Origin of the sequence: Secundilactobacillus hailunensis (assembly GCF_005405185.1) — a bacterium.
GTDB classification, from domain to species: domain Bacteria; phylum Bacillota; class Bacilli; order Lactobacillales; family Lactobacillaceae; genus Secundilactobacillus; species Secundilactobacillus hailunensis.
In genome coordinates, this window is record NZ_BJDO01000011.1 from 1 (window position 1) to 56,948 (window position 56,948).

54 protein-coding genes are annotated in these 56,948 nt (G+C 45.2%); 31 read left to right on the forward strand and 23 right to left on the reverse strand.

The genetic code is table 11. The annotated features are described in order from the left end of the window. Positions 1-195: 195 nt before the first annotated feature. Positions 196-1,110, reverse strand: a complete 915-nt coding sequence (locus FFM73_RS04505) for a bifunctional helix-turn-helix transcriptional regulator/GNAT family N-acetyltransferase (RefSeq protein ID WP_137630594.1) — start codon at positions 1,108-1,110, stop codon at positions 196-198. Between the two features lie 513 nt (positions 1,111-1,623). Here FFM73_RS04505 and lplA point away from each other — a divergent pair. Further along, positions 1,624-2,646, forward strand: coding sequence for a lipoate--protein ligase (lplA, locus tag FFM73_RS04510; RefSeq protein ID WP_137630595.1), 1,023 nt, complete (start codon positions 1,624-1,626; stop codon positions 2,644-2,646). 330 nt (positions 2,647-2,976) lie between these two features. After that, entirely contained in the window at positions 2,977-5,226 is a 2,250-nt protein-coding gene (gene nrdJ / locus FFM73_RS04515; protein WP_137630596.1) for a ribonucleoside-triphosphate reductase, adenosylcobalamin-dependent, read from the forward strand. Between the two features lie 191 nt (positions 5,227-5,417). On the opposite strand, the gene FFM73_RS12750 is transcribed toward nrdJ, so the two are convergent. Next, positions 5,418-5,570: a hypothetical protein gene (locus FFM73_RS12750; protein ID WP_171001205.1), complete on the reverse strand. Its 153-nt coding sequence runs from the start codon at positions 5,568-5,570 to the stop codon at positions 5,418-5,420. Between the two features lie 170 nt (positions 5,571-5,740). On the opposite strand from FFM73_RS12750, the gene FFM73_RS04520 reads away from it, so the two are divergent. The 3 genes from FFM73_RS04520 (at position 5,741) to FFM73_RS04530 (ending at position 7,977) form a co-directional block, all read left to right on the forward strand. After that, the gene (locus FFM73_RS04520) at positions 5,741-6,139 is read left to right on the forward strand and encodes a hypothetical protein (RefSeq protein ID WP_137630597.1); all 399 of its coding nucleotides are present in this window, start codon (positions 5,741-5,743) and stop codon (positions 6,137-6,139) included. A 130-nt stretch (positions 6,140-6,269) separates the two neighbouring features. After that, positions 6,270-7,307: a nicotinate-nucleotide--dimethylbenzimidazole phosphoribosyltransferase gene (gene cobT / locus FFM73_RS04525; protein WP_137630598.1), complete on the forward strand. Its 1,038-nt coding sequence runs from the start codon at positions 6,270-6,272 to the stop codon at positions 7,305-7,307. 193 nt (positions 7,308-7,500) lie between these two features. Then, on the forward strand, positions 7,501-7,977 hold the full coding sequence (locus tag FFM73_RS04530; protein ID WP_171001206.1) for a GNAT family N-acetyltransferase: 477 nt from the start codon (positions 7,501-7,503) through the stop codon (positions 7,975-7,977). 76 nt (positions 7,978-8,053) lie between these two features. Here the strand turns inward: FFM73_RS04530 and FFM73_RS04535 are convergent, their stop codons facing one another. Beyond that, positions 8,054-8,386 (reverse strand): TfoX/Sxy family protein, encoded by a 333-nt coding sequence (locus FFM73_RS04535; protein WP_137630600.1) that lies wholly within the window; start codon positions 8,384-8,386, stop codon positions 8,054-8,056. Positions 8,387-8,520: 134 nt separating this feature from the next. Here FFM73_RS04535 and FFM73_RS04540 point away from each other — a divergent pair, with 134 nt between their 5' ends. Next, entirely contained in the window at positions 8,521-9,213 is a 693-nt protein-coding gene (locus FFM73_RS04540; protein WP_137630601.1) for a B3/B4 domain-containing protein, read from the forward strand. Between the two features lie 84 nt (positions 9,214-9,297). On the opposite strand, the gene FFM73_RS04545 is transcribed toward FFM73_RS04540, so the two are convergent. Beyond that, positions 9,298-10,731 carry an aminotransferase-like domain-containing protein gene (locus FFM73_RS04545; RefSeq protein ID WP_137630602.1) on the reverse strand — a complete coding sequence of 478 codons (1,434 nt, stop codon included), beginning with the start codon at positions 10,729-10,731 and terminating at the stop codon, positions 9,298-9,300. A 113-nt stretch (positions 10,732-10,844) separates the two neighbouring features. On the opposite strand from FFM73_RS04545, the gene pdxS reads away from it, so the two are divergent. After that, positions 10,845-11,729: a pyridoxal 5'-phosphate synthase lyase subunit PdxS gene (gene pdxS / locus FFM73_RS04550; protein WP_137630603.1), complete on the forward strand. Its 885-nt coding sequence runs from the start codon at positions 10,845-10,847 to the stop codon at positions 11,727-11,729. Positions 11,730-11,745: 16 nt separating this feature from the next. Continuing rightward, positions 11,746-12,318, forward strand: coding sequence for a pyridoxal 5'-phosphate synthase glutaminase subunit PdxT (pdxT, locus tag FFM73_RS04555; protein ID WP_137630604.1), 573 nt, complete (start codon positions 11,746-11,748; stop codon positions 12,316-12,318). A 65-nt stretch (positions 12,319-12,383) separates the two neighbouring features. Here the strand turns inward: pdxT and FFM73_RS04560 are convergent, their stop codons facing one another. The 3 genes from FFM73_RS04560 to FFM73_RS04570 all read right to left on the reverse strand — a co-directional run bounded on the left by FFM73_RS04560 (position 12,384) and on the right by FFM73_RS04570 (position 15,805). Continuing rightward, entirely contained in the window at positions 12,384-13,841 is a 1,458-nt protein-coding gene (locus FFM73_RS04560) for a peptide MFS transporter (protein ID WP_137630605.1), read from the reverse strand. A gap of 182 nt (positions 13,842-14,023) precedes the next feature. Then, entirely contained in the window at positions 14,024-14,884 is an 861-nt protein-coding gene (locus tag FFM73_RS04565) for a tyrosine-protein phosphatase (protein ID WP_137630606.1), read from the reverse strand. A 222-nt stretch (positions 14,885-15,106) separates the two neighbouring features. Then, a complete protein-coding gene (locus FFM73_RS04570; RefSeq protein WP_171001207.1) occupies positions 15,107-15,805 on the reverse strand; it encodes a FadR/GntR family transcriptional regulator in 699 nt (232 codons plus the stop codon). A 143-nt stretch (positions 15,806-15,948) separates the two neighbouring features. On the opposite strand from FFM73_RS04570, the gene FFM73_RS04575 reads away from it, so the two are divergent. Further along, complete coding sequence (locus FFM73_RS04575; protein ID WP_137630608.1) at positions 15,949-16,845, forward strand: 3-hydroxyacyl-CoA dehydrogenase; 897 nt, start codon at positions 15,949-15,951, stop codon at positions 16,843-16,845. A 243-nt stretch (positions 16,846-17,088) separates the two neighbouring features. Here FFM73_RS04575 and FFM73_RS13120 read toward each other — a convergent pair whose 3' ends face one another. Next, positions 17,089-17,166, reverse strand: coding sequence for a putative holin-like toxin (locus FFM73_RS13120; protein WP_262345789.1), 78 nt, complete (start codon positions 17,164-17,166; stop codon positions 17,089-17,091). A gap of 738 nt (positions 17,167-17,904) precedes the next feature. Further along, positions 17,905-18,462 carry a TetR/AcrR family transcriptional regulator gene (locus FFM73_RS04585; RefSeq protein ID WP_137630609.1) on the reverse strand — a complete coding sequence of 186 codons (558 nt, stop codon included), beginning with the start codon at positions 18,460-18,462 and terminating at the stop codon, positions 17,905-17,907. A 117-nt stretch (positions 18,463-18,579) separates the two neighbouring features. On the opposite strand from FFM73_RS04585, the gene FFM73_RS04590 reads away from it, so the two are divergent. The 4 genes from FFM73_RS04590 to FFM73_RS04605 all read left to right on the forward strand — a co-directional run bounded on the left by FFM73_RS04590 (position 18,580) and on the right by FFM73_RS04605 (position 22,325). Then, positions 18,580-20,049: an MDR family MFS transporter gene (locus tag FFM73_RS04590; RefSeq protein WP_137630610.1), complete on the forward strand. Its 1,470-nt coding sequence runs from the start codon at positions 18,580-18,582 to the stop codon at positions 20,047-20,049. Further along, entirely contained in the window at positions 20,046-20,912 is an 867-nt protein-coding gene (locus tag FFM73_RS04595) for a DUF4811 domain-containing protein (protein ID WP_137630611.1), read from the forward strand. The genes FFM73_RS04590 and FFM73_RS04595 overlap by 4 nt, the downstream gene beginning before the upstream one ends. A 137-nt stretch (positions 20,913-21,049) precedes the next feature. Next, positions 21,050-21,469, forward strand: coding sequence for a MarR family winged helix-turn-helix transcriptional regulator (locus FFM73_RS04600; RefSeq protein WP_137630612.1), 420 nt, complete (start codon positions 21,050-21,052; stop codon positions 21,467-21,469). Continuing rightward, a complete protein-coding gene (locus tag FFM73_RS04605) occupies positions 21,462-22,325 on the forward strand; it encodes an SDR family oxidoreductase (protein ID WP_137630613.1) in 864 nt (287 codons plus the stop codon). Before FFM73_RS04600 ends, FFM73_RS04605 begins: the two co-directional genes overlap by 8 nt. A gap of 63 nt (positions 22,326-22,388) precedes the next feature. Here FFM73_RS04605 and FFM73_RS04610 read toward each other — a convergent pair whose 3' ends face one another. Continuing rightward, positions 22,389-23,114, reverse strand: coding sequence for an SDR family NAD(P)-dependent oxidoreductase (locus FFM73_RS04610; protein ID WP_235874455.1), 726 nt, complete (start codon positions 23,112-23,114; stop codon positions 22,389-22,391). A gap of 366 nt (positions 23,115-23,480) precedes the next feature. On the opposite strand from FFM73_RS04610, the gene FFM73_RS04615 reads away from it, so the two are divergent. Beyond that, entirely contained in the window at positions 23,481-24,869 is a 1,389-nt protein-coding gene (locus FFM73_RS04615) for an amino acid permease (protein WP_137630615.1), read from the forward strand. A gap of 66 nt (positions 24,870-24,935) precedes the next feature. On the opposite strand, the gene FFM73_RS04620 is transcribed toward FFM73_RS04615, so the two are convergent. After that, positions 24,936-26,750 (reverse strand): glycoside hydrolase family 2 protein, encoded by a 1,815-nt coding sequence (locus FFM73_RS04620; protein WP_137630616.1) that lies wholly within the window; start codon positions 26,748-26,750, stop codon positions 24,936-24,938. Between the two features lie 23 nt (positions 26,751-26,773). Beyond that, the gene (locus FFM73_RS04625; RefSeq protein WP_137630617.1) at positions 26,774-28,030 is read right to left on the reverse strand and encodes an MFS transporter; all 1,257 of its coding nucleotides are present in this window, start codon (positions 28,028-28,030) and stop codon (positions 26,774-26,776) included. Between the two features lie 194 nt (positions 28,031-28,224). On the opposite strand from FFM73_RS04625, the gene FFM73_RS04630 reads away from it, so the two are divergent. The 5 genes from FFM73_RS04630 (at position 28,225) to FFM73_RS04650 (ending at position 33,153) form a co-directional block, all read left to right on the forward strand. Then, the gene (locus tag FFM73_RS04630; protein WP_137630618.1) at positions 28,225-29,136 is read left to right on the forward strand and encodes an ArsR/SmtB family transcription factor; all 912 of its coding nucleotides are present in this window, start codon (positions 28,225-28,227) and stop codon (positions 29,134-29,136) included. A gap of 168 nt (positions 29,137-29,304) precedes the next feature. After that, on the forward strand, positions 29,305-30,504 hold the full coding sequence (locus FFM73_RS04635; protein WP_137630619.1) for an aminotransferase-like domain-containing protein: 1,200 nt from the start codon (positions 29,305-29,307) through the stop codon (positions 30,502-30,504). Between the two features lie 231 nt (positions 30,505-30,735). Continuing rightward, on the forward strand, positions 30,736-31,563 hold the full coding sequence (locus tag FFM73_RS04640) for a CAP domain-containing protein (RefSeq protein WP_137630620.1): 828 nt from the start codon (positions 30,736-30,738) through the stop codon (positions 31,561-31,563). A 71-nt stretch (positions 31,564-31,634) separates the two neighbouring features. Further along, positions 31,635-32,243 (forward strand): sugar O-acetyltransferase, encoded by a 609-nt coding sequence (locus FFM73_RS04645; RefSeq protein WP_137630621.1) that lies wholly within the window; start codon positions 31,635-31,637, stop codon positions 32,241-32,243. A gap of 64 nt (positions 32,244-32,307) precedes the next feature. After that, a complete protein-coding gene (locus FFM73_RS04650; protein ID WP_137630622.1) occupies positions 32,308-33,153 on the forward strand; it encodes an aldo/keto reductase in 846 nt (281 codons plus the stop codon). Between the two features lie 627 nt (positions 33,154-33,780). Here the strand turns inward: FFM73_RS04650 and FFM73_RS04655 are convergent. The 4 genes from FFM73_RS04655 to FFM73_RS04670 all read right to left on the reverse strand — a co-directional run bounded on the left by FFM73_RS04655 (position 33,781) and on the right by FFM73_RS04670 (position 37,299). After that, on the reverse strand, positions 33,781-34,308 hold the full coding sequence (locus FFM73_RS04655) for a nitroreductase family protein (RefSeq protein ID WP_137630623.1): 528 nt from the start codon (positions 34,306-34,308) through the stop codon (positions 33,781-33,783). 87 nt (positions 34,309-34,395) lie between these two features. Next, positions 34,396-35,274, reverse strand: a complete 879-nt coding sequence (gene pepI, locus FFM73_RS04660) for a proline iminopeptidase (RefSeq protein WP_137630624.1) — start codon at positions 35,272-35,274, stop codon at positions 34,396-34,398. 227 nt (positions 35,275-35,501) lie between these two features. Then, positions 35,502-36,446 carry an amidohydrolase family protein gene (locus FFM73_RS04665; RefSeq protein WP_137630625.1) on the reverse strand — a complete coding sequence of 315 codons (945 nt, stop codon included), beginning with the start codon at positions 36,444-36,446 and terminating at the stop codon, positions 35,502-35,504. Between the two features lie 13 nt (positions 36,447-36,459). Then, complete coding sequence (locus tag FFM73_RS04670) at positions 36,460-37,299, reverse strand: alpha/beta fold hydrolase (RefSeq protein ID WP_137630626.1); 840 nt, start codon at positions 37,297-37,299, stop codon at positions 36,460-36,462. Between the two features lie 131 nt (positions 37,300-37,430). On the opposite strand from FFM73_RS04670, the gene FFM73_RS04675 reads away from it, so the two are divergent. From FFM73_RS04675 to brnQ, 3 genes are all read left to right on the forward strand, one after another. Then, complete coding sequence (locus FFM73_RS04675) at positions 37,431-37,979, forward strand: TetR/AcrR family transcriptional regulator (RefSeq protein WP_137630627.1); 549 nt, start codon at positions 37,431-37,433, stop codon at positions 37,977-37,979. Positions 37,980-38,073: 94 nt separating this feature from the next. Next, a complete protein-coding gene (locus tag FFM73_RS04680) occupies positions 38,074-38,601 on the forward strand; it encodes a GNAT family N-acetyltransferase (protein ID WP_137630628.1) in 528 nt (175 codons plus the stop codon). Positions 38,602-38,846: 245 nt separating this feature from the next. After that, positions 38,847-40,184 carry a branched-chain amino acid transport system II carrier protein gene (brnQ, locus tag FFM73_RS04685; protein WP_137630629.1) on the forward strand — a complete coding sequence of 446 codons (1,338 nt, stop codon included), beginning with the start codon at positions 38,847-38,849 and terminating at the stop codon, positions 40,182-40,184. A gap of 64 nt (positions 40,185-40,248) precedes the next feature. Here the strand turns inward: brnQ and FFM73_RS04690 are convergent, their stop codons facing one another. Beyond that, positions 40,249-40,893: a LysM peptidoglycan-binding domain-containing protein gene (locus FFM73_RS04690; RefSeq protein ID WP_137630630.1), complete on the reverse strand. Its 645-nt coding sequence runs from the start codon at positions 40,891-40,893 to the stop codon at positions 40,249-40,251. Between the two features lie 487 nt (positions 40,894-41,380). On the opposite strand from FFM73_RS04690, the gene nrdD reads away from it, so the two are divergent. The 3 genes from nrdD (at position 41,381) to FFM73_RS04705 (ending at position 45,598) form a co-directional block, all read left to right on the forward strand. After that, positions 41,381-43,579: an anaerobic ribonucleoside-triphosphate reductase gene (nrdD, locus tag FFM73_RS04695; RefSeq protein WP_137630631.1), complete on the forward strand. Its 2,199-nt coding sequence runs from the start codon at positions 41,381-41,383 to the stop codon at positions 43,577-43,579. Between the two features lie 10 nt (positions 43,580-43,589). Continuing rightward, positions 43,590-44,174 (forward strand): anaerobic ribonucleoside-triphosphate reductase activating protein, encoded by a 585-nt coding sequence (gene nrdG / locus FFM73_RS04700; protein WP_137630632.1) that lies wholly within the window; start codon positions 43,590-43,592, stop codon positions 44,172-44,174. A 233-nt stretch (positions 44,175-44,407) separates the two neighbouring features. After that, positions 44,408-45,598: an MFS transporter gene (locus FFM73_RS04705; RefSeq protein WP_137630633.1), complete on the forward strand. Its 1,191-nt coding sequence runs from the start codon at positions 44,408-44,410 to the stop codon at positions 45,596-45,598. 56 nt (positions 45,599-45,654) lie between these two features. Here FFM73_RS04705 and FFM73_RS04710 read toward each other — a convergent pair whose 3' ends face one another. Beyond that, the gene (locus FFM73_RS04710; protein WP_137630634.1) at positions 45,655-46,269 is read right to left on the reverse strand and encodes a hypothetical protein; all 615 of its coding nucleotides are present in this window, start codon (positions 46,267-46,269) and stop codon (positions 45,655-45,657) included. 312 nt (positions 46,270-46,581) lie between these two features. Here FFM73_RS04710 and FFM73_RS04715 point away from each other — a divergent pair, with 312 nt between their 5' ends. Further along, positions 46,582-47,688, forward strand: a complete 1,107-nt coding sequence (locus FFM73_RS04715) for a GGDEF domain-containing protein (RefSeq protein WP_171001208.1) — start codon at positions 46,582-46,584, stop codon at positions 47,686-47,688. 71 nt (positions 47,689-47,759) lie between these two features. Further along, positions 47,760-48,203: a universal stress protein gene (locus tag FFM73_RS04720; protein WP_137630636.1), complete on the forward strand. Its 444-nt coding sequence runs from the start codon at positions 47,760-47,762 to the stop codon at positions 48,201-48,203. Positions 48,204-48,287: 84 nt separating this feature from the next. Here the strand turns inward: FFM73_RS04720 and FFM73_RS04725 are convergent, their stop codons facing one another. The 4 genes from FFM73_RS04725 to FFM73_RS04740 form a co-directional block, all read right to left on the reverse strand. Further along, positions 48,288-48,818, reverse strand: a complete 531-nt coding sequence (locus FFM73_RS04725) for a hypothetical protein (protein WP_137630637.1) — start codon at positions 48,816-48,818, stop codon at positions 48,288-48,290. After that, entirely contained in the window at positions 48,808-50,430 is a 1,623-nt protein-coding gene (locus FFM73_RS04730) for an APC family permease (RefSeq protein ID WP_137630638.1), read from the reverse strand. The genes FFM73_RS04725 and FFM73_RS04730 overlap by 11 nt, the downstream gene beginning before the upstream one ends. 108 nt (positions 50,431-50,538) lie before the next feature. Next, complete coding sequence (locus tag FFM73_RS04735) at positions 50,539-51,054, reverse strand: universal stress protein (protein ID WP_137630639.1); 516 nt, start codon at positions 51,052-51,054, stop codon at positions 50,539-50,541. Between the two features lie 68 nt (positions 51,055-51,122). Beyond that, positions 51,123-51,632, reverse strand: coding sequence for a YbhB/YbcL family Raf kinase inhibitor-like protein (locus FFM73_RS04740; RefSeq protein ID WP_137630645.1), 510 nt, complete (start codon positions 51,630-51,632; stop codon positions 51,123-51,125). Positions 51,633-51,788: 156 nt separating this feature from the next. Here FFM73_RS04740 and FFM73_RS04745 point away from each other — a divergent pair, with 156 nt between their 5' ends. Both FFM73_RS04745 and FFM73_RS04750 read left to right on the forward strand, forming a co-directional pair. After that, the gene (locus FFM73_RS04745) at positions 51,789-52,940 is read left to right on the forward strand and encodes an ArgE/DapE family deacylase (RefSeq protein ID WP_137630640.1); all 1,152 of its coding nucleotides are present in this window, start codon (positions 51,789-51,791) and stop codon (positions 52,938-52,940) included. Positions 52,941-53,092: 152 nt separating this feature from the next. Then, positions 53,093-53,980: a DMT family transporter gene (locus FFM73_RS04750; RefSeq protein ID WP_137630641.1), complete on the forward strand. Its 888-nt coding sequence runs from the start codon at positions 53,093-53,095 to the stop codon at positions 53,978-53,980. Between the two features lie 92 nt (positions 53,981-54,072). Here the strand turns inward: FFM73_RS04750 and FFM73_RS04755 are convergent, their stop codons facing one another. Further along, positions 54,073-54,774, reverse strand: a complete 702-nt coding sequence (locus FFM73_RS04755; RefSeq protein ID WP_137630642.1) for a hypothetical protein — start codon at positions 54,772-54,774, stop codon at positions 54,073-54,075. A gap of 188 nt (positions 54,775-54,962) precedes the next feature. Here FFM73_RS04755 and FFM73_RS04760 point away from each other — a divergent pair, with 188 nt between their 5' ends. Continuing rightward, positions 54,963-55,946, forward strand: coding sequence for a LacI family DNA-binding transcriptional regulator (locus tag FFM73_RS04760; protein WP_137630643.1), 984 nt, complete (start codon positions 54,963-54,965; stop codon positions 55,944-55,946). A gap of 21 nt (positions 55,947-55,967) precedes the next feature. Beyond that, on the forward strand, positions 55,968-56,831 hold the full coding sequence (locus FFM73_RS04765; RefSeq protein WP_137630644.1) for an aldo/keto reductase: 864 nt from the start codon (positions 55,968-55,970) through the stop codon (positions 56,829-56,831). The last annotated feature ends 117 nt before the right edge of the window (positions 56,832-56,948 follow it).

The following is a 56,948-nucleotide window of genomic DNA, read 5'->3' on the forward strand; positions in this document are numbered from 1 at the left end:
ATGTCATCAAGGTTCATAGCAATTTAATTCAAGGAAAAAGTGGGCTTAGAATAGATTAGTGAACTGCCTGAGCTATATTACGAAACTAGCACTACGCGTTAGCTGAATAGTAAAATTGTAGACTCAAAATAACCCACAGGCCTGTTTTGGGTCTGCGGGTTATTTTACTCGATTGATGAGACTTGGATAACGATGTTAATCCTGAGCGTCCGGTGCATAATCCCAGCGTTCTTCCGTGACAACATCATCTTTCCACTCGTGATTGGGTTTGGTTTCAACGCAATGAAACCCGTTGCGCGCATAAATACTTCTGGCGGCCTCTAATTCGCTAACCGTCCAGAGATACATGCGAGAAATATCATGAGCTGCTGCGTACTTAACCAGCGTGGCGATGAGTTGTTTGCCTAAGCCATGGCCTTGATAGGCGGAATCTACGACGAACCAGCGTACTTGCCAGGCGCCATCGGTTGTCTCGACTAGGCTAACGGTTCCGGCCCGAGTGCCATCTACGGTTGCGATGAAGGTGACGCCGTTAAGCCCTGATTTGGCGTATTCGGCTAAGGCACCCAGTACATAATATTGAAAAATGGTGTGATAGTGGCGAGCCGTATAAACGCGAGCATGAAGATCAGCGATATAGCCGATATCCGCCACACCAGCTGTTTCGATAGCAACTTTGTGTTGATTAGTTAGCGTGTTCTTAATGAGATGCATCGCCGAACTCACTCGGTCTAACTGTTGGGAACTGTAGGGAGCAACGAACTCATTTAAACCTTTTTGAACGGTATGGACTTGTTGATCCTGTAAACGTTCACCTTTTTCAGTCAGGTTGATTAACATGGATCGTTTGTCCTTAGGGTTGATTGAGCGTTGGACAACATCTTGGTTTTCCATTTTTGTGAGAATTTTGCTCAATTGGCTTTTATTCAAGTTGAGTTTCTCGCTGATATCGTTGGGGTTGGTGACGCCTGCGACCTTGATTGCGGTTATGACGCGATCTTCGATTAGGGAGAAGGGATTGCCGTATAGCGTGCGGTCAAATCCTGATAACAAGTTTGAGTAATAGCGGTTAAAAAGACGAAATTTTTCGATGAAATGTTCTGGTGTCATGTGTGGCCTCCAATTAGTTTGCAATGCAAAATATAAGTATACAGCAATGCAAATAATTTGCAATGTCAACAATATTTAAGGAGTTTTCTTGGTGATTGAGGTCTGAGGCGTTGTTGAATATAGAAAAAATGAGGCTGGAAAAATTAGAACTTTTTCCCAGTCTCTTTTCATTGCCCTTACTAACTTTCGGAGGGGTACATATATTTACGCGTGGTGCTAGTTAAATATGTAAATATAAGGGAAATTGGTAAAAATCTATTAGCTATTCAATTTGTGAAATTGAAAAGTTAATTGTTGAGAGGTTATTTCCAAATAATTTGAAAACCTTCCCTAACACTTCAAAACGCGTGTCCTCCGAAATCTGCCCTATACTATAAGTAAGTAACCATTTTAAAGAAATGGCTGAATAATAAAAAGAGGCGAGCGTCCCTTTCAGATACTATAGATTAGGGATTTAAACGGAATATAGCGGCTATTAGTAAGATAGAAATTCGTTATTTGGAGGCAATCAATATGTTCTTTATCGATACAAGTCGAAATGGAAAATCAGTATACGATGCAACGGTTAATCAATCCTTGGACAATTATTTGGCAAATGATTTACACAAGAAGGGGCACGGTTTAATCGTGTATATCAACCAGCCCTCAGTCATTATTGGGGTCAATCAAAATGCGTATGCGGAAGTGGATCTGCCATATCTAAAGAAGCACGGTATCAGTCTGGTGCGCAGAACATCCGGCGGTGGCGCGGTTTACCATGATTTTGGCAACATTATTTTTGAAAATATCGTGGTGGGTGATACGGCAGACTTTGGCAACTATGAAGCCATTGCGAACCCAATCTTGGACGCATTGCACGATTTTGGTGCGACCGGTGCGCAGCTTCATGGGCGCAACGATTTAACCATTGATGGAATGAAATTCTCTGGCATGACCATGTTTAAAGTCGGCGATGCCTATGCTGCCGGCGGAACCTTGATGTATGATCTCAACATGGACGCTGCTGACGAAGTACTCACGCCAGAAAAGGATAAGCTCAGTTCAAAGGGGGTCGCCTCAGTTGATAAACGGGTGACTAACATTAAGCCTTATTTGAAGCCGGAATATCAAAAATGGACGGCTGAAGAATTCAAGACCCATTTAATTTGCCATATGTTTGGGGTGGATAGTCTGGATCAGATTGACACCTATCATCTCAATGACCACGACTGGCAGATTATTGATCAGCGTCTGAAGGGTAAATATGACACCGAGGAATGGAACTTTGGGACCAATCCAGGATTCAAGTACTATCGGTCTAAGCACTTTGACATTGGGACGATCGCCTTTAATTTCAACGTGGATAACAACGTTGTGACTGATTTTAAGATTTACGGCGACTTTATTACCGGTGGCGATATTACCATTATTGAAAAGAATACTATTGGAACAGCCTTTGATCAGAACAGCCTGGCAAAAGCCTTTGATAAGAGTGATCTGGCTACTAATATCGGGAAAATTAGTGGTGCGGAATTGGCAGAGTTGATGCTTTCATAAATTATCTTGTATCGAAAATAGACATTCGGACAGCCTTTAATTGCTTGTTCAAGAAGATATAGGGAAGTACAGTAAAGGAGCGGTGCAGTTGTACATCGCTCTTTTACTGTCTATTAACTTTAGTAGTCTGTTAATTTATTGGACATATAGACGTTTTTAGTACACAATCATTTCCCCAATGGAATGCCAACCCTAAATAAATTTATAACCGGCAAAATCCGTGCCATGGGTGTTTTTGGTTCACGTAATCGAACTTGTGTTCAAACACTGCATATTGATATTTAATCCCGACCACGATACTATATATGGTGTCGAGAAAGGGGAATTGCTATGCAAGTTGCAGTTAAACGTTTAATAACATTATCAAATGATTTTATTGAAAAGGTCAAAGCCGAGATCACACCACATTGGGGTCCACTGGGCTGGGTCACTTACAAACGTACATATTCACGTTGGATCGAGTCAGAAAACCGTCATGAAGAGTGGGATGAAACCGTTAAGCGGGTCGTGGAAGGTAACGTTAACCTGGATCCACGCCTCCACGAAGATCACATCGACCCAGAAGTGATCAGTGAACTTGAGACCGAAGCACAGGATCTCTTTAAATTAGTTTATAGCCTTTCCGCTACACCATCGGGCCGCAACTTGTGGATTTCTGGGACACCGTATCAAGAACGTAACGGCGATGCATTAAACAACTGCTGGTTTGTCGCAGTTCGGCCGCAACCATACGGCGACAGCCACATTGTGCCGGAATACCTTGATCAAGACCAGCCAGCGGTTTCAATGCCGTATTCGTTCATGTTCGACCAGTTGATGAAGGGCGGCGGTGTCGGCTTTTCAGTTGTTCAGGATAACGTACGCCAGATTCCAGCCGTGGACAACAACATTACCTTAACGATTTTAGTCGATAAGGCCAGTCAGTCTTACAAGGATTCCGTTGCGCTGGGCGCCACCGATAAGCAGCAGTGGTTAGCTGACCACACCTTGGACGACGGTCGTTACTACAAATTACTAGATACGCGCGAAGGCTGGGTTTTAGCGAACGCCAACCTGATAGATATGCACTTCAACGGAACTAACCCGGACCGCAAGACCAACCTGATCTTAGATGTTAGTGATATTCGGCCAAAGGGTGCCAAAATCAAGGGCTTTGGCGGTACCGCCTCTGGTCCAATGCCGTTGATCGAAATGTTATTTGATATTAATACCTTACTAAATTCTCGTGTCGGTCACAAGTTAACGTCGGTTGACTGCACTGATGTGGGTAATCTGATTGGTAAAACGGTAGTGGCTGGGAATGTGCGGCGCTCTGCTGAGTTAGCCTTGGGTTCCAGTGACGACGATGCCTTCATTACCATGAAGCAGGATCAAAAAAAGCTTTACCACCATCGCTGGGCATCTAATAACAGTGTGGCAGTTGATACGCATAAACAGGATTACACCGCGGTTGCCGATTCCATTTTACACAATGGTGAACCGGGGATCGTTAACCTAGAATTGTCTAAAAATTACGGTCGGCTAGTCGATGGTCGTCAGGAAAACATTGACGGCGCCGTTGAAGGGACGAACCCCTGTGGCGAGATCTCACTGGCTAACGGTGAGCCTTGCAACCTCTTTGAAGTCTTTCCTTCCGTCGCAATGGAACAGGGCTTTGACCTTGACCGAGCCTTCACGTTAGGGACCCGTTTCGCTAAGCGGGTGACCTTTAGTGACTACGATTGGGAAGTTTCCCGCAACGTCATTAAGCAGAATCATCGGATTGGCATCTCCATGTCAGGTATTCAGGACTGGATCTTAAAGGCCTTTGGTAATCGAGTAGTCCGTGGCTTTAAGGATGGCATCGACCCCGAGACTCACGAAGCCATCAAGGAACCCATTTACGATCAACGGGTAGTGGCTAAATTTGATGAACTGTACCATGCTATCGTGTCAGCCGACAACAACTATTCTGAAGTATTGGGCTGTGCACCTTCCCTGAAGCATACTACTGTTAAGCCATCCGGGACCGTTGCCAAATTAGCCGGCGTTTCCGAAGGGATGCACTTCCACTACGCCGGGTACCTGATTCAACGGATTCGGTTCCAAGATAGTGACCCGCTGCTACCAGCATTACGGCTGTCTGGCTACAAGATGGAACCAGATATTTACACGAAGAATACCGTTTGTGTTGAGTTCCCGGTTCGGGCCGCTCACGCTGACAGTAAAGAGTTCGCTTCAGCAGGGACTGTATCGATTGCGGAGCAGTTTGCCACCCAGGCCTTCTTACAGAAGTACTGGTCAGATAACGCCGTCAGCTGCACGATCACCTTCCAGTTGAAGAGGGAGAGTGACCAGATTGCTGGCTTGATGAAGCAATATCGGTTCAGTATCAAGTCCACTTCATTGTTGCCATATAGTGGCAGTGGTCTGAAGCAGGCACCTAAGGAACCAATTTCTAAGAACGTTTATGAGCAACGCAAAGCTCAGATCACTAATAACGTGAAGGACGTCTACACCTCACTGAATACGATGGATAAGAAGGATCTGGAACTGATCGACCAGTCCGACTGCATCGGGGGCGCTTGCCCAGTTCGGTAGATTTTGGTCACAACGATTAATGTCATGGCACCAATTATTGTAGTAAATTAAACGCATTTAAACAAAAACGTTCTAGCTATATCGGCTGGGACGTTTTTTGGCTGTAAAAAAAGACCATCACGGGTAGCGACCGCAACGGCTTGTGATGACTTTGCAACAATTTGATATAACTGTTTTCTACGCTGCCATGATTAACTATTTCCAATATTAGTTAGCATTCCCCAGCCAATATAAAAAATAAGCCCAACTATGAAAAGCATCACAATTGAAAGGAAGCCGTAACCAATGCAACCTAGACATGAATCTATTACGCCAAAACAGCCTTCTGGTTCGTCATCATCCACACTTATCCCCCTCTTTCTAAATGGCGTTACAGCGTTATTTCAAACAATTACTCGTATAACTATACCGAATGAGCCGTAGTTATTCAATGTATCATTATTCGTTAGCTGATGCTGTGTTTTTGGGGTAAACTATTTAGTAGTAGCATGATTAATTATAAAGGAGATAAGTTATGACAATGACGACTCAAAAAATTACTGATTTTCTAGCTGCAAATAACGTGGATCCCAACACATTAGGTGGATTCGCTGTGCAAAATAACTTTGGTGATGATTTGGTGATCGATGAAAAACCAGTCGATGATTTTTACACCTGTTTACAGGTTACTCGCCAGCAATTCGAAGAAAAGGCAACTAAAACTAAAATGGTTACCGCTTACAATAATTCGAAAATTGAAATCGTGCTTTTTAGCTGGCGTAAGGAACGGGCAGCGGGCACACCTAAGTACACCGATAGCGGTGATACTGGGGTCATTGTTAATACTGGTGCTGCGGTTTACGTCGACGTCTTTTCAGATAAAGACTTAAACAAACAGTTAGGTTCGTTGATCAGCAACTATATCGTTAAATAGATGTCTCATTGATAGGGGTGCTGGGTTAGAGCGCTGGCAGCTTTTTGAATTTACTCAAGCCAATCATCTTTGAAAGCCCTAACATGGTATACTTAACAAGATAATTAATTATTGTTTGGAGGATGGTTTAATGCACACTTATGCGATAAAGTCGATTTCACAGACGGACAGAGAAGCTATGCAACAAAAGCTTGACCAGCTTGCTAAGCCCATAGCCGGTTTAGGCCGTTTGGAAGAATTAGCGGTGACGATAGCTGGGATTCAACACCAGTCTGAATTATCGGTATCAAAACGGTGCTGTCTGGTCTTTGCGGCCGATCATGGTGTTGCCAGTGAAGGTGTTTCAGCTACTCCTCAAAAGGTAACTGCCATTCAGTCCGTTAATTTGCTTAACGGGCATACCGCTGCCGGGGCGATGGCTGCTAGTGTTCATTGTGGCCTAGAAGTCATCGACATGGGTGTCCGCGCTTCCCTGCCAGATAAGCGCATTATCCATCGCAAGATTCGCTGGGGGACCCGGGACATGCTGGTAGAACCAGCCATGACGCGCGACGAAGCGCAGCAGTCTATCGAAACTGGGCGAGAAGTCGCCAAGCAAGCGATTGCGGATGGCAACCGGGTGCTGTTACTAGGCGAGCTGGGTATTGCGAACACGACTGCGGCGGCGGCCATTTTAGCTGCCCGCTACGCCCTTTCTCCAGCCCAAACGGTTGGTTACGGCTCCAATATTTCTGAGAAACGTTATCAGCATAAAATTGACGTGGTGACCCAAGCACTTCACAAATGGCAGCCGGCTAGTGATGACGCGCTTGAGATTTTGCGGACGGTTGGCGGTTATGAAATTGGTGGTAATGCAGGTGCCATCATTGGTGCTGCGGAAGAGGGTGTGCCCATTATACTAGATGGGTTTATTTCTTACGCTGCCTTGTCCTTGGCCGAATTATTGGTTCCAGGAATCGAGCAGCACGTGATCGCTTCGCACGCCTCCAAGGAAAGTGGCACGGCATTAGTCACCAATCTGTTAAACATTAACCCGTTATTAGACTTGAACTTAGCGGTTGGTGAAGGTACTGGTGCACTTTTAGTATTGCCATTGATCGATGCCATTCAAAGTGTGTTGACCCAAATGAATACGCAAACGGATATGCAGTTTGGGTATCAACCGTAGAGAGTATGATGGAGCTGCTGATTTAGGACCATAAAATCTTATACATGAAGGCTATTGTGCTAGACAATGACAATAGTCTTTTTTATTTCTGATTGAATGGGCCATTAATAGGCATTTTGCTTGAATCAATAATTAATCATATAATATGACGTATATTGTACTTAATAAACTACATATTTGGAGGTACCACTTGATGAAAATTCGTCCCATTGAACCCAAGGATAATCAGCCGTTAAAGACTATTATTCAATCAGCAATTCGCGAGTATGGCAATAATTTACCCAACTCGCCGTACTATGATACGGTTTTAGATCATCTGGCAGAGCATTATGCAGCCCAAGATAAAGCCAAGTATTGGGTGGCAGAAGTTAACGGTGAACTGGTCGGTGGCGCGGGTTTAGGCCCATTCGGCTACCCGAAGACCGCGGAATTTCAAAAACTATACTTATCACCGAAGGCCCGAGGACATCACATTGGGCATCAACTAGAAATTACAGCTGAAAAGGCTGCTAAAGAGTTTGGTTACGAAAAATTCTATATTGAAACCTTCATGAACTATACCGCGGCTCGGGGGCTATACAAGCACGTTGGTTTTAAACAGCTGGATAAACCGTTAGCAAAACCTTCTCATAGTGCCTGCGATGCTTGGTATGTTAAGGATATTAAATAAAAAATAGCGATTATTCTGCTTGCTCAGGATAATCGCTATTTTAGTCTGAATTGAATAGGGAAACATTAGCCTTAATTTAAAGTTTTTGATTTTTGCTTTTCTTGGGCTTAGGAGCGGGCAATGCCTCACAAGTTGCAGTTGCGAGTTTACAAAGAAGTTCCTTGTTATCAAGTTCTGAGATTAAAAATTGTGGTTTCGCTCCCGGATAAGAAGAAGCAGTTTCTTGATCTGGCACTATTTTAGATCCGGCAGCCGTTATTTTAACAAACAGCTGATCGTCACAAACACTGGCGAAATATTTACCGTTACAGTAGAGACCGTACTCACCGAACATTTTCTTGTAAGTTATGGTTCCCGCATCGCTAAACTGTTCTGCGATATACTGCGTAAATGCTTCACTTGAGGCCATTGGGTTTACCTCCTTTAATGTATTTTCTAAATTTTACAGTCATAAATTTGAAGCGTCGATACCATTACTGTAAGATTAACAGCAAACGGTACTTGCATAAAGAGTTACCAATCTTTAATTTAGGGTGTGACAAAATGGCAAATTTAGTAGTCGATTCAGCGTTTTGGAAACTATTTCCAGACGCACAGATCAGTGCGTTGTCCGTTCACGGACTGAATAACACCGTTGACGAGACAAGAAAGCCGCATTTCCAAGCGTTGTTAAATGACGCGATGGACAAGTCCCGCCAGTATTTAACGGCCAATCCGTTTCGTAGTAATCCAGTGGTTGCGCAATGGCGCGAGGCTTACACGAAATTCAAGAAGAAGCGGGGTGCTCGCTCATCGATCGAAGCATTACTGAAACGGGTCGATCAGGGGAAAAGCCTTTCACCAATCAACCCCTTAGTCGATGTGTATAACAGTGTTTCTCTGGAATTTGGTGTCCCTTGCGGCGGCGAAAATTTGGCGGCGATGGCCGGCCCGATGCATCTGGGCGTTGCCAAAGGTGGCGAAGCCTTTAAACCGCTGGGTGAAGACGAGGACGAACCAGCCCTGCCAGGCGAAGTGATCTACTATGATCAGATCGGTGCGATTTGTCGCTGCTTTAATTGGCGCGATGGTGAACGCACGATGCTAACTAATCAGACCACGGATGCGATTTTAGTAATTGAAGCTATTAATCAAGAACAGCGCGTGCGCCAGGCTGAAGCGGTGACCGCGATGAAGGCGCGGATCAAAGCTGAATTTGGTGTTGATGCTGAAGTTGACGCGTTGACGGCTGAATAAATAATTTTAAATAATAAGTGCCCAGTTTCATCTTTTGTGATGAGACTGGGCACTTATTTTAGTTGAATAAAGCAACGGTTAAGTCTATAACTCCGATAAAATCAGCCGTAGCCGTTCCTGCAATTGCGGGATTTGGGCCGAATTCAAATCAGCGAACCCCATACGCAGCTTATTTTGATGCGCGCCAAATAGAAAATCAGGCTGTACCAGCACCTTTTGCTTGAGAAATAACGTATAGTCCGTGACGTTTAGCCGGCGTGTCAGCTGTAAATGCACCCAGAAACTATTGCCGTTAACGGGGAGCTGGTAAGTCAATTGGCCCTGATCGACAAAGGGCTGCAGGGCCTGTTGCAGCAAGGCTTGCTGTTGCTGCAGACGGTTGGCTTGACGCTGAATCTGCTGGTACAGGTCAGGCTGTGCTAAGAACTGGGCAGCGATGATCTGGGGAAAGATACTCATGCCGGCTTCCATTTGCTGGCGAATATCGGCTAGCTGATCCACGATAAATGCCGGTGCCAATAACCAGCCGACCCGCGCGTGGTTGCCGACCAGTGAAGACAGTGAGCCGACATACAGCACGTTATTAGGATCCAGGGCCTTTAGCAATGGCACCGATGCGGGCGCGTCAAAGGAGTTGGCGATACCAAACGGATCATCTTCGACAATGGGGAGCTTCAGGGTTTGGCAGACTTTGATCAAGGCTTTTCGTTTAGCCAGTGGCATCATTTGTCCAGTTGGGTTTTGACCGTTGGGGTTAACGAACAGAAAACGAAATCGGTGTTTGTAGTATTCTTGCTGGAGCCGGTTCAAGTCCAGACTGCCATCTGCCAGTAAGGGGATACCGTAGACCCGGATCCCGGCCACTTGAAAGAAGGTCAGCTGGTAAAAGTAAGAGGGTTTTTCAATGGCAATCGCGTCACCATAGGAGAGTAAGCCCTGTGTGATTAAATAAAAGGCCTGCTGTGCGCCTGAAGTAATCAGTAGCTGGTTAGCGGCGACGGGTTGCTGCAATAACGTCGACAGCCGGGAAATTAATTGTGATTTAAGGGAGGCAATGCCGCTGATATCGACTTGGTTTTCCTGTTCCACCACTTGCTTGGCCGAAATGTGGTTGGGCGAAATGGGTAGTGCCATGGTGCTGGGAATCTTAAAATTGGTCAGGTTAATGGCCTGCGGATCTGACTCTAGATTACGCAGTTGTGTCAGGTAATTTTCAGGGTCGCTGAAGCGGTTAGCAGCGAGGTAAGTACGCCAATTAACGCTTTCGTTTAAAACGCCCCATTTATCCGTACTGACCCAGGTACCGCTGCCACGTTTGCGCGACAATAAGCCGTTACTGACGAGTTCGTTTAACGCCCGTTGAATGGTCGACCGGTTAACGGTGAGCATCTGGGCTAATTTGCGTTCGGCCGGCAGTTGCTGGCCAGGTAATAGATTACCGGTATTGATGGCATTAGTGATCAGAGTAATGACTTTCACGTATAACGATTGGTTACCGCTGGGGAGCTGCCAATTCATGCTGTCACCTTCTTTTTTAAAATTGGATGGTTAATTTACCACCCAATTGGTTGCTGTCATTATAGTTGTTCAGCCTTAGTATGTAAATAATTTAAAGAGATGGAGGAATGATGATGAAAGAAACAGGAACAACAACGGTTAAACGTGGTATGGCGCAGATGCAAAAGGGCGGCGTCATTATGGATGTCGCTAACGTGGAACAGGCGAAGATTGCGGAGAATGCTGGTGCGGTTGCCGTCATGGCGCTGGAACGGGTCCCTTCAGATATTCGCGCAGCCGGTGGTGTAGCCCGGATGTCTGACCCAGCAATGATCAAGGCAATTATGGCCGCAGTGACGATTCCAGTCATGGCGAAGGTCCGCATTGGTCACATTGCTGAAGCGCGAATTCTAGAAGCCATTGGTGTTGATTACATAGATGAAAGTGAAGTATTGACGCCAGCTGATGATAACTATCACATTAATAAAAACGATTACAAGGTACCCTTTGTTTGCGGCTGCCGGGATTTAGGCGAAGCTTTACGCCGAATCGGTGAAGGCGCCTCCATGATGCGGACCAAAGGTGAACCGGGGACTGGTAACATTATCGAAGCGGTGCGCCACATGGAAAAGGTCAACGAACAGATCGGTCACGTCAAGGTGGCTGATCCGGATCAGCTGATGACTATTAGCCGGGATCTTAAGGCACCTTACGAATTGGTCAAGCAGGTGCATGATCTAGGCAAATTGCCCGTTGTAAACTTTGCGGCCGGCGGGGTCTCAACACCAGCGGATGCAGCCCTCATGATGAACTTAGGCGCTGACGGGATCTTCGTTGGTTCCGGAATCTTTAAGTCGGAGAACCCCGCTAAGTTCGCGAAGGCTATCGTGACCGCCACGGCGCACCCAACGGACTACGCGTTGATTGCCAAGGTATCCGAACATTTGGGCAAACCAATGAAAGGTATCGATATTTCAACGTTGACGGAAGATCAAAAGATGGCGGATCGCGGTATCTAAAAGGGGGGCAATGCGTGTGAAAATTGGTGTTTTAGCACTTCAAGGTGCGGCCAGCGAACATTTGGATATACTAACGGCTTGCGGCGTCACCGCACGTCCCGTTAAAGAACAGCCGGATCTTACCGGTCTCGATGGACTGGTGATTCCTGGCGGTGAAAGTACCACGATGCGTAAGCTGTTGGTTCGTGAACAGCTGTTATCGCCAATAAAGGCACTGGTTCAGCAGGGCTTCCCGATCTTTGGCACCTGTGCTGGATTAGTCCTGCTCGCCCAGCCGGAATCGCTAGATGGCTTGAACGGCACGGTGGTGCGCAATGGCTTTGGCCGGCAGCGTGAAAGTTTTGAAACGGCGCTGACGGTTAAAGGCTGGTCAAAACCGTATCATGGTATTTTTATCCGGGCACCGTACCTGTCCGAGGTGAACCAGCCGGCAGAAGCGTTGGTGACGCTAACGGATGGTCAAATCGTTGCTGCTCAGCAGGGAAACGTGCTGGTCACATCATTTCATCCGGAGTTAACGTTAGATAAGCGGTTCCATCAGTATTTTATTGATCAGATGGTGGCAAAACGATCGGATCAAGTGAGTTAAAATGATATAGCTTAAATGATTAGTGCCCAGTTTCATCATTTTTTGATGAGACTGGGCACTTATTCTTAATCATTTATTTTTCTTATAATTCCCCGGTTCTTGCTGATTAACAAGACACCCCAGACAATTGCGATAAGGCCAATGACTAAGAAGTAGGCCGCTTCGTGTCCCTTGGTATAAAAGTTGGCGGCGATTGCTGACAGGCCGGATCCGGCAGCTTGTGAAAGGGTGAAAATGGTCATCATTTGCGTCATAAATGCGGTGGGGGCGACCTCACTGGCCATTGCCCGGCCAACTGGGGACGTGAAGGTTTCACCAGCGATGATCAGCGCGTAGAAAGTGATGATCCATAATGGCGATACTTTAACGTTGCTCGGAAAAAGGGATAATGGTAGAACCATAAATAGTGGGCCAGCACCCCAAAGCAGCAGGCCGATGCCAAACTTTAAGCCGTCATTGGGCTGATGAGACCCCAGTTTACCCCAGATTTGGCTGCTAATGGTGCCAAATAAAACGGCGAAAACGGCTGGGAACGTTTGAAAACTGGCAGCGGAGAGATGGATTCCCCAGACGGTTAAATTAACGTGGTCCAGCGTATAAAGTGAGAGTATCCCGGTTGCCTGACCGGAGACCAGCATGCTGATGGTTGTCCCAATCAGGAAAATACCATACGTTTTAACGCGGCTAGCTTCCCGGTGCGTTACCTTAGGGCTGCGAACAATTTTAAGCACGTATCCCACCGGCAAGACGATGCCAATGAGACCAACAGCACTGCTGAAACTTTTGGCGGTCAACCAGCCTAGATGGATGAGTATTCCGACTAAAATGATGACTATCGCAGTGATTACCAGTAACCGTTTTGCTAGCAGGCGGCGTTCTGACGGTTGCATCGGGTCTGGTGGCACCATACCGAGATCACCGAAGTAACGATGATTCAAGAAAATGTAGGGCAGAGTCGTCAGTAATAGTACAACGACGGCCACTAAAAAGCCGGCGTTGTAGCCAAATTTCAGTGCCACGGCACCGGTAATGATCGGCCCCGCCGCACCTACGTTATTCATGATGTAGATCAGGGTAAACGCCGTATTGCGCATGGTGCCCATTTGCCGATAGATCAGGCCTACTAGGGCGTAGAGGCTTTGCCCGGTGATACCGGAAGCAATGATCTGCAGGGCCAAACTCGTGAAGAACAGGGGCAGTCCGCCATGGGGTACGACGAGTAACGAGATGGCCACGACGTTCAGCAGGGTCCCGTACAGATACGGTTTGCGCAGCCCAATCAGCCGATCAGCGGCGTAACTGCCAGCGATACCGGCGAAGTAGCCCAGTGAAGAGAACACCGCCATGATCTGGGTAGCGGTGATGCGGTCGATCTCCAAACCGCCAAGATGCAGCGGTTCGTAAAGATATAAAATCATGATGGCGCTGACGGCGTAGGTTGCGAACCCGGACCCCAGTGCGGCTAACGCCATTAATCGAAATGACTTTGGTTGTTTTGTGCCAATGCTTTTCTGGTTTGCCAATATGTAGTTCCCCTATGTATAAGATTTTTGCTAACCAAATAGCATACCACAAATTTAAACTTCAATGATAGGGATAGGGCGATTTAGTTGTTGGCTCTGCTTCGACAAAATGCAGGTAAAATAAAAAGATGATTTAAGAACGTTTGACGGTTCTAAATCATCTTTATTGGAATTCACCGCAATTACTTTGTTAAGTAATGCTGTTTTAACTGGGCAAGGTCACTAGCTGATAAGCCCAATCCTTTAGTTAAATAGCCAGTTAAGGAGCCATATTTTTTATCAGCTGCTTGGTAGGCTGCATCTAAATAGGATTTTTTTACTAACAAAGTATCTTGCTTGCGCGTAATAGCACCGTTGGAATAACCATGGTGCTTCATCGCGGAGACTTGCTGGCTGATCAATCCGTGATTGTAATGATTAGAAGCGAGGTAATCTTGATAAACAGTTTTTTTAGGAACGCCCAGTGCGGTTAAGACTAAGGCTGACGCGAAGCCAGTGCGGTCTTTGCCTTCACTGCAGTGCCATAAAATAGCGTGATTACTGGGCGCTTTTAAGAGTTGTTCAAACAGCTGTCGATAGGCGTGACGAGCTTGTTGGGTTGTCACAAAGGACTGATAAAGTTTGATCATTGAGCGCGAGCCGCTCGTTTGCGCTACTCGATTAACGCTAGCCATGGTGTTATCGGATACTACTGGATTCTTCATTAATTTTACACTGGGTATTGTGGCGTCTGGTGTTGCTTTGATGACCGCTGGTGTCCGCAGATCGACCACGGTCTTTAAATGATATTGGTGGGTCAGCAGGCGTTTATCGCTGGCGGTTAAATGGGCTAATTTTGCTGACCGCAGCAGTAAGCGCGGCTTCACCGTTTGCTTCGTGGCGGTTTGATAGCCACCAAGGTCGCGAGCATTATTAGTGCCCCTTAATTTGATTTGATGACTGGCTTGAACAGTAGTCATCAATGGCGCTGGCTGCGTCATGGGCACGCCCAGGCCGACTGCTAAACCCAATGCCATCATTAAGCTTGTAAGTATTTTTTTCATGTTGTTATCCCTTCATCATTTTAGTTAACTGCACTTACTGTAATAGCTGAACGGTTGGTTGGCAAGTCTGGTGGCGTTAGCGATGGAAGATTCCAAATCAGGTAAGGTTATTAAGCCAATTTTGGTGATGACAGAATAGTAAAAAATTAAGCACAGTATAAAAGAAGCAGTTTTAAGGATGCTTGACGTTCTTAAAACTGCTTCTTTTTGTGTCAAAATGAGTTATGCCCGCATTAAATCTCGAAAACTCCACTCAATCAATGAGTGATCTAGTTCTACGGCTAATTTTTCATCATTATCACTGATGGCATCTAAAAGTGCCTGATTGCGTTTAATAAACTCCGTATTGCCACCATCTTTGCTATTCCATTCGGCTAACTTCAAATACATCGGCCGAAAACTATTAATGATCAATGGATAAACCTGGTTTTGGGAGGCCAAAGCTAGGGCATGGAAGAAATCGAAGGTGGTTAATGACCATTCTTGCAGGGTATTACGCTGTTTAAATTGATCTAAAGCGGTTTGAGCCAACCGCAAACTGGGCTTGTCTTGGCGCTTCGCAGCTAACGTCACGATGTTTTCTTCCGTGACTTGGCGAAATTCATAAATTGATTGGAGTAGTGAGGGCTGATAATAGCCGCCATCAAAGGAGACGACTTGATTCAACGTTTCCAGAGTACCTTCAGAGCGATAATCGGCCACGATAGCGCCTTGCCGTGGCTGAATGTGGATGAAGTGCAGTTGCTGCAGGCGACTTAATCCGGTATTAATGACAGAACGGCTGACATTCATGGTTTCTGAGAGTTCCCGTTCATGGGGCAATTTTTCGCCAGGCTTTAATTGACCAGCGATAATGGCATTCTTAATTTGCGTGACGAATAAGTCCGTTGCACTAGGGGCCTCGATTGGTTTAAATTTCATGAAAGTCTCCTCCTTGTATTGGTCATACCAGATACCAAGAACCATTTTAGCACCGAAAATGGGAAATTGATTGAATGTGTATTTACTCACAAATTAAAACTATTTATCCTGTAATTAACTAAGAGAATACGGAGGGACTCACCATGACAATTGAACAGGTAACCGTGATTGGCGGTGGCATTTTGGGCAGCCAGATTGCTTATCAAACAGCTTTTAAGGGACTTAAAGTTGTCCTTTATGATATTAATGATGAAGCAATGAAGGCAGCTAAACAGCATATTAAACTGTTAAAAGCGGATTATCAGCGTGATTTGAAGATTACGGATGGTGCGTTTGAACAGGGGTTGGAACAATTAAGCTACTCAACCGATTTAGCGGATGCAGTCAAAAATGCTGATTTAGTGATTGAAGCGATTCCTGAAAAGATTGCAATCAAGCAATCATTTTATGAGTCATTAGCCAAAGTTGCACCAGCCAAGACGATCTTCGCCAGTAACTCTTCAACGTTGTTGCCTAGCCAGTTAAAAGATTTCACTGGTCGGCCAAAACAATACTTGCACATTCATTTTGCTAATCAAATCTGGATTCGTAATACTGCTGAAGTAATGGGCTCACCTGAAACTGATCCAGAGGTTTTTAATCAAGCGGTGGCTTTTGCCAAGACGATCGGTATGGTGCCCATTCCGTTGAAGAAGGAACAGCCGCGCTACGTGCTCAATACCATGCTGATTCCGTGGCTGAATGCTGCTTTGATTCTCTGGGCTAAAGGGGTTGCGGAACCGGCAACAATTGATAAAACCTGGATGATTGATCTGGGTGTTGCCGTGGGTCCCTTTGCTGTCCTTGATGTGATTGGGATGAAGACCCACTACAACATTGTGGTGACTGAGGCTGAAGCTACTGACAATGATGATCTCAGACTGGTCGCAAAAAAGATGAAGGAACGCATTGATGCTAACAAGCTTGGACCAACTACCGGTGAAGGCTTCTATCACTGGCCAAATCCAGAATTCATGGCACCTGATTTTTTAATGGATTAAGCCACGGACTACGGCTTCACAGTTCACATAAAAAGACGTATTCAATAAGTAGGAACACCCCATGTGGTCCGCCATCAGTAGACAACGTGATTTAAAATAGTCGAAAATGAGCTATAGCCATGCTATAATGTGGTTAAGAAAAAGGAAGCCCTGAGCGAACAGGACTTCCCGTGTAGAGCCGTTAAAGACGGTGGCATAACTTAATACGATTAAATAACCGCTAGCTCTGCCAAGCTAAGGCGGTTATTTTTTTTGTTGATTTTTAATCAACTCAACAATTAATGCAATGAGGGCCACGATAAAAGTACCGAAAGCCAACATTAATTGTAAAGCGTCCGATACGGACACTTAGGCTACTCCTTTCGCTAGGATTTATGGGCTTTAAAGGTTTAACACCATAAGCACCATCTCCAATCGGAAATAGCCACCGCCTTAATTTCTCTACAAAAATTAATTATACAGGAGGAATAAAAAATTGGCTACGTTATAAGGAATCATTGTAGAATCTAAAAATAATAAAGAGTACATACGAATTGACGTGAGAGAGGAAATCTTTCCCCTTTCAATAATCGCACAAAGTAGCCATTAGGATATGCTCTAATGGCCGTTTTTTTGTTTCATATTATATAAGTATCAAGCTAAAAGCGAACGTAAACGGGCTAGTGTCCATGGTGAAAGCCACGATATTTAGCCTATTGTTTGTTTATACACCTGAACCCAGGTTTATTACTTCACCTGTTTATGATGTTCCCAAGCATACTGATTGCCTCTATTAGCGCAAAGAACACAGCGGAACCGGCCATACTTCTAAGAAACAACAGCCAGTAGTGAAAGAGGTAGAGCTGACCAGTTGTAAACAGGTCAACGGCACCCTTAATTAGGATTAAAACGATAAGCAGAAGCAATATGAGTAGCAAATCAAAAAGATAGCTACTGATGTGTTTACGCCAATTCATAATGGTTTTCACTCCTTAACTAATCTACTTTCATATTATCAAGGACAGTTAAATCGAGTCAATCATCACCACAAACGGGATTGTATATTAACGATGCGAGAACTCACTTAATACCTTGAATCACTAAATTCAAAATATCATCTAGGGCTTCTTTACCCTGTGTTTTGCCATCTTGAAAGAAGTGATTGCGGTCATTCAAGACAAAGCCAACAAACGCCGACAGAAGTGTTCGCTTGTAGAGCTGAATTTGTTCGGAATCGGCAATCATACCAGCTAACAGTTGATGAAGGATCTGAATAACAGCGTGAAAAGATTGATCTAATTTGTCAGAATTTTCTTTGCCGGGTAAAAAGAAGATTTCATAGAATTGTTTATATTCGAGGCAAAAGGCGTAGAAAATCGTAAAGTAGGCTTTAATTGCCGCCTTACCCGTTAAGCCAACAAGATCTTCTAATAAGCGCGTTTTTAAAGCACTAAAAAGCGCAATACTCATATTGGTCTTAACTTCATTCAAATTACTGACGTGGTTATAGAGCGATTGGGATTTGATACCCAAAGCTTTAGCGATTTTGGGCATGGTTAAACTGGCCAGTCCATCTTGCTTAGTGATGGCAATGGCGCTTGCTGTGATTGATTCGGTACTAATTCCGCGATGTTGCATGATATTCACCTCAAATACAGTATAAATTAAAAAAAAACATTTCACAATTACAAGATAACGTGTTAAACTACACCTTGCCAAATAAATACTTCATAGTGTAGTTTAAGGAGACCTTGAATGAATAATCAAGCAAAAGTGTTGGACGTTAAAGGCAAACCGTATAGCCGAATGATCCTGGTGCTGGTCATGTCGCTAGGCAGCTTTACCACCACCATGACCGTTACCATGTTACTAAATGCTTTTCCAAACTTAATGAGTGCGTTTAATATTTCAGCCGATACCGTTGAATGGCTGACGAACGGATCAATGCTAGTATTGGGTGTAATGGTGCCCATCAGCGCATTTTTGATCAATAAAGTGCCAACTAAGACGTTATATCTGTCGGCCTTGGTATTTTTCAACGTGGGGCTGGCTATGAGTGCCATTTCCACTAACTTTGCCACGCTACTGACTGGGCGGCTGATTGCCGCGGTTGGTGTCGGGGTCATGGCACCGTTGATGCAGACCACGTTACTGGTGATTTTCCCGGTTGAAGAACGGGGAATGGCCATGGGGCTCAATGGCCTAGTGGTGGCGTTAGCGCCCGCAGTGGGGCCGACACTTTCTGGTTGGCTGCTGCTGCATTATTCATGGCGGATGCTGTTTTGGGCAATCTTAGTGCTTGGGGTGCTCGTCTTTGTTTTAGCGCTGTTCACTATGCGTAATGTGCTGCCCAACACGGCTGCCAGTCTTGACGTCATATCGGTCATTGAATCCACGCTGGGTTTTGGCCTATTACTGTACGCCTTCACTGAAGTGGGGACTTGGGGCTGGACCAGTGGCAAGTTCTTTGTCTATCTGGTGATCAGTCTATTAGTGATCCTGCTATTTGGTTACCGGCAGCTTAAGCTTGATAAGCCAGTTCTAGATCTAAGCGTGTTAAAATCCAAAAAATTCACCCTTTCAATTATCATTGTGGCAATCAATTACGCCGCCATGATAGGGGTTCAAACCCTATTTACGTTATACATTCAACAGGTCCGGGGCGAATCAGCTTTCCATGCCGGATTATTACTGTTCCCAGGTGCCATTGCCGTGGCCATCACCTCACTGATTTCCGGTCGAACGTTTGACCGACTGGGCGCCAAAGGGATGGGCGTTGCTGGTTTTAGTTTGCTGATTATCGGTAGTTTAGCGATGACCCAATTGGATGCGCAGTCGTCATTGGTTGTGATCATGACGCTGTATGCTGTTCGAATGATCGGGATTGGACTGGTACTGATGCCGATTACAACGTCAGGCATGAACGAGCTGCCTATCAACAAAATGGGTGATGGCACCAGTGTGAACAACACCTTGCGGCAAATTGCCGGGGCGGTTGGGACCGCAGTCTTGATGAGTATTTTAACCAACGAAGCCAAGCAGAATTTACCGGGGAAGCATATCTTGAAGACGACTCCGTTGAAATACAAACATTTAGCAGATAATGCTGTCCTGACTGGCTATCACACAGCCTTTCTAGTGTGCGCATTGTTCTGTATTCTAGGGCTAGTTTTAGTTATGTTTTTGTCCAATAACAAACAGCAGAAGGAGGGAGAGCAAGCATGATCTACATTTTCCTCTTTGTCATAATCACGGCCTTTTGTATCAGTGCCGTGGCCATGTTTCTGAATAAACGCTACATCGGCACAACTCTTCTGACACTGTTATTGGTGATTGGTTCGCTTGGGCTGATTGCTAAAAATGATAATGATCACCTGGGTATGCACGTGACTGAAAGTACGACCACTACAAAACTGGCCAGCAGTTATCGCAGTCAGTTGCCATTTCTAGTGTACAAACAATTAGGTACCACGAAACAGATGTCAGAACGGGTGTACAGTTATCGAATTGCTGGGCAATCAAAGCGCCAGCAAACCAAACTCGACCATTTTCAGATTCGGGTCATTCGGAAGAATCAATCTGGTGGTCACGCTAAGTTAGTGAAGACGGTCAAACAGTATCAATATAAAAATAATTGGTGGCACGGTCTCTTCTTGGGAAGCAAGGCCAAGCGGACCAAGTCGACCAGCTACGTTTTTGAAGTGCCACAAGACTGGTTAGTGCTGGAGAGCAAGCAAGCGAAACGCTTACCAACAGTTGCTAAGAAACTGCAAGCCCAAGCCACTCAAACTGGGGAGCAAGCAGTGAAACATCAGGTAACGCAACTTGTGACCCAGCAAGTGAAGGCGCAAGCGCCAGCAGCGGTTACTGCACAGGTGAAGGCTCAGGTCAGCGCTGATCCTGCTGTGATGCAGAATCAAACGCAGTACCGAGCACTGCAGCAGCGAGTGACCGCTCAAGTGACAGCGAACTTGACCCGTCAGGTAACTAAGCAGGTGGAGACTAAGCAGCTACCCCAAATCAAGCGTCAGGTGACTGCCAAGGCGAAGTCTAAATTAATTCAGACGCTGCGACAGGAACTGGAGTAACAACAAATAATAATTAAAAGTGAGTCCGGACAACTATTGGCTGTTCGGACTCACTTTTGTTTATCAGGACACGTTTTTGACTTTAATCGCTCAATTAGATATAGTTAGTATACTAACTAATTAAAAAGGAGCCCACTATGAATAACTTTGGCTATCTGATGATGGATGTGGCTAAGAAATTGCGCTATCAGCTTAACACTGCGCTTGAAAAAGAGGGCATCACTAGCGGTCAGTGGGCAGTGCTCGCTCAGATGGGGTTGGCTAAAGCTCCCTTAACTGCCACAGAGATTGCGGAGGTTGTTGGGATGGATCGGGCAACGATCTCTGGCGTGGTTAAGCGACTGGCAGGTAAACAACTGGTTGAAAGCCAGCCTTCTAATAAAGATCATCGCGCCCATGTTTTAAACTTAACGGCCAGCGGTGAAAAGATGTTTACCCAGTGTGAGCGAATTGCTGACGTCCAAATGTCGGCCTTTGCCACACCGCTAGAGCAAGACGAGCAAGAAACGCTGGTTCACTTATTGATCAAATTGGAAGAGGGACATCATAATGGATAAGATTTTAGTTTTAGGCAGTACGGGTAACATTGGCTGGCCAATCGTTAAACAGCTGGCAGCGGAGGACGATGTTGACGTGGTTGCGGGTATTTACCACACGGCATCAGAGGCCATGAAACAACTAGGGGTTGAGACTCGGCACTTTGATTTCTTGAATAGTGCTACTTTTGAAGTGGCACTAAAGGGGGTCAATAAAATTTTCTTTGTCCGGCCACCAGAACTGGCAAAACCCCAGAAGGATATGCTGCCATTTTTGACGGCGGTAAAGAAACACGGTATCGATCAAATTGTATTCGTGTCTTTGATTGGCGTCGAGAAGAATCCCATGGTCCCGCACCGCAAAATTGAACGGATGATCACGGACATGGATCTGCCGCACACCTTTATTCGGCCCAGTTTTTTTATGCAGAATTTAACGAGCACTCACTTGCAAGACATTCAGCAAAACCGTGACTTATTTGTACCAGCCGGGCATTCTAAGACGAGTTTTATCGATGCACGAGACATTGCGGCTGTCGCAGTGACGGTTTTGCGTGACCCGAAGTACCTTGGCCAAGCGTTAGCAATTACTGGTCCAGAAGCAATTACTTACAAGCAGGCGGCTCAGATCATGACCACCGAGTTAGGGGTGCCGATCACCTACAGCAAGCCGAGTCTACTCAAATTCCGCCACACGATGATTCAGCGCGGCATCAAAAAAGAGTTCGTCAATGTCATGGTGATGTTATACGTCATTACACAACTGGGGAATGCCAAGACGGTGAATCACACGATTGAAACGGTCTTGCACCGGCCGGCTACGACCTTTACCGAATTTGTGCGGGACAATCGGAAATTATTCTTAAATCAACAATAAGCGTTAAAAATGAATAAAAAAACACCGCGATGTAATCATCGCGGCGCTTTTTTACTATTTTGGCTACATGGTGAATTTTACCGCAGCAATGATTTTTTGGTCAGCACCGATAATATCGCCGTTGTGGTCCTTGCCATCGAACATGATCGCCATCATCTGTTCACCAGCTTCTTGAACGGTTTTCATAAACTTGCCAGTCCGGTTATTGTTGATATCCGTCGTGACACCGCCAGGGAAGATACCGTAGATTTCAACGGGATCCTTTTCATTATAGAAGTCAATGGCAATTGATTGAATCAAGCCATTCAGCGCAATCTTGGAAACTCGATAAGCGGCTGGGTTGTAGAATGGTGTGGCGAAGTTAGGACCAGATAGGTTGACGATTTGGCTTTGATGCTTTTTTAAGACGGGGACTAATTGCTGAATGACTTGTAAGGTGCCCAGTACATTCACGTTCCAGGTTGCTTGGTATTCAGCTGGCGTAGTGGCCAGAGTGGCTTTTTGCATATCACCAGCGATGCCGGCGTTATTGACCAGTAAGTCTAGATCGGGATGGTTCTCGGCAATGTAGCCGGCAGCTTTTTTGATCGAGTCGGCGTCGTTGAGATCAATCAAAACGTGATCGATTTGTTTAGGGTCGATGCCATCAGTGACTAAGGTCTGTTTCGTTTGAGTGGCGTGGGCTTCGGTTCTAACGCCAAGGATCACGAAGAGTCCTTTGTGGGCTAACCGTTTCGTCAGTTCCAGTCCAATACCGCGATTGGCGCCAGTAATAAATGCTTTTTTCATGATTTTGTACTCCCTTTAGTTGTAATAATAAGCTTTTGTTTTAACGTATTATACAACCCTGACTGGTAAATGAAAGCCCAATTGTGAGACAAATGGTACTGCTATGTTGCATAGCTGATGGCTACAGGGTTGGCAGCGCTATCATGTGAATAAATAATCAAATTAACTGTTTTTAATCATCAGTTGGTGATAATATATTAAGGGTAAATGATACTCATAAGCAATTTTTCATTTTTATTCGAGTTTGATTCTCGAAGAACATATTGGTAATATTTAACTTCGGGCGTAATGATTCGGTAGTTACCGGCATTACGCCCAATTTTAAGTAAACTAATCATTTTGTTAAGTTGGAGAGGCTGTTAGTTGATGAAACGAAAAGTAAAAGAGTCACCGGCGTTACGGCGTTCGATGACGGCGGGTCAAATGGAGATGATTTCTCTAGGTGGCGCGATCGGTGTTGGGCTGTTTATGGGTTCCACGTCTACCATCAAGTGGACCGGACCTTCCGTATTGCTGGCCTATATGTTTGTCGGTTTAATTTTGTACATCGTCATGCGGGCGTTGGGGGAAATGATCTACATTAACCCTGGGACCGGTTCCTTTGCGGATTATGCCACTGAGTACGTGCATCCCTTGGCAGGTTATCTGGCCAAATGGGCGAACGTCTTTGAATACATCGTGGTGGGTATGTCAGAAGTGGTGGCGGCGACCCAGTATCTGCAATACTGGTGGCCGCACATTAATACCTTTACGGTGGGGGTTATCATCATCGTCTTTCTGGTAGCGGCCAACTTGGCTAGTGCCAAGGCGTACGGCTCACTGGAATTCTGGTTTGCCATGATCAAAGTGATCACGATCATTATGATGATTATTTTGGGCTTGCTGGTGATCTTCTTTGGTCTCGGTAACGGCGGCCATCCGGTTGGGTTCAGTAATCTCTGGTCGCACGGCGGTTTCTTCACCGGTGGCGTTAAAGGATTCTTCTTCTCAATGTCGATCATCGTTGGTTCATATGAAGGTATCGAATTGCTGGGGATCACGGCTGGTGAAGTTGCCAACCCGCAAGAAGCCATTGTTAAATCGGTTAAGTCAGTTCTGTTACGGATCTTGATCTTCTACGTGGGTGCGATCTTCGTCATCGTCACGATCTATCCTTGGAACCGGTTAAGCGCGATTGGGTCACCATTCGTATCGACCTTCGCTAAGGTTGGAATTAGCGCGGCGGCTTCCGTAATTAACTTCGTGGTGCTGACTGCAGCCTTATCTAGTGCCAATTCTGGTATCTACTCTTCAAGTCGGATGCTGTTTAAGCTGGCACACGAAAATGATGCCCCGAAGATTTTTGGGCGTTTGTCTAAACGAGTGGTTCCTGATGCTGCTATTTTAGGGATTTCCAGTGGTATTTTCTTAGGTTTCCTGTTAGACATTATCTTTTCAGCTTATAACAAGTCTACCTCGAACCTGTTCGTGGTGGTCTTCAGTTCATCAGTGCTGCCAGGGATGATTCCGTGGTTCGTGATCCTGCTGGCTGAGCTGCGGTTCCGAAAGAATAATGCGTTGGTCATGAAAGACCATCCGTTCAAACTACCGCTTTACCCATTCTCAAACTACTTCGCAATGGCCGTGCTAGTGGTCATCGTTGGGTTCATGTTCGTTAACCCCGATACGCGAATCTCCGTTATTGTAGGTGCGGGCGTCTTAGTGATTGCCACACTGTTCTATCTGGTTCGGCATCGTAATGGGCGATTGGATTAAAAAATATAACTAATAAAAGACATCAATCTGATTAGCAGACTGGTGTCTTTTTTACGCTGTTACAAATTATTTTTCTTGGTTTTCAAAGGGGAGAACTCTGGCTGGAACAAAATAGTCGTTGATCTGTTTGATCTTGTCTGGATCGACCTTAAATTGACGATCATAAGTCAACAGACCATTGATTTCTTGCTCAACGTCACAAAGCTGGGTGTAGCAGAAGCCAACAATGCTTTGCGATTTAGCGATACCGTTAATGACCTGCTGGTATTCATGCAGATAGTCATCATCAGAGGAGGCTGAGGTGTATCCCCAGCCGTCTTTATCGGCATCCTTTTTATAACCGATTCCGCCACATTCACTTAAAACGATTGGCTGACCGGTGTAATGATAACCCTTAGCGAAGATGCTCCAAACACCAGGTGGTTGAGAAATTAACTTACGCCAGTTAGACAGGGTATCAACAAAGTAATCGTATTTCTGCGGTTCATCCTGATTGCCTTGGGCGTAGTTATGGATTCCGCAAACATCGGTCTCGGTCTGTTCCCAGCCATCGTTAGATTCAACTAGCCGGGTGTCATCTAGTGCGTGGATCAGGTGGTAGAGTGTCTGGGTGTAGTGCTGCTGCATTCGGTCACTGTGAACTTGCGGAACACCCCAGCTTTCATTGATTGGGACCCAGTTAATAATTGAAGGGTGGTTGAAGTCGCGGTCAATGATTTCTTCCCATTCGCTGGTCGTCCGACCAATGGAGGTACTGGTAAAGGCTGGCGCAGCGGCACATTCACCCCAAACAAGGTAGCCTAATTTATCAGCCCAGTACAGGAACCGGGGATCCTCAACCTTTTGGTGTTTACGACAGCCGTTAAAACCCATCTGTTTGGTCATTTCGATGTCTTTTTTAAAGGCAGCATCGTCTGGCGCGGTTAATAATCCTTCAGGCCAGTAACCCTGATCAAGAACCAGCTTTTGATAAAGTGGACGGTTATTAAGGAAGATCGAACCGTTTTCGGCATGAATCTTACGCATACCAAAGTATGATTTGACCGTATCCTGATTTTGTTTATTATTTGACAGTGTTACCTGACAGTCAAACAGGGTTGGATTTGCTGGTGTCCAAGTCCAGCCATCATTATGAAACGTGGTTCTAAAGATATGATGGTCAAAGAGATTCACTGTCATATCAAAGTTAGCGGCCTCTGGTTTGAGACTGGCAACTATCAGCTGCGTATCTTTGTATGAAATGGTCGCCTGAACTTCATCACCGGGTTTAAAACCGGTGATTTTACCAGTAATGTTGACAGTACCTTTATCGATATCCGGATAAAACTTAAGGGTGTTAATCCGTTGCTGACTGACGGGTTCCAGCCAAACGGTCTGCCAGATCCCAGTTGTGCCGGTATAGAAGATGGAAAAACTGTGACCGACCCAGTTCTGCTTACCACGGGGTTGTTCTTCATCTTTGACGGGATCCTTGGCGCGGACAACTAGTGAATGCTCTTTCGTGGTCGTTAAATAAGGAGCGATGTTAAAGGTAAAGCTGGTTTCACCACCCGTATGCGTGCCCACGAGCTGACCATCCACCCAAACAGTAGCCGTATAATCAACTGCGCCAAAGTGCAGCAGCAGGTCTTGCCCATTTTGATTATCATAGGTAAATTGACGCTGGTACCAGACAACTTCATGGGGTGCTAGATCATGGATGCCGCTTAACTTACTTTGGTAAGCAAAGGGGACTTCGATCATTTTTGAAAAGTGATGGTTCAGCCACCACTTTTCGGTTAAGCCAGCGTTTGTATCATCGTAGTCAAACGCCCACTGGCCATTTAAATTTTGCCACTCTGTTCGTTCAAATTGTGGTCTTGGATATTCTGTTCTTAGCATAATGTGTCACCTTCACTTATTAACTATTTAACACTCTTGATCAACATAATAATGCCACCGCCGATGAAGCAGATCAAAGTTTCAACCGGGAAGATAGCGTGATAACCTGCGACTGAAATGATCAAAGCGGCGACGATTGGTCCAAGGACCATACCAGCAGTGTTAGCCAAGTTGATAATACCAAGGTCCTTAGCGGCGTTTTGCTTGCTAGGTAAAACTTGGATATTCAATACTTGGTCAACAGAACTATAACAGCCCATCCCGATACCGGCAATGACACCGTAAGCAATCATTGTCCAAGGCTTGGGATCAAGGAATGGTAAAAAGGCACCAACTCCGAGCAGACCAGTGGTAATCGCAACTGGTAATTTAACCCGGTGAAGTTTATCGGTGATCGGACCGATGATAGCGGGACAGAAAATACCAGTAATCATAAGGCAAGTTGACATGATGGTCAATGTTCGAGCTGAAGCAGAAGCGTTTAATTTCATGTAATCTTTTAAAATATAAAGTTGATAACCAACAATGATGTATTGACCAGTGACCATCAATAATTTACCGACCAGTGCCATATAGTAATCTTTAGCATTATGGGTAGGAACTTTAAAGTTGGCGAGGAGCTCTTTAGCGGACACCTTAGTCCGTTCGGCTTCTACATTAGATGGTTCGTGGGCTAACCAAGCGGAAATTAAACCTAAGATCAGTGCCCAACCAGCGAAGAAGACGATTCCTTTTTGCACGCTGTTTAAGAACTGTGCAGCAATTACACCTGAGCCATAGTTCCCGACGGCCATCCCAACGGCATAGAACGATGAAATCGATCCTTGCCACTTCTTGGGAACCCGGTCAGAAATTTGGGCAACCATTGGGGCTACCACACCATTTGAAGCAATTTCGAATAACGCCCACATGAATAACATCGGCATGATGCTCTTTGAAAATGCCAGTAAAACTAGAAAAATAGCTGAAACCAGTGAATTACCAATGATCCAAGGGGTTCGCCGACCATGTTTGCTACGGGTCATATCAGATAAGGCACCAAAGACGATGTTAGCAATCGTTGAAACAGTCATCGCAACGGTTGAAAAGAGGGCGACTAAAGCAACCTTATGTGCGGGGTTGATTACACCAATTTGACTTGGCAAAAGAGTTGCTGCCAAACCAACGTATGAGCCCAGCCAACCAGCAGGACCAATTAATAGCGCCAGTCCTAAACGTGATGGAAATTTTGAGTTTTTACTGGTAACGCTATGTTTTTGTAAATCATTGTTAGCTTCCATAATTTATCTCCATGTCCTTTACTTAATAGTTAACTATTTATTATTTTTTCGGCCTGAATTAAAAATAGCATTTAATGAAAACAATTTCAATGCTATCATGACAATGATTAACGATATTCTAAAAGATTCAAATACTCAGTAATTTAAGTCATAGTTATCAAATTTACTTAACTAAAATAGAAAGGGTGTTGATTATGGAACTGGATGTGACTAATGTATCGTTGCCGGTTTTTCAAGCTTTAGCGTCGGAAATCAGGCTAGAGATTATTCGTCGGGTAGCCAGTGGAACGCACACAGCGGCTCAGCTTTCGAAAGAGATGTCGTTAAGTGAATCGGCCATTTCTAAAAATTTGAATATCCTCATTAACGCGGGGCTATTAACTAAGAAAGCGACCAAGGATAACCGCAAAAATGATTTGGAACTTTCGGTTCAGCAAATTAACGTTCAGTTACCATCACTGTTATTTCCAAAGTATCGAAAATTTACCTATACCATTCCCATTGGTAGTTATTTTCAGGTAACGGATGTTGAATCAAGCTGTGGTCTAGCCAGCAATGAAAACGTGATCGGTAAGCTGGATGATCCCAACGCGTTCTTATCGCCGGATCGATTTAAGGCAGAACTGTTATGGTTTACTAACGGCAAAGTGATGTATCAGATACCCAATGAGATTCCCCAAAATGCAACGGTCAAATTAATTGAGATTTCGTGTGAAATTGCTTCTGAATTTCCGCGATCGAACAATAATTGGCCATCTAAAATTGGGTGCTGGATCAATGATCAGCTGGTAGGTGACGTGGTTGTGTCCGGTAACTTTTCGGATGTTAGAGGGCGACTAACACCTAAGTGGTGGGGCAGTGATTTCAGTCAGTATGGACAATTAAAGCATCTGCGAATCAATGATGAAAGTACTGGCGTAAATGGTCAGCGGATATCTGATATTCAATTAAACCAGCTCAACTTAAAGAACTCACCTACCATTAGCTTAGCTTTAGGGGTGCAGCAAACAAATGGTGAGAGGCATGGGTTAACATTATTCGGTAAAGGATTCGGCAACTATAAGCAAGATATTGATGTGTCCATCTACTATTCAGTCGATGATTAATGACTGTTTAATGGCAAAAAAATAATCTTTTTAATACAACTATAATAATGTGTGATATAATAATGGTCAATTACTGTATGTGCAGTAACAAGCATGCTAAAGATGTTTCGCGTGCAGGACATATGTTTTTGGTGACATTGATTAATTACATATAGAGGAGTGTTTTTAATGACATATAAATTTTCTGATCGTGTTCCTGATCCAAAGAACGACGCTGTTGGTGACATTTTAAAGGCTGCTGCTGATCCTAAAGTCACTTCGTTTGCTGGTGGGTTACCAGCTCCTGAACTATTTCCCGTTCAAGGGGTTAAGGCTGCTGCTGATAAAGTGTTAGATGAAAAGGGCCCAGCTGCGTTGCAATATGGCTCTGCTCAAGGGGTGCCAGAACTGCGGAACGTCATCTTGAAGCGGTTGGAAGTTGAAGGTATCCACACCACCGCTGATCATGTGATGGTCGCGACCGGTTCACAGCAATCAATCGATTTAACGGGTAAGATGTTCCTTGATGAAGGCGATGTTGTCATCGTTGAAAAACCAACTTACTTAACTGCCGTTGATGTTTTCCGTTCATATGGTGCACGGTTTGTCGGTGTTGATATGGATGAAGACGGGATGAAGATGGATTCGCTTGAAGAGGCGTTAAAAAACAATCCTAGAGCGCGTTTGATCTATACGGTACCAACGTTCCAAAACCCAACTGGTCGGACGATGACCCTAGAACGGCGCAAAAAGTTAGTTGAATTAGCTGACAAATACGACGTCATGGTTCTGGAAGATAACCCTTACGGTGCGATCCGCTGGGAAGGCGAGAACTTACCTTCATTGAAATCATTAGATAAGACTGGCCACGTCATCTACATGGGCACCATGTCGAAGATTTTCTCACCAGGCTTACGGCTTGGCTGGGTAGTGGCTGAGCCTGAACTGCTCAAACGTTACACGATGATGAAGCAATCAGCTGACTTACACACTGATAGTTTTTCACAGTATGTCTGTGCCCAATATTTCACTGATAATGACATCAATGACCACATCAAGAAGATCACCGCGCTTTATCACAAGCGTGAGCAGCTCATGATGAAAGCCATTGATAAGTACTTCCCTAAGGGTGTTCAGCATAGCAATCCGCAAGGCGGGATGTTCCTGTGGGTCATGGTACCTGGCGTTAAGGACTCCAAAGAGTTGTTTGATGCAGCTTTGAAGCGTAACGTTGCTGTGGTTCCTGGTGATCCATTCTACGGGAGTGATCCAGTTCCTGGGACGTTTAGAATGAACTACTCCAACACCCCTGAAGACGGTATCGTCGATGGTGTGAAGCAGTTAGCTGCCGCACTGGATGAAGTGATGGCAGTTCCAGCCGATAAATAATTGAATCTATGGTTTAATAAAGAGCACTGTGATTGCTGTACTTCCAAATTTGGAGGTATGTGGCAATCACAGTGCCTTTTTATGGTTTCGGCTATGCTGATCAATGTAGATAAGCAGAAGTCCATCGACACATAATGAAAATTGCCTCGACTTGAAGTATGATTAATGTGAATTTGATTCTCCATAATGTGATGATACACAATAAATTAATATTTCTGGGAGGAAAAAGGGATGGCTAAAAATTTCGGGAGAAAAACGGGGCCTGCGTTATTTGCAGCCCTTACCTTTGCGTTAACTGCCGGTCTGGTACCAGCAACGCAGGCGACTGCCAAAACTAAAATTCATTATCAAAAGATGACGGCAGTAACTTTTACTGTATTAAAGAAAAATGCCACTGTTTATTCATCGGCATTTTTAACCCATAAAAAGGGCAATATGAAATCATTTGGCAATAAAGTGACCGGGTATAACACAGCTCGGGTAACTAAGAATGGCAAAACGGCTCTTTACTATCAATTCAAAGTAGGTAAAAAAGGGGGCTGGATTTGGCATGGCTATTTAAAAAAAGGTTCTCAATCAATAAAAAAGCCAGTAACTCAACCAGTAACCAAGCAAGGTCAGTCTGTTAAATTTAATGAAGGCAAAGTGGATGCCCGTTTTCTAGAATTGATCAATCAACAAAGAGTGAAAGCTGGGTCTAAGCCAGTTAAAGTTGATCAAAATCTATTTAATAAAGTGACGACGATTAGAGCACATCAGATTGTTTCGCGCTTCAGTCATTATGATTCTCACAGGAAGTTCATTGCTGAGGGATTAGCAAAGAAGAAGGGTCTTTCACCACATATTAGTGAAAACATTGCTTATTATCCGTATGATGGTGAGGGTACAAAAGTCGCTGACGATACTTTCAATGGGTATTTTTACCATGATGCGGATTCGAACTGGGGGCATCGCGATAATATTCTTGATCCTAGTATGAATCGTGTCGCAATTGCTTCTGTTTACCATGACGGCTATGTTTATAACGTGATGAATTTTACTTCGACTGATGGTAAATGATTGGAAGTAAAGTTAGTTAGGCTACTGTTATAATGAGTTTAAACCACAAGGAGAAAGGTTAATCAGTAAAAATGAATTTAGACGAAAAATTTGCTTATATGGCAACTGGACAGCCCTATGATGACGTTGATCCCAAGCTGATGAAAGTTAGGGAACAGGCAACTGCCATCACGCAGAAACTCAACAACACCATTGATCCGACTAAACGAAACGCACAATTTACCCAGTTAGTGGGTCACGCTGGCAAGGATCCCTTTATCGAACCTAATTTTCGGTGCGAATTTGGCCGTAACATCACGGTTGGCGACCATTTTTATGCCAACTACGATTGTGTCATGCTGGATGGTGCGCCCATTACCATTGGAACTCACGTGCTATTTGGACCTAAAGTGGGGCTGTATACCAGCAACCATTTATTTGACCCCGTTGAACGGCGGACCGGTGGCTGTACGGCCCAGCCGATAACTATCGGCAACGATGTTTGGCTGGCAGCTAACGTTACGGTTTTGCCTGGTGTCACCATTGGCAGTAACGTCATCATTGGCGGTGGCAGCGTGGTTACTAAGAATATTCCGGACAACGTGATTGCGGCTGGCAATCCTTGTCGGGTATTACGACCAATTACGGCTGCGGATAAGACCGGTTTTAACGGGCAGGATCTTTCAGCAAATAAGGCATAAGGGTTGCCTTAGTCCTACTGTAAAGGAATATACTAAAAGATATAATGGATAAGGAGGATTTCAATTGACTACAATTACGGATACATTTGAATTAAACAATGGGTTAAAGATGCCCAAAGTTGGTTTTGGAACTTGGCAGACTAAGCCGGGTAAGGAAACCGTTGATGCTGTTAGCAATGCACTAAAGGCGGGTTATCGTTTTATTGATACTGCTAAGGCTTATGGAAACGAAGCAAGTGTTGGCGAAGCTATCGCAGCGAGTGATGTGGCTCGCAAAGACATCTTTGTTCAAACTAAGCTCCCTGGTGAATCGAAGACCTACGATAAAACTATGGCTGATTTTGATAGCAGCTTGGCTGCGCTTGGTCTTGATTACGTTGATTCATATATCATTCACGCACCATGGCCATGGCAGCAAATGGGGTCCAATCACGATGCTGAAAACCGCGATGTTTGGCGGGCTATGCAGGATATCTACCTCAGCGGCCGGGCGAAATCAGTAGGGGTTTCTAACTTTAACTCCCATGATTTAGAGAATCTTTTAACCTGGGACGGACTGACAGTCAAGCCGGCTGTGGATCAGATTCAGTACTATATTGGCTACACCCAGGATTCCATTGTGAAGACAGCTAAGGACAACGGTATCGTAGTTCAAGCCTACTCACCACTGGCAACCGGTGATCTAGTCAATGACCCAGACTTGAAGCGCATGGCTGGTAACTACCACGTTTCAATCCCGCAGTTAGCTTTGCGCTTCGTGATTCAAAACAATATTGCACCATTGCCAAAAGCGCGTTCAATGGCCCACGTTGAAGCCAACGCACAACTTGATTTTGAAATTAGCGATGCGGACATGGCAGTCTTAAAGCAGGTCAAGGCTGTGGATCATATCCATCCGGTTGGTGATTAAAAGTTTACGTGTCATAAATAGAGGGCAGTGCTGGTCTTTTGATAGTGGCACTGTTCTTTTTTGACTTATTAAGGGCGCTTAATTTCACGGGATTTTACCGAAAAAGACGGTAATTAAATTTAATTTGGTCTATAAAAGTGGTAAACTAATGGTACCCAAGGTAGTATTTAATGGGTATTCGGTGCCTCGAAAATAGCGGGATCACCGAGTTACCGTTCTGATAGTGATGATCAACTTTGTCGGTATTAGCGCGCGTTAACGTGTTACAAGTTGACTAGTCAACTTGGCTAACAAGCTTTAGATCTGAACTTTTGAACGGTCCTGTATCTTTTCTTAAAGAGCCACTGTAATTGAGAAAGCCGGTCGTTATAAGTCCTGACGAGATAAAATAAACTTCTCCCTGTAAATTTTAATAAACTAAGTGTTATTTCCCCCATAATAGATAACCAATAGTTCTCGCGCAGGTTGATCAGGTGACTATTAATTATGGCGTTAAAGAGCTTCGAACCTCCCCAGTTCGGAGCTTTTTGTATGGACTAAATAATAGCTAGTGAAAAGGGACCTGATACTTCGCTTTGAAGTACCAGGTCCCTTTGAGTTTTAGTAGATTAGCCTAATAAATTTCTGCTAATCAAGAATATTCGTTTTGATTCGATTCTTAGGAATATCACGGTCAGCGTAGGCATCGTCAGTTGGACCAACCACTAAACCGGCAACTGGTGTTAAGCCAGCGTCGATCTTCAGGGTTTGCTTTAATTGAGCGTCGTTAGCGACTGCGGCAATTGCACCCCAGATATGGCAAGCACCAAGATCGAGATCTACCGCTGCGAGGTTGAGATTTTCAATCACCGTGGCGGCGTTTGAATATGGCGAATTGTCGCTGGCATCGCCCTTAACTTGGGTTGAAACAATGATCAGCATTGGTGCGCCGTACAGCATTTTTTCGTGACCGAATGCCTTGGCAGCCGTGTCATCGATCTGGGCTAATAGCTTAGAATCCTGAACCACGGTCAGTACAAGTGAATCGTATTGACCCATTGAGATTGGTGACGCGTATGCTGCTTTCAGCAACTGGTCACGTTGTTCAACCGTGACGGGATCACCCGTGTAACTCCGGACTGATTTCCGTTCTAACAAGGCTTTCATAGTGTTCATTCTTATCAGCTTCCTTTGCGTTCAGTCTATCACTAAAATAGGGTACTTGGAATTTAAACGTTTAATGTTTAAAGTGATTGGATTGAATTAATCGTTTTCCTTCAGCCAGTTATCCAGTACGCTAATAAATTCGTCGTGCTGATCCAGTAAGGCCAGGTGGCGACTATTTTCGAACAAGTGCCATTTAGCACCCGGAATATGATCATAGACGGACTTAGCAATGAGCGGTGTACATAAGTCATCCGTCCCATTAGTGACTAAAACGGGCACGTGAATTTTATGCAGGTCATCGGTCACGTCGTAATCGCTGATTGTCCCGTTTTCGGTAAATTCGTTAGGACCTTCAGCGATTAAACTAGCGCGCTTCCCGTTGGTTTCCCGACGCAGTGGTTCTGGTGAGTTTTCGTCGGGATCATCCCAGCAATAACGTTCCATGTAGCGGTCATTGGCAGCTAAGTATTTTGGACCGGTAAAGTCGCCGGTGCGCTCAGCTTCGGCAATCGCTTCGCGGTCTTCGTAGCTTAAGTAGGAAATTAAACGGTGCTGCTCTTTCGTCCAGAGCTTAATTGAAGCCGGGGAGCCATCGATCATGACACTCTTGACCCCAGTTTGGTCGTATTGCGTCAGGTAGAGCATTTCCAGCATACCGCCCCATGATTGACCCAGCATATGGATTTGGTCCAAGTGCAAGTATTTTCGCAGTGCAATCAGTTCTTCTGCCCAGGTTTCCTTAACGTAGACGCTTTTATCTTCCGGTAATGACGATTTACCGCAGCCAACTTGGTCGTACATGATCAGCTGACGGCCAGTTTCGGCGTAGTCATCCAGCAATTCAAAATAGTTGTGAGATGAACCGGGACCACCGTGAATTAGCAGTAGTGGTGCCTTTCCAGGTGTTTTTTCACCCACGATACGATAGTAGGTTTTGTAGCCGTGAAATGGCATGTAGCCTTCCTTGATCTTCATTGTTTATCGATCCCCTTTGTTATGTAGTTTCACTATCGATTGTACTCCTGATTTTGGTGGGTGTTGAGGGGCTTTGGGTGGTTGGTGGATTTATTTTACGTAGCTGAAACGTGCAAAAACGGGCATGCCCCGGCCATATAAGACAAAAAAACGAGTACCAGTCAAAAACCGACCGGTACTCGTTTTTTCGTCTTATATTCTGGGGCATTAACGCTCGTTTTTACACTCTACTTCTTTAACAACTCCTGCCCATTTTTCATAAAGATCCGCTGTTTCAACGCATCTGAAAGTAGGCCAGTAGTTTCCAGCTGTTTAGTTAATGATAATACCGCTGGGGTTGGCGTATATGGTGTATCTGAAGCATACAACAATTTATTTGGATCGATCAATTCCAGCAAAGTTGGCAATTGCTGTGGCAGAACCATACCAGCTACATCAAAGTACTGATTACTCATCACACTCATGATATCAACTTGATCATCAGTTAAATCATGGTTTAAGGCCTGCGTTAGATATTGGACTCGGCTTGCAACGATTGGTAGCACCGCACCCGCGTGAGGAATAATGAAGCGGATGTTTGGATAACGAGTGAAGATACCATTTTGCAGCATGTTTAAGACCGTTCGCGTGGTATCAAAGAAGAACTCCACGATTGGTGCTGGGATCTGGCTAGTAACCGTTGGATCTTCGACACCAGGCGCGTTGGGATGCAAAGCTACGATGGCATGGTTGTCATCCAACGTCTGCATGATTGGATCAAGACGCTTATCGCCGAGGTAAATGCCGCGGGAGTTCGTTGGCAACGTGAACCCGGTAGCGTCATCAGCTAAAGCATCCTTGATTGCTTTTTGGCTGGCCTCCACGTATGGCAGTGGTAATGAAGCGAAGAAGCCAATCTTATCTTTATAATTTTGGTGTTGCTTAGCGGCGTATTCGTTAACTTCCTGCGCTAATTCAATGGTGCTGGATTTTTCACCGGTGTTGATGTGCGGTGACGAAATCGAAATGACAGAATAGTCAATGTTAACTTGATCCATGATGGAAAGGGTCGTATCAATGGTGTATTCAGGCGTTGGCACACCATCACCCATGTCGTTGAACTGGTCTTTCAAATACTTCTTGTAACCAGGTGAGAGATAGTGAGCGTGAAAGTCGATTTTGTGATAAGTCATCTATAAAAACCTCCTATAATAAAACTGCTTCTAGCGTCGTTGCGAAACCTTCTGGCTTTTGAGCATAGCCCAAGTGACCGCCAGGAATATCGTAAATCGGTAGGTGCCAGTAGTTAGCCAGAAAAGCATTCACATCTTGTGGATAAGAACCAACTGAATCGGTCCCATTAAGTAAATGAATTCGATCACTGTACTTAGCCAGCTTATCGATATCCATTTCACGGCTGGTATATTGACGGATCTCATACTGGAACCAGTACTTCATGCCAGCAACGGCTGGGTCGTCATTACCGCTTAATGAAACGGCTGGTTTAGTCATCATTTTAGCATCTAAGTCACCAATGCGCATGGTTTGACCAAACTTTTTCATGGCGACACCCATATCCTGGTTAAAAGCTTCTTTGACGATTTCGTCATTATCAGCCTGATCCTTTTTGACAGTCGGTAAGAAGCTGTTGATTGGCGGTTCGTGGAAAGCAGCGCCTTTGATAATGTCTGGATAATCCTGCAGGGTTTCCATGGCGACGATTGAACCGGAACTAGAACCCATGATGTAAACGGGGTCGTTGGGGCTAAGCTTTTTAGCTAAGGCGGCCACGTCACTGGCATCTGTCTTCAAACGGTAAGTGCTGTGAATTTCGGATGCTTCATCTGGCAGCGGTTCAGTTAATTTACTGTTACCGTAACCGCGACGGTCATAGGTGACCACGGTAAACTTGTGCTGTAAGAACTTGGCAGCCCCTTGGAAGATGTTGCCGGTACCGTTAGCACCTGGAATTAAGATCAAAACGGGGCCGTTATTACCCGTTACGTTGTAGTCTAAGTTTGTACCAGTTTGGTTTAATGTTGTCATATTCAAGACTCCTTTGATTGATTTAAGACTTGCTGAATCCAGTGATTTAAGATAAACTCATGTCATGAGTTTTGAACTGTAAATGTATTATAAACTCATACCATGAGTTTTGCAAGCGAGGAGATTAAAAAATGAAACGTGGACAATTATCCCGTGAGATCATCTTAGAAAAGGGGCTGGCAATCGCCAGTGAATCGGGGCTAAATGGCATTACCTATAATGGTTTAGCTCGCGATATTGGTATTCGGCCGCAGTCGATGTACCGGTACGTCAAGGATATTGCTACCGTTAAAAGCGGCATTGTGGCGTTGTACGTTCAGCAATTAGTCACCTATTTAAAGCAGCAACTGAGTAAATTAACGGGCAAATCTGCGCTGCGACAGCTAGCGGTTGCCTTTATTGACTTCACTCAATCGGGAATGCCGTTTACTGATATGGTGTGGGGAATCTCTTATTATAGCGACGAAGCACCGGTAGCGGATGCCATGGCACAATTGCGGCAGTTGACTCAGGGACTGGTTGCTGAGGTGAGCGCGGACGAAAAATTGGTAAAGGCGAATACGGCCCTCTTTTTAGAATTTGTGATCGGTCATCTGGCACTGCTGACGGCCAGAAAAGAACCACAACGCGATCAGACGATTTTTGACCAGAACGTTGACCGGATCATTGATCAATTTTAGCGAGGGCAATGGCTGGAAATGCTAGGGATCGTATCGTAAAATGGTCTTAGTGATTTTGTACACAATACAGGGTGAAGGTATGGTGAGGCCAATCATGGCAGATTCAGTGGTTCAGTTAACAACGGCAGATGTGGCAAAGCTGCAAATGGTCAGTCAAGAAACGTTCAAAGATACTTTTGGAGCCTATAATACGGATGATGATATGGACTGGTATCTTAATAATCAGCTCAGCATTCAACGGCTTGAAGAACAGCTCCAAACTGAGAATTCCTTTTTCTACTTTTTGGAAAAGAATCATCAGGTCGTGGGTTATCTGAAGCTAAATATTAATGATGCTCAGTCAGAAGATCAGGGCAAAGACGCCCTAGAAGTTGAGCGAATCTATGTCCGTCCAGACTATAAACGATTGGGGTATGGCCGTCAGTTAATGGATTATGCAGTGACGCGCGCCTATCAGCTGGATAAAAAATTTGTTTGGTTAGGCGTGTGGGAGTATAACCATGCTGCTCAAAAATTTTATGCGGCGTTAGGGTTTAGCGAATTTGGCGATCACTTGTTTACATTGGGTGGTGCCCGGCAGCGCGATGTGCTGATGAAAAAGGAATTGAGAGCGAGAGTGTAACAAGAGGCGTTGTGCCCCAGAGTATAAGACGAAAAAACAAGTACCGGTCGGTTTTTGACTGGTGCTTGTTTTTTCGTCTTATACGGCCGGGGCATGCCGACTTGTTGCACGTTTAGACAAGGTAAAAGTAACGAACCACAATGGTCTCCCCGGGCTTTCCTAAAATTATCATCGTTTTCCCCTCAAAACACTAATCGATAACGGTAAAATAAAAGAAGTATTCTATGTAAAAGGGGAGAGCAACAATGAACACGCAAAAACTAAGCAGTCGCAACCTAATCGTCATCGGCATGATGCTGTTTGGCCTCTTTTTTGGCGCGGGTAATTTGATTTTTCCCGTCTTTGTTGGCCAACAAGCTGGGACCCATTACTGGCCAGCCTTAATCGGTTTTTTAATTTCGGGAGTTGGACTGCCGCTGTTAGGCGTAGCCGCCATCGGGATTACGAAATCGGCGGGTGTTTTTCAATTGGCGCAGCGAGTTAACCGGTTTTACGCCTATGGGTTCACCGTTTTACTGTATCTCTGTATTGGGCCACTATTTGCGTTACCGCGCCTGGCTTCAATTTCCTTTGAAGTGGGATTAAGCCCATTTGTGGCACCGGCCCATCAAACTAGTGGGCTGCTGATCTATTCCATACTGTTCTTCCTAGCTGCTTGGTGGTTTGCCCGTAAGCCCGGTAAAATTATGGTCTACGTTGGCCAGTTTTTAACGCCAGCGTTTTTGATCTTACTGGCGGCCATTTTGATCTTAGTGGTGGTCAAACCCATGGGTAGCGGTCAAGCACCAGTTGGCGATTACGTAAAGAGTCCAATCGTAGCAGGTTTTACAGCCGGCTATTCCACGATGGACGCCTTGGCAGCCTTAGCGTTTGGCATTATCGTGGTCAATGCTATTCGGGGATTAGGGATCACCGAGCCCACGCGAATCGCCGGTGATACCGTTCGAGCTGGCAGTATTGCAATCGTTTTGATGGCACTGATATACGGTTTGCTGGGCCTATTGGGACGCAATGCGTTAGGACAATTCAGCCGGGCCGCGAACGGTGGACCGGTATTAGCTAACGTTGCCCACTATTATTTTGGTGATTTTGGAAACTTACTGTTAGCCTTGCTGGTAATTTTAGCGTGCTTGAAAACGGCAATTGGTCTCATAACAGCGTTTGGTGATACGTTTAAAGAATTGTTTCCCCGCGTACCTTACGCGGCATTGATTATTTTTGCCAGTGCCACGCCGTTGATCTTTGCAAACATCGGCTTAAACCGATTATTGACCTTTTCGACACCGCTACTGTACTTCATTTATCCACTGGCCATTACGCTGATTTTAATGAGCTTACTGACCCCCATTTTAGGGGATTCGCGCTGGCTATTTGGCACGGTAACTATTTTTACGCTGATTCCAGCATTGCTAGATGGGTTAAATGCTTTGCCAGCTAATCTGCATCAGGGCTGGATCAATAGTATCTTAACGGTTGGTCACTTACTGCCGGGCTTTAGCATGGGCCTTGGCTGGACGGTGCCTTCATTGATTGGTCTAGCAGTCGGCTGGGGCTTGTCGGTGACGGTTGGTCGCCGCAATTAAGGGCAAAGAAAAAAGCATTACGACCAGTGTCGTAATGCTTTTATAATCAAAGTTAGAGTTCAGTTTATAAAGCCCAGGCACCCATACCTTGTGCTTTGTAAAGTGAAACTGCAGCGTTCACTTGGGCGTTTACATCGCCGCCGTTAATGTGCATGTTTTGGAACAGACCGTAAGCACCAGATGAACTGTTACGGATGTTTGAGTTCCAGCCTGATTCACGGGTGATGATGGCGTTCCAAGTAGAAGCGGGAACACCGGTCCGTGAAGCCATTTGGCTCAAGACGTAGCTCTTAGTGCTGCCACCGTTGGTACTTGCTGCACCAGTGTTGCTAGTGGTTTGAGCAGCAGCCGTGTTAGTGTTGTTTGACTGTGCTTGGTAACCACTGTAGTTGCTGGTTTGGCTTTGAGTGTTGCCAGTATATGCTGAAGTTGATTGACTAGTAGCTGCTGGTTGAGTAGCAGTGGTTTGACTAGTCGTTGAGCCATCAGGGATCGTTAAGTTTTCACCGGGGTGAATCATGTGAGCACTGATGTGGTTTGCTTGTTCGATTGAGTTCATCGAAGTATGGAAGATCTGTGAGATGCCCCATACTGAGTCACCTGACTTAACGGTGTAAGTCGTAGATGCGCTAGCGCCGGTTGCGCCAGCAAAGAACAATGCGACAGCTGCTGCGGATGTTGCTAAGATTGAAGTAACAAATTTTTTCAAGTATATACACTCCTATAATTTAAACCTGTAAGGTCCATCAATGTGTCGATTCATATCAATCAACAAAACTGAGTTTACATGGTTGGTATTACCTGGACGTATCACAGGTTTTAAGAAAATAAGTCACTATGCAACAAGAAATCAGGCTTTTGTAATATTTGAAATATTAAAGGTTCCATTAAGCAAAACGTATAAACGGGGTAGCTTCGAGTAAAGTCAACGCTTCCAAAATCAGTTATAGCTGAGGTAGATGTTAAATATATTACTGAAAAATGAATTTTAGAAACATAAAGGCCACTTGAAAATGTCAAAAAAGGGTTGATCTAAAAAAGATTGCCAGACATATTTCTAGAATACTATGATGAGGGATACTATATATTGTGGTAATATTGGAAAATTCTTTCGGATTTCACACAATATATGGTTGCAGTGCGTGATGCAAGCCTATATTATGAACTTATGGCACTAAAAAATTGGAGTGATCGGAATGCAGGAACCAAAAGAACTAACGATTGAAACGTTAACAGTTCTCAAACGGGATGGTCGTGCCGTTAAGTTCGATACCAAAAAAATCGAACGGGCAATCAAACGCGCCGCTATCTCAGTGAATTCAGAACTAACAGATGAAGACCAGCACGCCATTGATGACGTGGTGGACGCTGTTTTGACTGAAATCAGCAGTCGCTTCAAAGAAAACGTCAAGATTTACGAAATTCAAAGTATTGTAGAACATGAATTAATGGAACGTCAGCAGCTTGACTGGGCAAAAGCCTACATTAATTATCGGGCGCAAAAGGATCTCAAACGCAATCAAGCCACTGATATTAACTTTACGATTCAGAAACTGCTACATAAAGATGAGACAGTGGTCAACGAAAACGCCAATAAAGATAGTAACGTTTTTAATACGCAACGTGATCTAACGGCCGGCACGGTTGCTCGAACCATGGGGCTTAAAATGCTGCCACCGAAAGTTGCTAATGCGCACTTGAAGGGTGATATTCACTGGCATGATCTGGATTACCAGCCGTACAGTCCAATGACGAACTGCTGTCTGATTGATTTTAAAGAAATGCTGAATCACGGCTTTAAAATCGGTAACGCGGAGGTTGAACCGCCGCATTCGATCCAAACCGCCACGGCCCAAATGTCACAGATCATTGCTAACGTGGCTTCTAGTCAGTACGGTGGCTGTTCCGCTGACCGGGTCGATCAATTACTGGCACCATTTGCGCTGCGTAACTACGACAAGCACATGGTTGATGCTAAGGAATGGATCAAGGGCGAAGACAACCAAAAAGCCTTTGCTAAACAAAAGACGATCAAAGATATCGATGACGCCATGCAGGCTTTGGAATACGAAATCAACACGCTGTACTCATCTCAAGGACAGACGCCATTTACCACACTGGGGTTTGGCCTGGGCACTAGCTGGGTCGAACGAGAGATTCAAAAGGCCATTCTACACGTTCGAATTGAAGGTTTAGGTAAGGAGAAGCGAACGGCGATCTTTCCGAAACTTGTCTTTACCATTAAACGCGGCTTGAATTTGAAGCCGGAAGATCCCAACTATGATATTAAGGAACTGGCTGTGGAATGTGCTACTAAGCGGATGTACCCCGACGTTTTAATGTACGATAAACTTGTTGAACTGACCGGTTCATTTAAAGCACCAATGGGCTGCCGCAGTTTTCTGCAGGGCTGGAAGGATGAAAATGGCAAGGAAGTCAACGCTGGGCGGATGAACCTAGGTGTTGTGACCCTGAACCTGCCTCGTATCGCGCTGGAATCAAAGGGTGATCAGGATAAATTCTGGTCAATCTTGAAGGAACGTCTAAGCATCTGCAAAGAAGCCTTAGTCTTCAAGGTTAACCGCGCAAAGCAAGCCACACCGCAAAACGCACCGATTCTGTATCAATACGGTGCTTTCGGCAAACGTCTGAAGCCAACTGATTCCGTGGACGAACTGTTTAAGAACCGCCGCGCAACGGTGTCACTGGGCTACATTGGGCTTTACGAAGTTGGAACGGTTTTCTATGGGCCAACTTGGGAACACAATCCGGAAGCCAAACAGTTTACGGTCGATGTGGTTAAGAAACTCTATACCAGCTGCAAAGCCTGGGAGAATCAGTACGGTTATCACTTCAGTGTTTATGCCACACCTGCTGAAAGTCTGACCAACACCTTCTGCCAAGCTGATATCAAAAAGTTTGGTCGGGTCAAGGACGTGACGGATAAGGAATACTATACCAATAGCTTCCATTATGATGTCCGAAAAGCACCAACGCCATTTGAGAAGATCGATTTTGAAAAGGATTACCCGCCATACAGTGCCGGTGGGTTCATCCACTATTGCGAATATCCTAACTTAAAGCAAAACCCCAAGGCGCTAGAAGCTGTCTGGGATTACGCTTATGACCGTATCGGTTATTTAGGAACCAACACCCCAATCGATCAATGCTTCAAGTGCGGCTTCAAGGGTGAATTTAAACCAACTGCTCGGGGTTTTTCCTGCCCGAAGTGTGGCAACACGGATCCGGCTACCTGTGACGTGGTCAAGCGGACTTGCGGTTATCTCGGTAACCCGAACCAGCGGCCAATGGTCCATGGCCGGCACGTTGAAATTGCCAGCCGGGTCAAGCACATGACGTTAGGTAACGATCAAAACAACATTGCAAGACAGTAAGGATGACAATATGCCGACAAAAAAAGTGAGATTACCCAATAACCCGCAACCGAAAGAATGGTTGGCGGATGATTTAAGTGAACAGCGGATTGCCAGCTATAAACCCTTTAACTTCGTTGATGGCGAAGGGGTGCGTTGCAGTTTGTACGTGAGCGGCTGTAAGTTCAACTGCCCAGGTTGCTACAATAAAGTCGCCCAATCCTTTCATTTTGGGACGCCCTATACGCAAGAACTGGAAGACCAGATCATTGAAGATCTCAGCCAGTCTTACGTTCAGGGGTTGACCTTATTGGGTGGTGAACCATTTTTAAATACCCAGGTCTGTCTCCGTCTGTGCCAGCGGGTTCGCAAAGAATTCGGCCATGACAAGGATATCTGGAGCTGGACGGGGTATAAATGGGAAGAACTCATGAAGGAATCTGACGACAAGAAGGAACTGCTCAGTCTGATCGATATTTTGATCGATGATAGATTCCTGCAGTCCAAAATGGATCTGACCCTCCAATTTCGGGGGAGCAGTAACCAGCGGATCATTAACGTGCCTGAATCGTTGAAAAGTGGTCAGGTTGTGATTTGGGATAGATTAGTGAAGTAGAGTGTGAAACAACACGGGTTGATTCCAGAATATAACAACAAAAAGCGGGTTCCCCGATTTTGGGAACTCGTTTTTTGTCGTTATATGGCCGGAATCAGTGTTGTGAAGCACGTTTTGACAAGCTAAAATTACTCCATCATGCCCTAACCTGCATTATTTTCCCCAAACAACTTATGTTTCTATCAAAAGTGTAGTAAGCTAGAAAAAGTAAAAAATTCGGGGAGGACAAAAAATTGAGCAAGTATCGTTTACAGGCAGTCGTCTTCGTGCTAGTGGCCTTCATGTTGGGCTGTAATGAATTTATGGTCGTGGGGGTTTTATCTGACATTGCCAGTCACCTGCACGTGTCAATTGCATTAGTCGGGTATCTGGTGACGATTTTTGCCACAGTGTATGCTGTGAGCACGCCATTTATTACCATCTTAACCAGTAAGTACAGTCGTTATAAGACCTTGCTGGTGTTAATGGTCGTATTCCTAATTGGTAACACACTAAGCGGTTTGGCCACCAATTATTGGTCAATGTTAGTGTCACGTGTTATTACAGCGGCCGTTGCCGGTTCAATTATTTCGTTGATCATGACCTTTACCACGGTGGTTGCGCCGCGGGAAAAACGGGCCAACTTGGTTTCATGGGTCTCCGCGGGCTTCAGTATCGCCGCGGTTATTGGGATCCCCATTGGAACGACCATCAGCACCAACTATGGCTGGCGTTATGCCTTCTATGCGGTTTCAGTGATTACTGTGATGATTTTCTTTCTATTAGTATGGTTGCTGCCAAAACACGTTAAACAGGTTCAGGGATCGATCAAAGGGCAATTGAGCTTGCTGAAGGATCGCCGAATTTACCTAGCGGCGATGTTAGTGCTCTTCACAGCCGCTGCCATGTATGGGTATTACACTTATATTCGGCCATTGCTGACCACTACATTAGGATTTAGTAATGCCAGTTTGAATATTTTGCTGTTTATCATCGGCTTTATGAGTATTATTAGCACGCGGTGGTCAGGGCGAATCGCAGACCATGGCGGCTTGCGTGTTATACCGAAATACTATGTGATCAATACGATTTTTCTAGTCCTTCTGCCATTAGCCTTATCAACTAAGGCGACTGGTCTGACACTGTTGCTGATGATCTCGTTGATCGTGACGATATTTAACACACCGGTTCAAATTCATTTTTTAAATGTCGCAGAACGGAACTATCCGCAATCGTTGGTATTAGCATCGTCGCTCTATTCGATCTTCTTTAACTTTGGGATTTCGTTGGGTTCAGCCACGTCGTCCGTTTTAGTGGGCACGATTGGGCTGAAGAATATTAGCTTGGGGTCAGCAGTCTATGCACTGATCTCACTGGGACTCATAATTGGCTTAAACCGTGCTATTAAAGCTAGAAAAGCCAGTCGGCAGAACCTGTCAGCTTAATCAAAAAATAAACCGCCTAGTAAATCAATTAAATGATTGACTAGACGGTTTATTTTTTATTCAATGACGTCAAGGTTACTAGGTTTCTTTAAGTACGGAATCTCGAAAGCTTGAGTGGATTTTTTATTTGGGGCAGTTACGGTATAAGTTAAGTTTGATTTATACTGGGTCAATGGTAAATTAAAGACGACTTGTTTACTGCTACCGGTATTTTTAGTCTGCAGTAGCTGATTGCCACTAAAGAGTCGAACGGTTCGTAAGGTATCCAAGGTGTTCACGGTGATGGATGCATCTGACGCGGTCCGGACTTCACCAAAATCGATGACTTCGGTGGTGGCGTAAGCGGCACTGGAAAGTTTCTTCACTTGCGTAACCCGTTGATGGGCTTTAGAAGTGCCGTAGAGTTGAAACGTGTTGTAACCAGAGAACTTATAACTGAATGAAACAGCATTCTTCTTTAATTTGTAGTAACTGGTATGGTGCCCGTATTTAACTGCGAGCAGTTTTGCCGTTTGAGGGGTTTTGACCTGTGCATTTAATTTTGATGCTGTATACGTGACGTTCTGAGTGCTAAGCTTTGGCAAAGTCTTTGCTGAAGCTGATGTTGAAGGAATAATGCTACCTCCGAACAGTACCAGAAACAGGCCAGAAATAAACAATAACTTTTTCATGCACTCTCCTTTATTTAATCGTTAAGACAGCCGACAATCGCTATACTATCACATTGAAGATAGAAGGTAAAGAAAGCCTTAAGAATTCGTACCTACCAAAGGGCTCCATTATGTCACGATAAAGTTGAGATAGCAAGCATCAGCTCCGATTTGGCACTTATAAAAAATAAGTTATTAATGAATTGGAACTCAGCGCCTTTTGGGAGTTTGTTTGAGTGGGCCTTATCATTCTGATTGGCAACAGCTAATCATTTTACCATTGTAGTCAAAAAACATATAATTAAGGAAATGACTCATGGGAGAGGTATTGTGATGGGAATGGTAACGGCTATTTTTCTGCTTAGTTTCATCAATATTGGGGTCATTGGGGTCCTGCAGCGATTAATGCATATGCTGGATCCAGATATTGAGGGCAATAATCCCTCGCCGTGGCGGACAGAGTTACTGTACACACTCTATTTTACGGCAGTCACTGCGTTTGTGTTTGTGATCGCGATTCGCTCATCATCGCTGGATCGGCTGATGTGGGTCAACCTCTCACTGGTCTTGATGATGAGTTATACGGATGCGGTGAAGACACGGTTAAATATCATTTTGCCGTTAATGATCACGGTGGCGCTGTTCTTTCTTATTACGAAATCGTTTAGTTATTGGCTGGTCTTGACCCTAACAATCGGGATTATTTTACTGCTGATAGAGCGGCAGTGGTTTTTCCCGTTCGATAAACACCCAGTGATGATTTTTAGCGTTAAAGCAGGTGTCGGTGCGATCTCCTGGGCAGGGTTGGCAGCGATGCTACATCTGCCGCTGAAGGTCCCTGTTAGCATGTATATCGTGTATCTGGTGGTCACAGCCTTGACCTATGTCTACATGGTGCTGATGCGCCAAGAACACATTAATAACGTCGATACAGCTCGAAACCTGCTTTACGATAATCTGACCCACGCCCGTAATTGGTTAAGCTTCCGGTCAGATTCTGAGGATTATTTTAAAAATGATCATCAGTTAGGAATTATTGCCCTAGACATTGATCATTTTAAACAAATTAACGATACTTATGGTCATTTAGCAGGAAATACTATTCTGATTCACTTTTCAGACCGACTGGAGGAAATCTTAGCCGAACAAACGGAAGGGGCCCGGCTTTATCGCACTGGTGGTGAAGAATTTACGATCCTCTACCCTAACGCAACTGAAGTCAGCTTAGATCAAACAGCTGATAAAATCCAAACAGCAATTCGTGGTCTACAAGTTAAAATTGACAAGGGCAGACAAATTAATGTTACAGCTTCGATGGGAGTTGAGAGGCGACATTCAGCGGATAAAAACGCTTTAGATATTTTTAAACGCGCGGATCGGCTGTTATATGAGTCCAAGCGCAAGGGCCGAAACCAAATTTCAATTGGAACAAAGCTTTAAGTTTTGGTACAATTAAAATGAAGTCAAAGTTCGTTTAACTTTTTACAATTTAAGAGAGGAAGCAGATTGGAATGGCTGAATTAAATCCAAAGAAATTCAAGCACATTTTAGTTGGGGTCGATGATTCACCGGATGCGCAGTTAGCGTTTCGTTATGCGATGAACCGTGCTAAGGAAGATGATGCAGAGCTGACGATCACCTCGATTCTAGAATCGGATGATATGAATGTGTACCAAGCTTTGAATAAAGACTTTGTGCACGGGCAACGTAATGATTTGGAAAAACACGTTTTAGGATATCAGGACTTAGCCATGCGATTTGGTATTAAGAACGTCAACGTCATTATTGGCGAGGGCGATCCTGGCGAAACCATGGTTAAGCAGATTATTCCGGAAGTGCAACCTGATCTATTGATCGTGGGTTCATTGTCCAAAAAGGGTCTTCGCAAGCGCTTTGGTTCCCAAGCGGCTTACATGGCTAAGTACGCACCAATTTCGGTATTAGTGATCCGGTAATCGTACTTAGTTAGTCTCGTTAAGTGAGTGTTAAACGCATATAAAGAAGGATTGAATTTCCGTTAGTTGGAAATTCAATCCTTCTTATTTTTTGCGTCCCTTATTTTGCCAATACTTAGTCACGTAATAATTCTGCCGGCTGACGTAGTCGATGACCATCACATCTGATTTATCGATCAGCGTGGGTGCGCCAAAGGATAAGGATTCGAAATCTACTAACTGCAACCCAATCTGATGGTCACTAATTAAGGAGATATGACCCGTATAAATTTCTGATTCAGTCACCAAACTGATCAGTCGCCGTTCATTTTGACATTCCACTAATAGCCGATCCATTGACTGCCAGCTGTGCGGTAATTGTTCTGCTAGTTGGAAGGGGTCGAAGATATTAGCGGCGTTATTTTCGGCAATCATTGACTGACAAAAGTCGAGATAAGACGAGTCAGTGACGATTTTAGATACGTGGGCGCGGCCAATCAGTTCAACGCTGTCCACCTGACCGTTGTCGTCAATGGCCACGATCAGGAGCTGCTGCGGCGTTTCAGCAACGGCGGTACCAACGACAAAGGAGTCGGCATCGTCTTCTAAGTAAAGTTCAAACAGATTATTGGCCATCTTCTATCTCGCCTCGTTCCTTGGCTTCTTGGTTGAGTTTTTGCGCCTTATGGAAGTCTTCGGTCACAACGTAGCTACGGATGCCCCACCAATAGAAGCCCAGCGATGCAATGATAATGACGACAAAGTCCAGCGGGTACGGAATCCAGTTTTGACCGTTAAACTGATGACTGCCGATGTAGGACATGATTGAAATGAAGATCAGGTAGCCGATCATCCAGCCACTGGCTTTAAAGGCCTGCTTCGTTGAAACGAAATGGTTGCGCCACTCGTAATAGAAGTAGAAGGGCAGCCCCAGTAAAATGATCAAGATCACTTCAACGGTGGTTGGCCACATGGCCCAGTAGGTTGCTAAAGAAGCTAGGACAAATGAAACGGGCGCGATCCATGGCAAGTTTTTCAAGCGAATCGGCCGGTAGAGCTTCGATCCCATTCTACGCAGTGAGACCGCGGTGACGGGGCCGGTCAAATAGGCGATCAGGGTTGCCGTTGACAAGACTGTTGCCAAGACGGCCCACGACCGGAACACGGAAACCATCACCATGCTCAGAACGGTATTGACCACCATGGCATTACGAGGAATGCCATATTTTAAGTTAATTTTACCCAAGAAATGCGGTACGTGGCGGTTGCCCTCCATGGCAAACAGCGCCCGAGCGGTGTTGGCAACGAAGGAAACGCCGGTCCCAAATGGCGAAACGAAAGCGTCCATGTATAGCAGGACGGAAAGCCAATGGATCCCCAGCAAAATTGCCATGTCAGCAAAGGGTGAGTTGAATACGATACCGTGCCAGCCAGTCGCCGCAATCATTTTCGGTGGGATGGCGGTAATGAAGGTAGATTGCAGGATCACGTACAGGATCCCGCTGATCAGCAGGGAAATGGTGATGCCACGGCCGATATTTTTCTTTGGGTGTTCAATTTCACCGCCCATGTTAATGACGGTTTGAAAGGCATCAAAGGAGAAGATGATTCCAGCTGCCGAAGTGGCGGTGAATATGGGTGCGGAACCATAGGGCATGAATTCGTGTAGATTACTGCCGTAGTTCCCCGGATGGAAACCCGACATTGTCAGCATCACGATGGTCAGCAACGGGATACCGATCTTAAACACGGAGATCAAACTGGTGAAACGGGTCAGAATCGTGACTGACCAGAAGTTGAGCGCGGTGAAGACCAAGATGAACCCAAAAACGATCAGGAGGCCACTGTTGGTAATGACACCATTGCTGAGAAAATGGTGGGTCCAATGCGCCCACGACCACGGCCAGGTACTCATGTACTGAACCGCCGCCACGGCTTCAATGGGAATCAACGTGATCAACGAGACCCAGTTAGCCCAAGCGGCGATGAAGCCTAACAGCGAACCGTGAGAATATTGGGCATACTTGCTCATGCCACCGGATTCGGGGAACATGGCGCCAATTTCAACGTAATCGTAGGCGATGGAGCCGATGACTAAGCCCCCAATGATCCAGGAAAAGATTGCCGCCGGTCCAGCAATTTTAGTGGCCTCCCACGAGCCGAACAGCCAGCCGGAACCAATTAATGATCCCAGTGCCAGCATGACTAACTGAAAGAGGTTTATTTTTTTGAATTTTGGTGCTTCCATATGTTGCCCTCCATGTTTTCATGTCCTATATGTTATTACTATGTATGAAAGAAGAGTCGAATTGAAAGGCTGCCAATTCGACTCTTCCAGCTAATTCTAATTTGAGGCTTACTTTTTTTCTTTATCTGCATTCATTTTGGTTCGGAAGGGACTTTCAATTTTCTGTCCCGGTTCGTTAGTTAAATTAGTGCGGACAACCAGTACATCGCAAGTTGCATTACGGGTCACAAAATCGGTAACAGAGCCGTTCATCACGCGTTCCAAGGTCCCCATTCCTGAGGCCCCCATCATGACCAGATCATTTTGGTGATCCTTAGTGAAGTCAAACGCGATCACCGTCTTGGGATTACCAAAACGGATGTGGGTGCTAATATCAGTTAACCCATATTTTTCCTTGATCTGACTGACTAATTCACTGAGGTATTCCGTCGCATCTTGTACGAGTGAATTCACAATGGCACCATTTGATAAGCCACCGTAGTAGTCAGACTGGTGGGTATCAATAATGCTCAGCAGATCTAGATGCGATTTATTTCGCGTTGCGACACCAATGGCCTTTGCGAGAGCCAGCTCAGCGAATTTTGAGGTATCTAATGGTACAACGATCGATTTGTATTTTAACATCGCTCTTACTTCCCTTATATCAAGCGGGTTGGGCTTGGAATTAGATGAACAGGTTTAAAATGGGTGACCTATACCCGACCTAAAACAACTTGTGTGGCTTCCGCCAAGATGTGGCCAGCCATTGCGTCATGCAGCTGGTTGAGCCAAAAACCGTTTTCTAGTGGCAATTTCGTATCTAAGGCGTAGACCGTTACCGTGTAGTGATGATCTTTGTCTGGTGGTAGCGGACCGCTGTAATGCTGACTGGTCTGTGGATTTTGATTATTCACTAAGCCGCCAGCTGTGGAATTATTACCGAATGTCATGGGCACATCGCCACTTTGACTAGCATTTTCAGGAATCGTTGTTAAGTTACCCGGCAGGTTAGCAGCGACCCAGTGAATCCAAGTGAAACCGCCGACTGGAATGGCGTCGTGGTCGATCATGGTCACTGCGTAAGTTTCCGTTTCTGCGGGTGCGTCTTTAATGTCAATGGGAAATGACCGGGTAGGGCCGTTATCAATGCGATACTCTTTGGGTGCGTACTTACCGTAAATATCGGGCAAATAACCATTTTCTTCTGGCACTTTGATTTGCATCATACCACGCTCCTTTATCGAACTTATCTCCATTATTATAACGCATTTTAAAGGCAGTGCGACAACCACTGTTCACCGAGTGTGGCAAAGGTGTATTGCAATCCTAGTTCAGAGCGGAGTATGCTGGTTTTAAATAACAATAAGGTGGCGTCTGCAGTGGAGAATACTGAAAAAATTGCGATATTACAAAAACTGATTCAAATTAAGTCGGTCAATGGTAATGAGGCCGCCGTTGCACGCTACATCGCTTCGTTATTTGCGCCTTATGAGCACCGGGCTAAGGTGGAAGCTGTTACTTATGCACCCGATCGTGATAATCTGGTGGTCACGATTGGTGATCCTGAGGGGCGACAGCTGGGCTTTTCCGGTCATGAAGACGTGGTGGATCCCGGTGATATCAGCGCTTGGCACCATGACCCATTTGCGGGTGAAATCGTCGATGGTAATCTGTATGGCCGTGGCGCTTCGGATATGAAATCTGGGCTGGCGGCGGTCGTGATCGCCATGCTGGAACTGCTTGAGGATGACGTGCCATTGAACGGCTCGATTCGCCTGCTGGCAACGGTGGGTGAAGAGACCGGTGAATACGGTGCTGCCCAGCTAACCAAGGGTGGTTACGCGGATCAGCTGGCTGGCTTGGTCATTGCAGAGCCAACTGGGTTAGACAAAATTGCCTACACCTCTCGTGGGGTGATCGACTACCATGTTGATTCGATCGGTAAATCGGTGCACAGCGCCCAGTCGTCTAAGGGCATCAATGCCATCGATAATCTGATTGTCTTCTATAATGAAGTGACGGCTATCATGCAGCAGTTTGATAAGATCGACCCGGTACTGGGCGGTCTGCTGCACAACGTGGATTTGATCTCTGGTGGCGAGCAAATCAACAGTATTCCAGGTAAGGCTCGCTTATCAGCCAACGTGCGAACCATTCCGGCGTACCCGAACCAATTGATCTATGATACACTGGAAAAGCTTGTCCATCGCTTAAATGACCGGTCTGGCTTCCAATTGAAATTATCATACAGTTACCCGGAAGAGGCGATCCCTGGCCGGGCGGATGCACCGTTAGTTAAATTAGCCCAGAAAATCGGTCACCGCATCGTCGGTAACCGCGTAATGCCAGTGGGCGCTGGCGGTGCCAGTGACGCCTCGGAATTTTTACGGGCCAACGCTCGCTTTTCAGCAATCGTTTATGGACCGGGGACCGATACGTCTCACGAAGCGGATGAGTATGTTGAAGTTGAGCAATTTTTACAGGCAACGGTACTGTATCGGAAGCTGGCGCTGGCGTTTTTGGCGGGGTGATATCTTATATTGTCTAATCGGGCTCCAGAAAGCAGAGAGCTGCATGTAAGCCCACTATGACATAAATCCAAGCCCAGGATTTTTGCCATAGTGGGCTTACACTCCGCTCTCTAAGCGCTTTTCTCCGCACCTTACAATAGGAGGCACTATTCATGCAAGTTTCAAAAGGACGCGCCAACTTAATGTTGCTGTTGGCCGCTATTATTTGGGGCGCTGGTTACATTTTTTCTAAAATGGCCACCAACGCCCACATGCAAGCCGGCTTGATCAACGCCATCCGAGGGTTCATCTACGCCGGCCTTGCCTTTATCTTTTTTCACAAATTCATTTTGAAAATGAACAGCGTTGACTTGCGAATCGGGTTAACGGCTGGGTTTATCAACTTTTTAGGGTATCAGTTTCAGACCTGGGGTTTACGGTTTACTACACCCTCTAATAACGCGTTTTTAACGGCGATCTACGTGGTGATCATTCCCCTGATCGTGTGGGTGATGTTTCGGCGCCGGCCAGAAGCGAAGAGTTATCCAGCGATTATTGTGGCCATCATTGGCATGAGTTTTTTAACCAACATCGTGCAAAATGGGTTTACCTTACATATTGGCGATTTGCTGACTCTGATCTCGGCCTTTTTTTATGCGCTGCAAATCGTTTACTTCGGCATGCGAACCACCAGCACCAGTCCCTTCGTGCTGTCATTTATGCTGGGGATCACGCAGGGGACTTTTGGCCTGATTTGGTCACTGTTATTTGAACAAACTTCCTACGGTGTAATTAATTGGCAGGCCGGTTTGTGGCCGGTGATCGTGTTAGGTATCCTGTCCTCATTTGGCGCGCAGACCCTACAGATTATCGGGCAGCGGTTTACGGATCCTACGCCAGCTGGCTTGATCTTAATGACCGAGTCCATGTTTGGCAGTATTTTCTCCGTGGTATTAGGGTTTGAGCCGTTTACCATGCATCTTTTGGTGGGAGGCGTCTTGATCGTGATTGCGATTTTGATCATGCAGCTCGACTTTTCCCGCTTTCGGTCAGTTAAATAGGTCTTAAATTCAAAAACAGCGTTCGCAAAACACCAGATGGTGTCTCGTGAACGCTGTTTTTGATCAAGTTCGACTGAATACTGCACGACTCATTACTTCACGAAGCGAAGCACGTAGTTACCCTGTGCATCTGAAGTAATCGTATAGGTAGAATATCCATCCTTCAGCCATTGCGATTTCGTGGCTTGGGCCCAACTCCTGGCGTCCGAGACGGAGGAGAAGGTATGAGACTGACTGAATGTGATGGATCCTGAGTTGTTCTTGTTGTTGTCGGTTTTCTTGGAAGATGACCCAGCAGAGTTAGAAGAAGTAGTATTGGCCGAGCTAGACGATTGCCGGGTATCGGACTTGGCTTTCGCGCCGTCTAGCTTTTTTTGTTCGCGGTTCTTAATTGTTGCATCTGATTCCTGATTAATCGAACTTTGCAAAGAGCTTCGCTGAGATGAAGTGACCCCTTTATCAGCATACGTTGACCCATTCGATGGGGCAGCGTCAGAATTGTTAGACTCTGAATCGGCCGCATCGTTTTGTGATGTGCTATCAGATTCCGTGTGACTACTTGAACTATTATCATTAACAGATTGTTCGGTGTTTTGAGCACCATTTTCGACTTTAGTCGAGCGGTTAGCAAGCCAGACGCCAACGCCGACCACCAGCGCTAGTGTTACTAAAAAGCTGACGATGATCTGCCGCAAATGCTTAGGACGTTTCGGCCCCTTCCGCTTTGGCGACTGATTCTGATCGGTGTTGAAGTTATAGCGTTGCATACGCGATTGCGGTTCTTGATTATTCACGTAAAATACCTCCAAATATCAAGAACGAGCGAACAAGCCATTAGAATACTACTAAGATTAGTTTAACTCATTTAGGCTTAAAGTTTACTATTTTTTACTCATTTTGTAAAATTTGCGTTAAATATATTAAATGGTCAGTTTATGGTAAAATCAAATGTGACGGTGTGTAGGGGAAAGGGTTGATTTGAATGTCTGCAACGATCAAGGATATTGCGGAGGCGGCTGGCGTTTCTGCCGCGACTGTTTCACGGGTACTGGCTAATAAAGAGGGGTTTTATTCACAGGCCACAGCAACGCGAGTACGTAAAATTGCGGTATCGCTAGACTATGAAAAAAATACGAGTGCGGTTGAACTGGTTACTAGAAAAAGCCGTGTCATTGGGGTGATCATTTCGGCCACTAAGACCAACTTTTCCGATAAGATTATTGAAGGTATTCACGCCGAAGCGATTCGGCATGGCCTCAGTGTGATTATGCTTTATGCGGGACAAAACGATCCGCAGTTGCAAGAACAGGCGTTACGCACCCTGATTGAGCGCGCAGTAAAGGGCATCTTAGTAGTGGCCATTCAACTGGCTGATGAGAATTTAGCCTTATTGCAGGCGTCGCAGATTCCTTATCGTTTTTTGTCGACTTCATATAATAGTAATAAGCTCCCTTCGATCGCCTCGGATGATTATCAAATTGGCTATCAGGCAACTCAGCATCTGATTGAACGCGGACACCATAAAATTGGGTTGGTCGCCATGGATACTAGCGGTCATATCGGTCAGCAGCGTGTTGCTGGTTATAAAGCAGCCATGATCCAAGCAGCGTTGTCGATCGAGGACGACTGGATCAAAGAGGGGATGTACACTTATGAAGATGGTGTGCGTGCCATGCAGACGTTTGGCCGACAGCCAGAGGTCACCGCAATCATTGGCGCCAGTGACCTGGCGGCAATTGGCGTCTTGAATCAAGCCATGCAGTATGGTATTCAAGTGCCCAAACAGCTGGCCATCATCAGTATTGATGGTACCTATCTCGCCCGCATCGTGCGGCCACAGTTAACAACGGTCACGCAGGCGTTTTATGAGATGGGGACTTTAGGGACGCAGATGTTACTGGACCAAACGCAGCAGACGGTCTCGCAATTCACACCCATTAAGATTGAAACGAGACAAAGTACATAATTTGAAAGGTGGTTTTTTATTTTGCATAATGATATTCCGCAGATTCCGTTAGCAAATGGTCAAACGATTCCTCAACTAGGCTTAGGTGTTTTCCAAGTTGATAACGAAAACGACATTAAAAATTCAGTGAAGTGGGCGCTGGCAGCCGGCTATCGCCACATTGATACCGCTGCTTACTACGGTAACGAACAGTGGGTCGGCGAAGCCATCCGTGAAAGCGGTTTGGACCGTAAAGACCTCTTTGTGACGTCCAAGCTATGGAACAGCGTGCGCGGTTATGACGAAACTAAGCAGGCCTTTCAAGCTAGTCTGGATAAATTAGGACTGGATTACTTAGACCTCTACCTCATTCACTGGCCAGCTCCAGGTTACGTTGACAGCTGGAAAGCCATGGAAGATTTGTACCGTGATGGTAAGATCAAAAACATCGGCGTTTCTAACTTTGAACAAAATCAACTAGAAGATTTGATGAGTAAAACTGAGATTAAGCCCGAGGTTGATCAGATTGAAACCCACCCTTACTTCCAGCAAAACGATATGCACACTTATCTGGAAAGCCAGGGTATCCAGCACGAAGCTTGGAGTCCCCTTGGTGGCGGTAATAATAACGCGATTAACGATCCGCTGATCAAAAAGTTAGCAGCTGTTCACAACGTGACGCCAGCTCAAGTAATCTTACGCTGGCACGTACAACGTGAAGAAGTGGTCATTCCCAAGTCGATTCACGAAGATCGAGTTAAGGCTAACCGTAATATCTTTGCGTGGGGTCTTGATGAAGATGAAATGGAAGCTATCGCTAAACTGGATCAAGGCAAGCGAGTTGGCCCAGATCCACAAGATGCGGCCTGGCTGAAAAAGTCACAAAGTTATAGTGGGCGTAAATAATAGTTAGAATCTAGTAGCACGCGTAGTGCTAGTTTCGTAATATAGCTCAGGCAGTTCACTAATCTATTCTAAGCCCACTTTTTCCTTGAATTAAATTGCTATGAACCTTGATGACAT

Bases quoted from the DNA above. Each gene is read 5' to 3' on its own strand.
- FFM73_RS04505 (WP_137630594.1), bottom strand. From the start codon at position 1,110: ATGACACCAGAACATTTCATCGAAAAATTTCGTCTTTTTAACCGCTAT.
- lplA (WP_137630595.1), top strand. From the start codon at position 1,624: ATGTTCTTTATCGATACAAGTCGAAATGGAAAATCAGTATACGATGCA.
- nrdJ (WP_137630596.1), top strand. From the start codon at position 2,977: ATGCAAGTTGCAGTTAAACGTTTAATAACATTATCAAATGATTTTATT.
- FFM73_RS04520 (WP_137630597.1), top strand. From the start codon at position 5,741: ATGACAATGACGACTCAAAAAATTACTGATTTTCTAGCTGCAAATAAC.
- cobT (WP_137630598.1), top strand. From the start codon at position 6,270: ATGCACACTTATGCGATAAAGTCGATTTCACAGACGGACAGAGAAGCT.
- FFM73_RS04530 (WP_171001206.1), top strand. From the start codon at position 7,501: ATGAAAATTCGTCCCATTGAACCCAAGGATAATCAGCCGTTAAAGACT.
- FFM73_RS04535 (WP_137630600.1), bottom strand. From the start codon at position 8,386: ATGGCCTCAAGTGAAGCATTTACGCAGTATATCGCAGAACAGTTTAGC.
- FFM73_RS04540 (WP_137630601.1), top strand. From the start codon at position 8,521: ATGGCAAATTTAGTAGTCGATTCAGCGTTTTGGAAACTATTTCCAGAC.
- FFM73_RS04545 (WP_137630602.1), bottom strand. From the start codon at position 10,731: ATGAATTGGCAGCTCCCCAGCGGTAACCAATCGTTATACGTGAAAGTC.
- pdxS (WP_137630603.1), top strand. From the start codon at position 10,845: ATGAAAGAAACAGGAACAACAACGGTTAAACGTGGTATGGCGCAGATG.
- FFM73_RS04565 (WP_137630606.1), bottom strand. From the start codon at position 14,884: ATGAAAAAAATACTTACAAGCTTAATGATGGCATTGGGTTTAGCAGTC.
- FFM73_RS04570 (WP_171001207.1), bottom strand. From the start codon at position 15,805: ATGAAATTTAAACCAATCGAGGCCCCTAGTGCAACGGACTTATTCGTC.
- FFM73_RS04575 (WP_137630608.1), top strand. From the start codon at position 15,949: ATGACAATTGAACAGGTAACCGTGATTGGCGGTGGCATTTTGGGCAGC.
- FFM73_RS13120 (WP_262345789.1), bottom strand. From the start codon at position 17,166: ATGTTGGCTTTCGGTACTTTTATCGTGGCCCTCATTGCATTAATTGTT.
- FFM73_RS04585 (WP_137630609.1), bottom strand. From the start codon at position 18,462: ATGCAACATCGCGGAATTAGTACCGAATCAATCACAGCAAGCGCCATT.
- FFM73_RS04590 (WP_137630610.1), top strand. From the start codon at position 18,580: ATGAATAATCAAGCAAAAGTGTTGGACGTTAAAGGCAAACCGTATAGC.
- FFM73_RS04595 (WP_137630611.1), top strand. From the start codon at position 20,046: ATGATCTACATTTTCCTCTTTGTCATAATCACGGCCTTTTGTATCAGT.
- FFM73_RS04600 (WP_137630612.1), top strand. From the start codon at position 21,050: ATGAATAACTTTGGCTATCTGATGATGGATGTGGCTAAGAAATTGCGC.
- FFM73_RS04605 (WP_137630613.1), top strand. From the start codon at position 21,462: ATGGATAAGATTTTAGTTTTAGGCAGTACGGGTAACATTGGCTGGCCA.
- FFM73_RS04610 (WP_235874455.1), bottom strand. From the start codon at position 23,114: ATGAAAAAAGCATTTATTACTGGCGCCAATCGCGGTATTGGACTGGAA.
- FFM73_RS04615 (WP_137630615.1), top strand. From the start codon at position 23,481: ATGAAACGAAAAGTAAAAGAGTCACCGGCGTTACGGCGTTCGATGACG.
- FFM73_RS04620 (WP_137630616.1), bottom strand. From the start codon at position 26,750: ATGCTAAGAACAGAATATCCAAGACCACAATTTGAACGAACAGAGTGG.
- FFM73_RS04625 (WP_137630617.1), bottom strand. From the start codon at position 28,030: ATGGAAGCTAACAATGATTTACAAAAACATAGCGTTACCAGTAAAAAC.
- FFM73_RS04630 (WP_137630618.1), top strand. From the start codon at position 28,225: ATGGAACTGGATGTGACTAATGTATCGTTGCCGGTTTTTCAAGCTTTA.
- FFM73_RS04635 (WP_137630619.1), top strand. From the start codon at position 29,305: ATGACATATAAATTTTCTGATCGTGTTCCTGATCCAAAGAACGACGCT.
- FFM73_RS04640 (WP_137630620.1), top strand. From the start codon at position 30,736: ATGGCTAAAAATTTCGGGAGAAAAACGGGGCCTGCGTTATTTGCAGCC.
- FFM73_RS04645 (WP_137630621.1), top strand. From the start codon at position 31,635: ATGAATTTAGACGAAAAATTTGCTTATATGGCAACTGGACAGCCCTAT.
- FFM73_RS04655 (WP_137630623.1), bottom strand. From the start codon at position 34,308: ATGAACACTATGAAAGCCTTGTTAGAACGGAAATCAGTCCGGAGTTAC.
- pepI (WP_137630624.1), bottom strand. From the start codon at position 35,274: ATGAAGATCAAGGAAGGCTACATGCCATTTCACGGCTACAAAACCTAC.
- FFM73_RS04665 (WP_137630625.1), bottom strand. From the start codon at position 36,446: ATGACTTATCACAAAATCGACTTTCACGCTCACTATCTCTCACCTGGT.
- FFM73_RS04670 (WP_137630626.1), bottom strand. From the start codon at position 37,299: ATGACAACATTAAACCAAACTGGTACAAACTTAGACTACAACGTAACG.
- FFM73_RS04675 (WP_137630627.1), top strand. From the start codon at position 37,431: ATGAAACGTGGACAATTATCCCGTGAGATCATCTTAGAAAAGGGGCTG.
- FFM73_RS04680 (WP_137630628.1), top strand. From the start codon at position 38,074: ATGGCAGATTCAGTGGTTCAGTTAACAACGGCAGATGTGGCAAAGCTG.
- brnQ (WP_137630629.1), top strand. From the start codon at position 38,847: ATGAACACGCAAAAACTAAGCAGTCGCAACCTAATCGTCATCGGCATG.
- nrdD (WP_137630631.1), top strand. From the start codon at position 41,381: ATGCAGGAACCAAAAGAACTAACGATTGAAACGTTAACAGTTCTCAAA.
- nrdG (WP_137630632.1), top strand. From the start codon at position 43,590: ATGCCGACAAAAAAAGTGAGATTACCCAATAACCCGCAACCGAAAGAA.
- FFM73_RS04710 (WP_137630634.1), bottom strand. From the start codon at position 46,269: ATGAAAAAGTTATTGTTTATTTCTGGCCTGTTTCTGGTACTGTTCGGA.
- FFM73_RS04715 (WP_171001208.1), top strand. From the start codon at position 46,582: ATGGGAATGGTAACGGCTATTTTTCTGCTTAGTTTCATCAATATTGGG.
- FFM73_RS04720 (WP_137630636.1), top strand. From the start codon at position 47,760: ATGGCTGAATTAAATCCAAAGAAATTCAAGCACATTTTAGTTGGGGTC.
- FFM73_RS04725 (WP_137630637.1), bottom strand. From the start codon at position 48,818: ATGGCCAATAATCTGTTTGAACTTTACTTAGAAGACGATGCCGACTCC.
- FFM73_RS04730 (WP_137630638.1), bottom strand. From the start codon at position 50,430: ATGGAAGCACCAAAATTCAAAAAAATAAACCTCTTTCAGTTAGTCATG.
- FFM73_RS04735 (WP_137630639.1), bottom strand. From the start codon at position 51,054: ATGTTAAAATACAAATCGATCGTTGTACCATTAGATACCTCAAAATTC.
- FFM73_RS04740 (WP_137630645.1), bottom strand. From the start codon at position 51,632: ATGCAAATCAAAGTGCCAGAAGAAAATGGTTATTTGCCCGATATTTAC.
- FFM73_RS04750 (WP_137630641.1), top strand. From the start codon at position 53,093: ATGCAAGTTTCAAAAGGACGCGCCAACTTAATGTTGCTGTTGGCCGCT.
- FFM73_RS04760 (WP_137630643.1), top strand. From the start codon at position 54,963: ATGTCTGCAACGATCAAGGATATTGCGGAGGCGGCTGGCGTTTCTGCC.